This is a genomic window from Glutamicibacter sp. NPDC127525 (assembly GCF_042672105.1).
Classification (GTDB): Bacteria; Actinomycetota; Actinomycetes; order Actinomycetales; family Micrococcaceae; genus Glutamicibacter.
The window spans coordinates 763336-821006 of the sequence record NZ_JBHXVN010000001.1 but is presented as its reverse complement, the minus strand read 5'-3'; the positions used below and the strand labels follow the sequence as shown (position 1 = coordinate 821006).

Sequence of the window (57671 nt, the reverse complement as noted above, 5' to 3'; positions counted from 1 at the left end):
TGGCGGAGAAAGCGCGCAAGGCCGAAAGCTCTGCTTCCAGACGCATGCTTGCCTCGTCATGCCGAGGTGAACGAACGCGCCAGCGATGCTTGAGTGCGTCGACGATCAATGCTGAGTCAAAATCTTCTGCATCGTCGGACAGCGCCGCGAAGCCTACCGGAGTCAATCCGGGGACGGCGGCGGTGGCAATTGCGGCGAGTTCCATGGCAGTGCGTTTCACAAGTTCCACCGTATGCGAGATTCCCTTTTCTATCGTTGAATGACGCACGGAATATGGCGGGATTCACCGGCAACATTCAGAGTTGCGACGAATCTCATTGATCAACAGCTATCCACATTGAGCAAGCATCAAGATTCTGGAGCGCTATGTGCATTAGGTTAGAGGTATGGCTCTGGCAGAAACTTATCGAACCCCACTTACCGGACTTCACTTCGGACAGTCTCTGATTGAGCGCCCACTGACCGAAAAGCAAGACCCGATGCTTTTGCCTGGCCTATTTAAGCAGCGCAGCACCAAGGTGCTGCTGATCAGTGGTGGTGGCGCGGCAACTATCGGCTCTGATCTCTTCTTTCTCAACGGCACGGACTACCTCGCAAAAGACTCCGAGCGCCAGGTGTACCTGGGGCGTGCATCAGGCACGGAATACGTTCTGGCTCTCGTTGATGCCGAGGACTATGCCTCCAGCGGCATCGAGCGCTGGACGACGCTACGTGAAGGCTTCAACCTGCTCAATGAACTGCATGCAGAACTCTTCGTTGAAGCGCAGGCGATCGCCAATTGGATCCGTTCAGAGAAATTCTGCCCACGCTGCGGTTCACCCGTTAGGGCTGCCACCTTCGGGTGGGGCCAGCGTTGCGTGAACAATGACCACGAGCTTTTTCCACGTACCGACCCGGCAATCATTGCCTCGGTGATCGACAGCCAAGATCGATTGCTGCTCGGATCCAACGCCACCTTCAAGCACCGGATGTACTCGGTGCTTGCAGGATTCGTCGAAGCAGGGGAGTCCCTAGAGTCTGCTGTGCGCCGCGAGATCTTTGAAGAATCCGGTGTGCGTATTGGAGAGGTCGCCTACCGCGGTTCCCAGCCCTGGCCAATGCCGCGATCGCTGATGCTCGGTTTCGCTGCTGAAGCCTTGAGCGAAGAGCTGGTTCCGGATGGTGCAGAAATCATGGACCTTCGCTGGTTCACACGAGCCGAACTGCGTGAAGCTCTGGAATCAGGAACAATAGATATACCGCGCGGAGTCTCGATAGCCCACGCATTGATCCGTACCTGGTACGGCGAACCCCTTCCGGAGGCCCTGAGCAAGTGACCGAATACGACAATCCGCCAGCAGACAATTTGCTGGCGGGACTGGATGCTGAACAGCGGCAAGCAGCTGAAACCCTCAGCGGTCCACTGTGTATTCTGGCGGGCGCAGGAACCGGCAAGACCAGAGCAATTACCCACCGGATCGCCCACGGCGTGCATACTGGCATCTACAACCCGACCAGTGTTCTCGCGCTGACTTTCACCACGCGTGCAGCTGCGGAGATGCGTACCCGCTTGCGTCAGCTCGGCGCACCCGGCGTGCAGACGCGTACCTTCCACGCAGCTGCCTTGCGCCAGCTGCAGTACTTCTGGCCGCAGGCCGTTGGCGGTACCCTGCCGAACTTGGTAGAACACAAGGCCCCGCTCATTGCGGAGGCGGCGCGTCGCCTGCGCATTTCCAGCGACCGCGCCATGGTCCGTGATCTGGCTGCGGAAATCGAATGGGCCAAGGTCTCCATGCATACCCCGGAAAGCTACGCCAAGATTGCGTCTTCCCGAGAACTGCCCAACGGTCTCGAAGCAGTGAGCATGGCCCGCATCTTCCAAACCTACGAAGAGCTCAAAGATGACCGCGGAGTTATCGACTTTGAAGACGTACTGCTGCTGACCATTGCAATTCTTGAAGACAATGAAAAAGTCGCAGCCAGTGTACGCCAGCAGTACCGCCACTTCGTCGTCGACGAGTACCAGGACGTTTCGCCGTTGCAGCAACGGCTCCTGGATCTCTGGCTTGGCCAGCGCAACGAACTGTGCGTGGTGGGCGATGCCTCCCAGACCATCTATTCTTTCACCGGTGCACGCCCAGACTTCTTGCTGAACTTCGGCACACGGTTTCCGGAAGCAAAGGTCGTGAAGCTGGTACGCGATTACCGCTCCACTCCTGAAGTCGTGAACCTGGCGAATAAGGTGCTTGCTAATCGGCGCATTGAATCCCAAGTCCCTGACCGTAACGTGACCTGGCCCGAACCACTGGAACTCATCGCGCAACGCGATCACGGTCCGGCCCCTGAATTCTTTGAAGCGACGGATGACGAAAATGAAGCCGAGGAAGTCGCCCAGCGCATCAAGCAGCTGCTCAAAAACGGCCAGGACATCTCCGAGATTGCCATCTTGTACCGCACTAACGGGCAGTCCCAGGCTTTTGAGCAAGCACTGACGGCGTATTCCATCCCCTACGTAATGCGTGGTGCCGAGCGGTTCTTCTCCCGTCGCGAAGTCAAGGAAGGGATGCTGGCCTTGCGGGCCGGCTTGAGCGTCGCCGCAGATACTCCGGTTGCGCAGATGGTGCGCGATGTGCTCTCCTCGCACGGCTACTCGGCGAATGCCCCAAGCGGCGGCACTGGTGCGGTGCGCCAGCGTTGGGAATCGATGTCGGCACTGGTTCGCCTGGCCGACGAAGTCGTTGCGCTTAAAAAAGAACAAGACATTGATGCCACATTGCACGATGTGGTCAAGGAATTGGAAGACCGCGCAGCGATCCAGCACGCGCCAACTCTGGATGGCGTCACCTTGGCATCATTCCACGCAGCCAAGGGGCTGGAATGGGATGCTGTATTCCTGGTTGGATTGAACGAAGGCCTGGTCCCGATCTCCTATGCCAAGGACCAAGCGGGCTTCGATGAAGAACGGCGGCTGCTGTACGTGGGTATTACCCGCGCACGGAAGCACCTGTACCTGTCCTGGTCGCTGGCAAGGACCCCGGGCGGACGCGCGCACCGATACCCATCACGATTCCTCGATGGAATTAAATCGGTACGCCAAGCCAGCAGCAGGCAGCAGACCACCTACCGCAAACGCGAACAGAAAATCACGCCCGCAGTCTGCATGACCTGTGGATCCTTCTTGACCAGTGCAAAAGAGCGAAAGCTCAAACGTTGCGCCTCGTGCCCTGCTGCCTATGATGAAGCGTTGTTTGAGACTTTGCGTGAATGGCGATCGGAGGTTGCCCAATCCAACGCGGTCCCGGCATTCGTCATATTCACCGATGCAACCCTCATGTCCATCGCGGAGCACCAGCCGGATTCAATCCAGGGATTGTCGAAGATTCCCGGGGTGGGACGTAGCAAGCTTGAACGATATGGCGAGGCGGTGCTTGCGGTCGTTGACGAGCGCCGCGCATAGGGTTCTCCACAAGTTGGCGAATTGGTCCGAAGCTGTTCAGGCTAGGACGTAGCTTAGAGATCACGTAGTGAGCGGACAGGAAGGTCCCCGGCCGCTGCCATAGATGAGGAAAGAGGCGCAATGCAATGCCAGCTTTTCCAAACACCGTCGACTTCGTCGCGCCGGATGAGATTCCAGTGCGGGTTCTCCGCTCGGCCAAGCGCAAGAAGACCATTTCCTCCCAGTGGCGCGATAACCGGCTGATTATCCAAGTCCCTGCAGCGCTGGACGAAAAAACGGAACGCGCTTTCGTTGATGAGATGATCTCGAAGTATCGCAAGGGACGCCAAGCGCGTACCGCGGGTCATACCGATGATGCGCTGGAGCGCCGAGCGGCATCTCTTGACCATCAGTACTTCGCCGGCGAAGCCGCGCCGCAATCCGTGCGTTGGGTAGCCAACCAAAATAAGCGTTGGGGTTCGGCTTCATATCGGCAGCGCAGCATCCGCTTATCGGTCACGTTGCAGCATATGCCCAGCTGGGTGCAGGACTATGTTCTAGTCCACGAGCTTGCGCATCTGGTGGTCCCGCGGGCCGGCCACGGACCTAGGTTCCAGGCTTTGCTGAACCGGTTCGAACGCCGAGCGCAGGCGGATATTTTCTTGGAGGCATTCCACGCAGGCTACAACGCTCACGCCAAGGAATTGGGCCGGGCCCAGGATGAACTTTCGGGTTTCGGCCATGACGAGGAACAGTAGCTCAATGCACGAAGGAGGGATGTGCACTCGTGCACATCCCTCCTTCGAGGTTTCGATCTAATCAGTTCTTCGGATCCTCTGGATTCCCTGAACCGTCATCGCCTTCGGCTTCGGGTTCAGCGTTGTCGAAGCCGCCGTCCAGAAGCTTACCCAGTGCTGCGTCAAAGTCGTCGAACTCGGTCGCGGCAACTTCACGGCGATGCGTGAAGCCCTTGGGATCGGTGAGGTCTTCCGCGGTAGGCATCAGATCTGGGTGATCCCATACGGCATCACGGCCCTCGATTCCACGTTCGTCGTACAAGTGCTCCCACAGGGCAGCCGCTTCGCGCAGCTTGCGTGGGCGCAATTCAAGGCCAACCAGAGATGCGAAGGCAGTCTCAGCTGGGCCACCCGAAGCTCGGCGGCGACGCATCGTCTCGCGCAGGTGACCAGCAAATGGAAGGTTCTGGGCGGCCAAGGAGACCACATGATCAACCCAGCCCTCGATCAATGCCAACGTCAGTTCTAGGTTTTCTAGAGCCTTCTCCTGAGCGGGGGTGCGCTGCGGGGTGAACAATCCTTCACCCAGCATCGACTGCAGCGCTTCAGGGTTGGACGGATCGATACCGCGTACTGCTTCTTCAATGCGCGACATGTCGATATGGATGCCCCGAGCATAGGATTCCACGGCACCAATCAACTTGGAGCTTAGCCAAGGGACCCGGTTGAACAATCGTGCGTGTGCGTTCTCCCGCAGAATCACATACAGCAGGACTTCCTGCTCTGGGATTTCAAGGCCATCGCCGAACTTGCTGACGTTGGCCGCGATAATGCCTGGAGTGGTTCCTGCCAAAGGCAGGCCGATATCGGTGCCGCCAAGCACATCGGTTGCCAAGCCGCCCAGTGCAGTGCCCAGCTGCATGCCGAACATGCTGGCTCCGAGATTGCGGAACATGCCATCGGAATTGCCGAGCATGCCCTTCATCTCTTCGGGGATCTGATCCTTCATCGCGGTGGTGATTGCGTTAGCTACCGACTCGGCAACAGGCTCGGTGACCTGCTTCCAGGTGGCCAGGGTCTTGTCATACCATCGTTTACGAGTCCATGCCTCGGTCGAGCGGCCGTTCGACTCGAACACCGTAGCGTTGTTCAGCCACAGTTCAGAAAGGTTTGACGCATCGCTGATGGCGTTGTTGCGCGCGTCCGATACCGCCGGATCATCGCTGGCATATGCCTGCAAAGCGGTGTCGGATGCAAGCTTCCAGTTCACCGGACCGGAAGACGCGTTATTGCTCATCATCGCGGACATCATGGCCTGGGCCTGCTGCATCATTTTCTGCATCGCAGCCGGATCGCCTTGAGCACCAAGGGCATCACGAAGCTGCGGCGGGAGGTCATTCGGGTCGAATCCGCCACCGAAGAGCTGACCAAACATTGCAGAAAATGGGTCCTGCGGATTGTTTTCGTCGTCATCGCCGTTAGGGCGGTTATTCGGGGGGTTCTGTGCCATGCCTTTAAAACTACCGCGAGTAGCTGATAGTTCCCATGAATCTGGGCTTCAGTTCGCTTTCGGCACATCGAATACGCCTTGATGCTGATGCTTTTAAACCCAGGGCTTCAGTAGGCTAAGGGTGGGGATGTCTGCAAGGACGGATCCGCGTATTTTTTGACAGTTGGCGGGAGCAGGATCAGTGCACGTACAGGAACCACAAGACTCGACTTTGGAGCCAGGCGATTCCAGCCGCACTCCGCGAGGTTCCAAAACCATGAAACGCACCAGCTCCGGCGTCGTTGCGCTCCTCCTGATCGGCGTCATGATGTTTCTCCCGACGAATTTCATGATCCGGTCGCCTGGCCCAGTGTTTAACACTCTTGGCGAGGACAACGGGCACGATGTGGTCTCCATCAAGGGAGCCCAGTCATACCCTTCGGAGAGCGTCTTGGATCTGTTGACCATTTACGTCCAGGGTGGCGGGCAGAACCGAATCACCATACCTGTCGTACTTGAAGCATTGGTCAATTCGGCCAAGGATCTAGTTCCTGAAGAAACCATCATTTCTCGTGGTGTCTCTTCGGAAGAGAAGAATGAACAAAATGATTTCATGATGACTTCATCGCAGGACTTGGCTGTGGCAGCGGCTTTGGCCGAGCTGGATCAGGGCTTTACCGAGTGGCTTACGGTCGCTGAGTTCTCCACCGGCACGAATGAAAAAGTGCTTGAGCCCAAGGATCGCCTTCTGAAATTCGAAGGAGAGCAGATCACTTCGCTGGAACAGCTGAAGGAAGAACTGAATTCCCGCGGTGCAGAACCAGCAATCTTGACCGTTGGCAGACCGGATAAGCATGGCGTCTACAGCGACGTAGATGTCACTGTGAACACCAAGGAAGCCGAGAATGGCGAACGCCAGTTGGGTGTCTTCCTGGGCAACGAATACGAGTTCCCTATCGATGTGAGCTTCGGGTTGGAAAATGTTGGCGGTCCCAGCGCCGGCATGATGTTTGCCTTGGCGATCATTGACCGCCTGACGGAAGGCTCATTGGCGGGAGACCACCACATCGCAGGTACCGGTGAGATTTCAGCCGATGGCAAGGTCGGTCCAATCGGTGGAATCGCCCAGAAGATGGTGGCGGCGAAGAATGCCGGAGCAACCGTCTTCTTGGCCCCAGCCGACAACTGCGCTGAAGCCATAGGGCGTATTCCTGCCGGACTGGATGTCATCAAGGTTGCAACCCTGTCAGAAGCTCGCCAGGCATTGGAGAAGATCGCCGCAGGTGAAGACCCGGCGACTTTCACGACATGCGAATAGATTTAGCCGGGCATCAAGGGAAGAATGTGATGCAAGGAAACCAGTCTCGTACACAACGCCCGTACAAGAATTAGGTACACGAGTTCTCTTGTTGGGAACAACGGGAAGAACCCAAAGTAAGGAATAGATAGTGTCTTTCGGATCGGATAGTCCGTTCGGGGGTCCGCCGCGGCCCCAAGAACCACAACGACCTTCCAACCCTTCGGGCAAGAAAGCCTCGCCGCTGACCCTGACCATCTTCGCGGTGGTCATTCTCGTCGCAGTCTTCGTTTTCTTGTCGAATTTCTACGCTGATATCCTCTGGTTCAACCAGCTGGGTTTCTCCGAGGTCTACTGGACTGAGCGGATCTCCAAATTAGTGATCTTCCTGATCGCTTTGGTGCTGATGGCGGTTCCAATGTGGTTCTCGATGCGCAGTGCCTACAAGCACCGCCCTGTCTATGCGCCAAACTCGACCCGACCTGATTCCATGTCGCGCTACCAGGCCCAGCTGGAACCAGTCCGCCGATTCCTGATGGTTGGCATTCCATTGGTGATCGGCATTTTCGCTGCCGTTGCCGTGGCCGGACAGTGGCAGACCATCTTGCTGTTCTTCAACCAGGTCGGTTTCGGTAGCACTGACCCCCAGTTCAACATGGATCTGGGCTTCTTCGTTTTCTCCCTTCCATTCATCGCACTGGTCAACGGCTTCCTGATCTCGGTCGTGCTGCTCAGCGGCGTGGCTGGTCTGCTGACCCACTACCTCTACGGCGGAATCCGCGTTGAAGAGCGTGGCGGCATAACCGTTGGCAAGGCCGCTCGGGTGCACACCGCAGTTGTTGTCGGAGTCTTCTTGATCTTCCAGGCTGTGAACTTCTGGATCGGCCAGTACGAGACCCTCACCGACCAGTCCGGCCGTGTCGCCGGTGCACTGTACAAGGATGTCCACGCTGTCATCCCTGCACAGATGATTCTGGCCATTGTGGCAGTCCTTATCGCCATCACCTTCGTGATTGCGGCAATCAACGGTCGCTGGCGTTTGCCATTGATCGGCACCGCCATGCTGGTAGCAACGATGATCGTTGCCAGCGGCGTCTACCCGTTCCTGATCCAGCAGTACAAGGTGGTCCCTTCCCAAAGGGCGTTGGAGAGCGACTATATTGAGCGCAACATCGAAATGACGCGCTTGGCTTTCGGTCTCGACGATGTCGAAGTTACTGACTACGATGCGAAGATCTCGACTGAGAAGAATGCGCTGGCCGAGGAAACCTCAACCACCGCGAATATCCGCCTGCTGGATCCAAACCTGGTTTCGGCTGCTTTCGCGCAGCTGCAGCAGTTCCGCGGCTACTACACCTTCGCCGAGACCCTTAACGTCGACCGTTACGAGATCGACGGCAAGGTGGAAGATACCGTTATTGCGGCCCGTGAAGTGAACGTGGACCCAACCGACACGTGGGTGAACCAGCACATCAACTACACCCATGGCTACGGCCTGGTGGCTGCCTACGGTAACCGCGTGGCTGCCGGTGGTCGTCCGGACTTCATGCTCGGTGGCATCCCGACCTCCGGTGATTTGATTACCGACGAGGATTACGAGCCGCGGATCTACTTCGGTGAGAATTCTCCGTCCTACTCCATTGTCGGCGGGCCGGATGAGGGATGGACCGACCAGGAACTTGACCGTCCAGGTACCGGTGGCGAGAACCAAGACACCCGCTATACCTTCCAGGGCGATGGCGGTCCGAACGTTGGCAACATGTTCAACCGCTTGGTCTACGCACTGAAGTTCGCCTCCACTGACCTCTTGCTCTCACAGAACGTCAATAGCGAATCGCAGATCCTCTACGATCGTGATCCTCGCGATCGCGTGAGCAAGGTTGCTCCGTACCTGACGCTGGATTCCCAGGCTTACCCTGCCATCATTGATGGCCGCGTGCAGTGGATCATCGATGGCTACACCACCTCCAACGACTTCCCGTATTCGCAGCAGCAGCAATTGGACTCGGCAGTGACCGACTCGCTGACTAATGCGCAGGACCTGTCTTTGACCGGCCGCGTGAACTACCTGCGCAACTCGGTGAAGGCCACCGTCGACGCCTATGACGGAACGGTCAAGCTTTACGCCTGGGACACCGAAGACCCGATCCTGCAGTCCTGGCAGAAGGTCTTCCCTACGGCATTGAACCCGTTGGATGACATGTCGGCTGAGTTGATGGAGCACGTACGTTACCCTGAGGACATGTTCAAGGTGCAGCGCGAAGTGCTAACCACCTACCACGTGGACAACCCGGACGCGTTCTACGAGTCCAACGACGCGTGGGCTGTGCCGGATGATCCGACCTCATCCGCCGCTGGCGTGAAGCAGCCGCCATACTTCATGTCCTTGAAGATGCCGACCCAGGATGAAGCGTCGTTCTCGCTGACCTCGACGTTTATCCCTGCTGCCGCGGCCAACGGCCAGCAGCGCAACGTGCTCTTCGGCTTCCTTTCGGCCAACGCCGATGCCGGCTCCGAACCTGGGGCGAAGGCCGAAGACTACGGCAAGCTGCGCCTGCTCGAGCTGCCACGAGATACTGCGGTTCCTGGCCCAGGCCAAGCACAGCAGAACTTCGATACCAACACACGCGTGACCACTGAATTGAACCTGCTGCGTCAGGGTGCTTCGGAGGTCAAGAACGGCAACCTGCTGTCGCTGCCAGTTGGCGGAGGTATCCTCTACGTTCAGCCGGTCTACGTTCAGTCCTCGGGACAGACCAGCTACCCGACCTTGCGTAAGGTCCTGGTTTCCTTCGGCGACAAGGTTGGCTTCGCCGATACCTTGGCTGAAGCACTGGATGAGGTCTTCGGCGGTGAGTCCGGTGCAGTGACTGGTGAGACCGAAGGCGTTACGCCAGAGGATGATCCAAAGGGCGAGAAGGAACCAACCAAGACTGATACCCAGAAGCTCTCCGAAGCTCTGGCTGATGCGAATGAAGCCATCAAGAATGGCCAGGAAGCGCTGGCCAAGAGTGACTTCGGAGCCTACGGCGAATCGCAGAAGCAGTTGGAGGATGCCTTGACCCGCGCGATGGACGCAGATGCGGCCATCAACGGCACCGAGGTTGACGGGGATGTGAAACTGGACGACGGACAAAATCAGGACGCAGCCCAATCGCCAGCACCCCAGGACGGTGCTGAAGGCTAAGCACTAGCATCAGCTGACCGATTTGCTTTCACTCCGCGATGATGCAAGAATTATCTAGTCATCGCGGGGTGGAGCAGTTCGGTAGCTCGCCGGGCTCATAACCCGGAGGTCGCAAGTTCAAATCTTGCCCCCGCCACGAATGGCAAAATGGAGATCCTAACGGATCTCCATTTTGCGTTAATCTGCAAGTTGCCCGTTGCCGGATCAGTACCCGTGAATTGATGCGGGAACTGCCGTCAACCCATGTACGGGAAGGGGGCGGTCGCCGGCATATGTGTAAGTTGGGGCCGAAGGCTGACGCAGTTCCAGGCCTACCGCAGGGCCCCGGGCGCTGGAAGGCCCGAGAATCTTCCCCTGAGCGGGCTAGGGTGATCGCAGCAGACTCTCAGGCACCTTGTGGCGACGGGCTACCCGCCGGAGTGTGCAATCATGCGGCGGAAGACCCCTGGGGTCTTTGAAACCCGGGTAACGCCGGGCCAAGGCATCTGGATATAACCAAAGGATAATTCGGATCAGGTCGGACATTTAGGCGTAGTGCGATTAAGGACACTCTTTTCGATTCGCTATTGAGTTCACCAGTTGGTAATGTTGTATTTACCGACGCGGGGTGGAGCAGTTCGGTAGCTCGCCGGGCTCATAACCCGGAGGTCAGAGGTTCAAATCCTCTCCCCGCCACGAAAGTGGAAACGGAGATCCGGAAGGGTCTCCGTTTTTGGTTTAACCGGACTTCTCAGGCCTGCGCCAATGGGCGACCGTGGCGTTTATTTTGGGCTATAGGCAATAAAGTGTGTCTGACCCGGGCGTGTTCCCGGGCCAGACAACCTTAAAACCCTGCTCTAGTAGATATTCCTCATCCACTCACTGCGAATGAATTGCCCATCCTCAGTGCTGGCGCCAGTGCCATAAAGCTCCGGGCCGATTGGTGCTTCATCAACTATGTGCTGCGCCTTCTTCTTCGCTTCGGGAGTGTAATGCTCCGGGCGCAACAGTGTCCGCAAGGCCGGGTGGTTCCCGTCATCCGCATGCGTCCAGCAGAACCACTCGCACGCCCGCCGGCGATGCTCAATGGGCATCCCTCGGTGATAGAAAATCATGGCCCGGATGCCGGAGTTCACCGCACCTTCAATCATGTTCGTCGTCGCGTTGATCCCCAAGCCGTTCAGATCTGTATCCAGGTAGGTGAACAGGTGCCCGCGTCGCAGGGCGTTGTTCATGGACTCGTAGGCGCTGCGTAGCCGATCGTGGGTGTACCACCACTTGCGGTTGCGTCGCAGGCCCCGCGGCCAGGCACCGGACCAGTCAGCAGCGTAGGTGCGTTCATTGATCAGCTCGTGGTTTTCGGCATGCCACGCAGCGAAGGCGGCAATCCATTCTGCTGCGGCTTCCTGCGTCTGGATTTTCGTGAGTTTCAGGCTCAATCGACGTAATGACTTCCCTGCAGGCAAACGCGGATTCAGGGTCAGGTAGGTGCGCACGTTGCGCTGGATATGCACCAAGCAGCGTTGAATTTTCACGTTCGGCCAGAACTCTTTGAGCGCTTTCATCAGGCCTGATCCGCCGTCGGTCACCACGACTTTTGGTTCGGGGAAATGCTGCAGCAACACGGTCCAGGCCTCGGCTTTTTCGCGGTCGCACCACTGCCATCCGATGACACGTCCGTGAGCGATGGCGATCAGCAGGCACCAGCCGTGGCGCAGATAGATGCCGTCGACTTGGATCTCGTCGAAGACTTCGCCGGTGTGATGCAGGTAGGGGTGCACGTTCCAGCACCAAGCGGTCTGATGCCGGAAGGTGCGGCCGGTTCCGCCGCCGAATTCGGCTTGGGAATGTTTGCTCATCAGCCAGGTGACGAAGCCGGTGAGTTGGTTGCGGGCGGTGGTGTCTTCGCGTTTGAAAACGGTGCTGGCATTGCAGGTGATGCAGCGCCAGCGCTGGGTTCCTTTGGAGGTGGTTCCGTTTTTCTTCAGTCGGGAATGACAGATAATACAAGTATGGGATTGTCCAGTAAGCTTCACACTTATGGATTCAATACCCATGTGAACCTTGATCCTGCCCCGGCTGTCCGGGGCAGGATCAGGTTTTCAGACACACTTTATTGCCTATAGCCCTTTATTTTTATTCAAGCTCGCCGGATGGGTCTGAAAAGCTTTCCCTTCATCCGGGGGAGAGCCTGTGCAGAGTTGGGCGGTTGCCCCCGCTTCGCGAGCCGGGGGTGTCCTGGTGATGCAATGCACTATCCCAGGATTGGCCAAGTCATTCACTGATTGGTAATGTTGTATTTACCGACGCGGGGTGGAGCAGTTCGGTAGCTCGCCGGGCTCATAACCCGGAGGTCAGAGGTTCAAATCCTCTCCCCGCCACGAAAGTGGAAACGGAGATCCGGAAGGGTCTCCGTTTTTGGTTTAATTGGATTTCTCAGGACGGCGCCAACGGGTGAGCGTGGCCAAGCGCCAGTAGGCACATGATCGACTTCCCGATGGGGGAGCAACTAATATGTCCGCATTCACTGGGCCGAGGCGGACAGGCAGCGGACCCATGGCGTTGATTTTGTTTCGAGCCCGCCGGATGGTCCTGAAAAGCTTTCCCTTGACCCTGTGGAGATGCCGTGGGGAGTGGGGCGATTTCCCCGCTTCATGAGCCAGGGGTCTCTTGGTGACGCAATGCACTATCCCAGGATTGGCCAAGTCATTCACTGATTGGTAATGTTGTATTTACCGACGCGGGGTGGAGCAGTTCGGTAGCTCGCCGGGCTCATAACCCGGAGGTCAGAGGTTCAAATCCTCTCCCCGCCACGAAAGTGGAAGCGGAGATCCGGAAGGGTCTCCGCTTTTGGTTTAAGCATTAAAGAAGTTGGCTGGCAATGCTTTCGCACTGCCAGCCAATTGACACAGTTCAGAGAGCAGAAAGTTTAGCTCTCCAAAGCATCGGTTTGTTTGGCCTTCAGAGCGGCCAGACGGGCTTCCACCTCGGTCTGCTCACCCAGATCTTCCAGAGACTCGAACTGGGAGTCCAGGCTTGATGCCTGCAATTCTGCAGCACCGCGAACGCGGGCTTCTTCGCGACGAACCTTTTCTTCGAAGCGACCAATTTCGCTGGACGGATCCATGATGTTCACGGACTTGATGGCTTCATTGACCTGGTTTTGAGCGTGTGCCGACTTGGAACGGGCGACCAGCTCGTCGCGCTTGCTTGCCAGTTCGGTACGCTTTTCCTTCATCATGTTCAAGCCGCTTTTGAGCTTGTCCACGATCTCGCGTTGCGAAGCGATCGTCGGCTCGGCGGTCTTCATCTCGGACTCGGCCTGCATCTGGCGCTGGATGGCGACCTTAGCCAAGTTGTCGAACTTCGAGGCATCATCGGCATTGCCTGCAACACGGAACTCTTCTGCCTTGTTGGATGCTGCCAGAGCCTTGTTGCCCCACTCGGAAGCTGCCTGCTCGTCTTCGCGGAAGTCGTCTTCCAGCATGCGCAAGTTGCCGATGGTCTGGGCAATCGCCTGCTCTGCTTCAGCAATATTGTCGTTGTAGTCGCGCACCATCTGATCCATCATTTTCTGGGGATCTTCAGCTGAGTCGAGCATTGCATTGATATTGGCCTTGGCCAACTGGGAAATGCGTCCGAAGATTGACTGCTTGATCATGGTTGGACCTTTCTGTCCGTCAAGAAAACACTATGAACTTGAAACCTTCTGGTGAAACTGGTCCGGCAAGCTAGAAGTTGCCGCCTCCTCCGCCTCCGAAGTCACCTCCTCCAAAGCCGCCTCCGCCGCCGCCGAAGCCACCGAAGCCGCCCCCGCCAAAGAAACCTCCACCGTCGCCGCCATCGGAATGACCGCCATGGCCTCCGCCGCCGAGGATGGTATTGATCAGGATGCCTCCGAGCATCGCGCCACCGATGCCATCAAACATCCCGCCCCCGCGGCCACGGCCGTAGTTCCCGTAACCGCGCGAGTCGCCGAAGCCGTCGAATCCGCTGACGTCGCTTTCGGCCATCTGCGCAGCTTGGTCAGCTAGCTGAATGGCACGCTGTGCGGAACCTACAGCACGCAGCGGATCGCTGCCAGAAAGCGAGCGCGCCTCATCGAAGGTGCGCTGCGCCTCAGCAAGGCGGGTTCGAGCTGAAGAGCGGACGCCGCCGCGACGGGCACGGATGTAATCGTCGGTACCGCTGATGCGCGACGCTGCGGTGTGCAGCAACGAATCCAGTTGTGCACGGGCTGATTGTTCCTGCTGAGCCTGGTTACGCGTACTTGAAAGAGCTTCTGAAAGCGGGCGAACGGACTCATCGAGCTGGGTGATCAAAGCCAGCGGGTTGTATTTGCCGCTGCTCAGTGCTTGCTTGGTATTCGCCAGAGTGCTTTCGACACCGGCCGCGGCGCTGGAAAGGCGGGGATTTGCTCCGTTGCCAACGAAGGCGTTCGCTTGAGCCAGGTCGCGTTCGGCCAGCGCGATTGCGGACTTCAAGTCTTGCTGGGCCTGCCCCAAGGCTTCGCCAGCCTTGTTGATGGCCTTGAGCAGCACATCGGCCTGGTCGTGGGCTTCTTCCGCATTCTGGATCAAGATCGCGGCATTGGATCGGTCAGTGGCCAGTTTCTCTGATGCCTGCTTCAAGGCGGAAGAAGCAAAGGTCAGGCGCTCGGCGGCCTGGTCGGCGTTGTCCTTGATCTGCGATACTGCGCTGGCGTCATATTGGCCGGCAAGGCGTTCCAAGTCTGCCACGCGGGCCGACAGCCTCTGGTTGAGCGGTTCCTGGTTCGCCGATACCTCAGTAATGCGATCCTCGGCATTCTGCTCCAGCTGGCGCAATTGCTTGAACTCGTCAGCATGGGCCTGCAGGGAACTGTTGACCTTCTTGCAACGGTCGATGATTTCATTCAACCATGAACGCTGATCTTGCTCGGTATCGGGGATATCGTCATCCAACTGCTGCTGCAGGCGGAAAGATTCAGTCAGGTGGTTCTTGGCTTGTTCAATATCCTCCACATAGACCTGGACAGCCTGCTTGCCGTATTGTGCTTCGGCGAAGCCCAATTCTTGCTGCGAAGAACGGATCGAGTCATCTGCAGCCACCAGCAATTGGTCTGCCTGCAAACGGAGCTTGTCCAGGGGGACCAGCTGCTGCTGCGGAGCAGGGGCGCCGTACTGTCCTGGGTGTTGGCCTTGGCTCTGGCCGAGCTGCGCGGTCTTCTTCTTGCTGCGCCGTGAAAGGAAAAGGAACCCAACCACAGCAACGGCACCAATGGCCAGGACGACGGTTAGGAAACCTCCGCCAGAGGATGAACCATCTGGGCTGTCCCCACCTTCAACGCTGCGCATGCCAGCGATGGCCCCCTCGACTGCACCGGCCCAGTTTTTCTCACTGAGTGCCGGGCTGATTTGGCTGCTGTAGATTTCAGTATCGGCTTTGGCAATCGGACCGCCTTCGGCGCCAGCAAAATATGCTTGGCGGGTCTCGGTTGCCACCACCAGGATGGAGTCAGCGCTGCCCAAACCCTTTTGGTTGGCAACTTCGGCGGCCCATTGATCAGCCTGGCCTGGGTTGGAGAACTCGTCGACGAATATCGCAAACAGGTTTAGTCCGGTATTGCTGCGAAGTTCCTTAATTTCGGATTCCAAACGCGCTTCGTCGGAGCCGAGCACGCCTGAAGAATCGACGACGAAGTCGCCAGGTGGAATCGTTACAGGCGATTCAGCCATCGCAGGTGCCGATAAGCCGAAAGAGGCTACCGTTGCCAATACTGCTCCAGCAATGAGCCGTCGAGCTTTCATACGCATGTCTTGTTCCCCACCTGAAATGCATCAGTCAATCTAAAATCGGGAGAATCCCGATCTGGTGATCCCCGAGATTGGGTTCACACTTATGATTGATTCTATTTGCCCTAATGAACAACGTCTACGACATTCAGCTGGCAGAATAGTTAACTCACAGCCGGTGCTCAGACACCACAATTCGATGCCACAGACCAGAGTTGGATAATAGAACTCAAGAGATTCGACAGTTCGAAAGAGGCAAGCCATGAGCCAGACACCGAATGAGCCACGTGGGAACGATGCGGGCGATTCAGCAGAGCCAATTAACGACACCAATAACGACCCAATTGCTTCGGCCGAACCTACGGTGCGCTACCCGCGAGTGAATCAGGCTCCAAGCGCCAGCGAGAATCCAACCAGCGTTTACCCCGCGCCGTCCGTTGACAGAACGCAGAACGCGGCCCACTCCCACGGACAGCATTCCGACGCCCAGCAAGTCCAGAACGGCTCTCCCTACGGTTCCCCTTACGGCCCTCCGTCCAACGAGCCTGCGAATTACCCGATCCCGCCCGAGAAGCCTTCCAAGGACAAGAAGTCCTTCTCTGGCAGCACGCTCATCGCCGGAATGATTGCCGCGGCCTTGGTAGGTGGCGTCACTGCCGCTGGCACGACCTACCTGATGAATGACGACGCGGGGTCTTCCTCGGTGAGCAGTTCGCCGCGTGAGGGCGTGGTGATCAACAACCCGGACAAGGTCACCGAAGTCACCGCCGCTGCCGCCAAGGCAAGCCCAAGCGTGGTGACCATCGAGGTTTCCGGCAACGGTTCTGGCGGTTCCGGATCGGGCATCGTCATGGACGACAAGGGCAATATTCTGACCAACACCCACGTGGTTACCCTGGGTGGCGAAGTTGCCAATCCCAAAATTTCGGTCCAGATGAACGACGGTTCGGTGCATAGTGCCACCGTGGTAGGCACAGATCCTCTATCGGACCTGGCAGTCATCAATATCCAGGCCGACGGCCTGGTGCCTGCCGCCGTGGGTTCCTCGGCCGAGCTGAATGTCGGGGATACCGCTGTCGCCATCGGCGCACCGCTGGGTCTAAGCGGCACCGTCACCGACGGCATCATTTCCACCTTGAACCGCACCATCTCCATCGCTTCTTCGGCCGTTCCGAAGGAAAGCGACCAGAGCGAGAGCGGGGATGGCAACCAATTCAACTTCCAATTCCCGGGACAGGAACAAGAGCAGCAGCGTTCAAGCGGTTCGATCTACGTAAACGTCATCCAGACTGACGCGGCGATCAACCACGGCAATTCCGGCGGCGCATTGGTCAACGCCAATGGTGAAATCATTGGTGTCAACGTTGCTATTGCCTCGGCAGGCAACAGTGAAGAAGGCGGATCGATTGGCGTTGGCTTCGCGATCCCTATCGACTACGCAAAGCGTGTTGCCCAGGAACTGATCGATAACGGCGTGGCTACCCACGGTCTGCTCGGAGCCACGGTGACCCCGCAGGGCGCAGCTGGATCGAACCAGCAGAACGCTTCGGCGTTCTCGGTGGGTGCCCGCGTTGTTGAAATTAGCCCTGACTCGGCAGCTGATAAGGCCGGTCTGAAGTCCGGTGACGTGATCACCGGCGTCAACGGCCGTGCAGTCCAGGACTCGCAGACCGTGACCGCGGCCATCCGCGAGATTCCAGCCGGGGGAGAAGTGGAAATCAGCTACCTTCGCAATGGCAAGGAACAGACCGCAACAGCAACTGTCGGAGCGCTGTCAAATAACTAAACAAATCGTCATGATGACGCTGTGAAACAAGTAACGCGGGCTGGTGATCGACTAGCCCGCGTCACTTGTTGATCTGAGAGCGATAAACACCCAGTGAACTGCATTGTGTCGATACGATAGACACTGAAGGAATTAGCCTGCCCCGGTGCCCCGCACCGGTGCGGGCATCGAAGCTCGTAGGAAGGCGCGAATGAGCGAGGAAAGCACCACTCCACTGAAAATAGTGGTCCTGGTCAAACACGTCCCAGATGTTCAATTTGACCGTCATATCGATTCGGGAACGCTGCGCCTTGACCGTGCAGAATCAGTACTCTCCGAACTTGACGAATACGCCGTGGAAGCTGCTGTTTCCATCGTGGAAGCCAACGGCGGATTCGCCGCCGGGCATGAAGTCATCGCCGCGACCATGGGCGGCAAGGGATCGGGCAACTCCGTCAAGAAGGCCCTGCAGATGGGTGCCAGCTCAGGGCTGCATCTGAACGATGACGCCTTGGCCGGTTCCGACACCATTGCCACGTCGAAAGCGCTTGCGGCGCTGGTTGAGCATGCCGGCAACGTGGACCTGGTTATTACCGGGATGTCCTCGACCGACGCTGAAACCTCGGTTGTTCCAGCCCAGCTCGCAGAACGGCTGGGCTTTGCGCAGCTGACTCACGCGCTGGCCGTTGAGTTCGATGCCGCACAGCGTGAACTGGCCATTAAGCGCGATCACCTGGACCGCACTTTGACCCTGAAGGCGAACCTGCCGGCAGTGCTCTCGGTCACCGACCAGGCCAACGAGCCGCGCTACCCGAATTTCAAGGCAATCATGGCTGCCAAGAAGAAGACTGTCACCGAGCTGGACCTGGCCGCTATCGGCCTGGATGCAGCCGCGGTCGGCGCCCTCGGCTCGAACACCGAAGTTATCGCAGCTGAAGCCCGCCCTGCGCGCCAAGCCGGAACGGTCATCAACGACAGCGGCCAGGCAGGTATCGCCTTGGTTGATTTCTTGGCCGAACAGAAGCTGATCTAAGGAATATTGAACATGCCTTCAGCACTAGTATTTTTCACTGAGCTTTCCGCGGCTCCCTCCAAAGGCCAGCGCGAACTGCTGACCCTGGTCTCTGGTTTCGAGAACCCGGCCGTGGCCGTTGCCAACCAAGTCAGCGACGAAGCCCAGCAGGTTCTCGCTTCCTATGGCGTGGTGAAGCTATTCACCGCTTCCGGCGATGCCCCAGTTTTCGGCCAGCACGAAATTTCCGTGCTTGACGCAGCCGTGCAGGCTACTGCCGCCAAATTGGTCTTGCTTGCTAATGACAATTTCAGCCGTGAGCTCGGTGCCCGTTTGGCTGTGCGCCGCAACGGTGCGATTATCACCGACGTCATTGGCATCAGCGGGGATCTTGTAGCTACCAAGGATGAACTGGCAGGAAGCTACAGCGTTCAGGCCAGGGCAACCAACGGCACCCTGTTTGCCACCTTGAAGCCGAACAGCATCGAAGACGCGCCAGCGGCCTCCAGCACCGCCTTGGCAGTTGAGGAATTGGCTTTGGAGAACTCCAACGATGCCAAGGTCCGGATTGCTGCGGCGGAGGCGAAAGGCGCAAGTGATCGACCTGCCCTGACCGAAGCGCGCGTCGTGGTTGCTGGTGGTCGTGGTGTCAACGGAGACTTTGGCCCGGTTGAAGACCTTGCCGATGCCCTGGGAGCTGCCGTGGGCGCTTCTCGTGCAGCTACCGATGCCGGCTGGATCTCGCACGATGCGCAGATCGGCCAGACCGGTGCCACCGTCGCACCGCAGCTGTACATCTCTGCCGGCATCTCGGGAGCGATACAGCAGAAGGCCGGAATGCAGACCAGCAAGTTCATCATCGCGATCAACAAGGATGTCGACGCCCCGGTGTTCGAGATCGCAGACCTGGGTATCGTTGGTGACCTGGCCAAGGTCCTGCCGCAGGCCGCCGAAGAGATTCGACGTCGCAAGGCATGATCGATACAGCGCAATTCATTGGTGCAGGCGCCCAACGGGTCCTGGCCTTCGGCGCCCATCCCGATGATCTGGACTTTGGGGCAGCCGGGACGGTAGCGGCCCTGACCGCGGCGGGGGCAGAGGTTCAGTATTGCATCATGACTGACGGCGACGCCGGCGGTTTTGATGACCGGGATCCTGAGGAAACGGCTAAGCTGCGCCACGAAGAGCAGAAACAGGCCGCCGCCAAGGTGGGTGTGAAAACGGTCCACTTCCTTGGCGAACGCGATGGCTTCCTGGAAGCCAACCACGATGTCATGCGCAAGGTGGTCCGGCTGATGCGCCAGGTGAAGCCAACCATCGTGATTGCAATGCACCCGGAGCGCAAGTGGGATCGGATACAGGCCTCGCACCCAGACCATCTGGCCTGCGGTGAAGCGGTCACCCGTGCGATCTACCCGGCGGTGGAGAATCCGTTCTCCTACCCGGAGCTGCTGCATGGCGAAGGACTGGAAGCCTACAAGGTGCCTTGGCTCTGGTTGTGCGGGGCTCCGCAGGAACGCGAGAACGCCTATGTGGACATCACCGAATTCTTCGAGAAGAAGATGGACGCCTTGCGTTCGCACTTCACCCAGCACCCGGATGTTGCCGCCATGGAAAACTACGTTTTGCAGCAGTGCGAGGAAAACGCCGAGCGTGGCCAGCTGGGAAAGGGCAAGCTTGCCGAAGCATTCCACGCAGTTGCCGTGAACGCCCGCGACACGATAGCCGGGTTCTGAGTATCCAGGCAAAGCAGACCGGAAAAAGTTCGGGGCGAAGATCAAGAATTGATCTTCGCCCCGAACTTTTTGGCTGGCCAGAGGTGAGCTGCTAGCTCTCGTCTTCCGTTGCCTTGTCTTGAGCCAGTGGCAGGTCGACCGATGCTTCAGCATCTTCAGATGGAGCGTCAGGGATCTTGGATCCCTCAATGGTGATGTGGAGGGCAATCACGTCTTCAGCTGGAGACAGCCCAGCCGCGGCATCTTCACCGGTGCTGGAAACGATCACGGAGACGCTGCCGGACTCATGCACGGCCCATGCAACGTACTGTTCCGAACCGTCCAGGGCAGGCAGCTCGGAGAGCTCGACACCCACAGCGCTTTCGGACTTCGACGAGCTGAGCACCGCTTGGCCTCCGCTCTTCAATTCGACGGTCTCGGTGACTGCATCATCGGCCTTGGATGCTTTGGACGCCTTGGTGCCTCCATTGAGCAGGGAGAAAATGACCACCGCTAGGACAACGATGATGGCAAGTCCCGTGACAGCGAAGATCCAGCGCTTAGGCTTTTTCTTGGCTGCACGTGAACTGCTGGCCACTTGGCTCACCAGATCTAGACCCAGGTTCTCGTCCTGGGGCTCGTCGCGGTGCTGAGAATGGCTACCGTTCATTTTCTTGGATTCTCCCGAAATGTAGTCGGCACAGTTCAATACCCGAAAACTGCGGGTACAGACTCGAGCCTACTTTATAAAGATTAGGTAAAGCTGTATGCGTGGCGCGGGCTGGCTGGTACTTTATGCGCCAGCGAAGCCGTGCTGGCGCCAAGCTTCGAAGGCTACCACCGAAGCGGTATTGGCCAGATTCATCGATCGGCGGCCTGGAAGCATCGGCAAGCGGACCAGGTCGTTGATGCGCGGATGCTTCTTGTCTTCTGCGCTCAAGCCAACCGATTCACGGCCGAAGAGCAGGATGTCGCTGGCCTCGTAGCTGATATCCGAATAGACAGTAGTTCCTTCGGATGTGAAGGCAAAGACCCGGCCTTCTCCCAGTGCTTCAAAGGCTGCGTCAAGATTTTCATGCACCGTGACGTAAGCCAGGTCGTGGTAGTCCAATCCTGCGCGACGCAGGTTGGCATCCTCGAAGTTGAAGCCTAATGGCTTGACCAAATGCAGTTCTGCGCCGGTGATGGCGGCTAGTCGGATAGCGTTGCCGGAATTACCCGGGATCTCTGGGGCATTGAAAACGATACGAAACACTCAACCAGTTTAAGCTCTCACCAACAAGAAATAGGCCATTGACCTTAGTACATCGCTTCACGTAACTGCGCCAGGGCTAGGCGATCGACGACATTCGGCGATGGGCCAGAGCCCAAGAAGAGTTTCAACTCGCGAATCAATCCCGCTGCATTGAGCACATTCGGAGTCGATGCAAGTGTTGGATCGGCATTGCGCCGGTACTCAATGACCGGTTCGTGGTGATTGCCGTTGGCAGAAAGCACCAAGGTGAACGCAACTACGTTCATCTGCATGAATTGCCGTTGCAAACCGGAGATGGAGAACTGCGGAGGCTGCGTCAGCTTATTGCCGTGGCGCAAGACATTGCCATCAAATGAATAGTAGCCATCGGGCAGAGTCATCGTATTGATCACCGCCATGCGGTAACCGGCAATCAGCACATGATCGTAGTGCCCCGACGCGGGCGAACGCAGGCCGTTGACCAAACGGGCAGCTGGCAAGATATTCAGGACGTTCTTGGAAAGCAGGTTGATGGTCTGCGCCTCGCGGATCAGCCGTGCACGGTTGGAGAACAGACCGCGTTTTCGGGGTTCTCCATGAACGCGCTGCTCACAGACTTTTCTGTCCAGCAATGTAGGAGACGTATCCGAGAACGGTGGAACATATTCGGTGGGCAACTGCGCCTTGGGCTGCTGAGGGCTCTTGCGCAGGCGCTCGTCAAAAGGACGGGCGCTGAACCCGGCGCGTGGAGCGTTGCCCGGAGACTGGAAGGTCTGCTCATAACCCAGCGGAGACGCCATCTCGCTGAGCTGCTGGAAAGCGCGCTGTACTTCTTTGAACTTTTCTTCGCTGCCACCGAGATCGGGATGGGTCGCGCGAGCGGCCCTTCGGTAAGCGACCTTGATATCTTCCATGCTCGCAGTAGGCGCGACACCAAGAATTTCGTATGGGCTTGGTGTACTCATTGAACGGAGGAATCCTCTCGGTGAAAAAGACCGGATGGCCAGTGTTCCCCAGTTTAGCGAATCCAACCCAGCAAATTCTTTGTAGAAGCGTCAAGTTGCTGGGTAATCTCTATGGTCATGAGCTCGTTTGGTCGCACCGCAGAAATCCGCATCATCTTCCACCCCGCCTCAGGCCGAGGCCGGGGGATGCGCCTTGCCCAGCAGCTTGCCCACGCGCTTGGCAAGCTCGGGCTGGAACATGGGCTAGTTGATACTTCAAGGACGAGCGTGGAACTGGTGGGGGACCAGCTCAGAGCTTCGCGGGCGATCGTCATCATTGGCGGTGATGGGCTGATCCACCACTGCATCCAGCACGTTGCGGGAACTTCGATTCCCATCGGTGTCATCCCCGCAGGCAGCGGCAACGACTTCTGGCGCATGACAGGGGACGCGAATGCAGAAGAATCCTTGGCCAAGGTGATTGCGTTTTGCAAGCAGCCGGGAGCAACTATGCCCATTGACGTGCTGGAGCTGCGGTTTGACCAGGCCGGCAGAACACCGCGCTATGCACTGGGTGCCGTGTCCTGGGGATTTGAAGCCACCGTCAACGCGAAAGCCAACGCGTTGCCGCGGCAGCTGGGAGCACTGCGGTATATCGCCGGTTTGATCCTGTGCCTTCCCCAGCTGCGCGGATGCCCCAGTGGGGTGAGGGCCGACGGGCTGCGATTCAGCGGAAGCGTCCTGGCCGCCAGCGTCGCGAATATCAAGTCCCTTGGTGGCGGCATCAAGCTCTTCCCGCATGCTGATTTCACCGACGGTACCGCGGAATTGGCTATCGTACGCGGACCAAATATTCTGCGGGTCCTTCCGTATCTGGCAAGGATCCTCACCGGAGCGCCGCATCCATGGAAGGTCAGCGCAAACCTCACGCGGGCCCGCATCGAGACATCCCGGGACAGCTATGCTGACGGGGAATGCATGGGGGCCGGGTCCTTTGAGCTAGCTGTTATTCCCGCGGGGATCCAGCTGATTTCCTAAGTCGATAGTCGCAGAAGAGCATGCTGTCCTCTTCAAACAAGGAATGCAGCTCGAAGGCGTGGAACCCCTGACGATCGTGAACCGCTATTCTCATGCCATCACCTGCCACAAGGACAGGAGAGTAGCTGATGCAAACCGAATCCACCGCGCCAGCCGAGGCGAACTGCCCAAAAACGTGAGGACCGCCTTCAGCGTGGATGAAGCCGTATCCCTTGGAATGCAGATATGCGATGATTTCGGTCGGATCACACCCGCCCTCGGTTTCGGAAACCTGCACGAGAGTGGCATTGGGTCCAAAGGACCGACGCTGTTCGTCGGTGACCTGAACGCTGGTGAAAAGCAGAACCGGAACCGGGGATTGGGCAAACACCGGGGCCGTTGGCTCCAGATGCAATCCTCGTGAGATGAGCGCCAGCACGGGCTGTGGCGGCAGGCCATGTTCGATACGCCACGCCATGTCCTCCGCGGACAGGAGCTGGCCTTCGTAGCCCTCGGCACGAACCGTTCCAGCACCCACCATGATCACGTCGGCAAGCCGGCGCAAGAGTGCGAAAACCCTCTGATCGCCAGGAGAGCCCAATGCTTTGGAGAGCCCATCAACCTGGGCACTTCCGTCGATGCTGCTGACGAAGTTGAAACGCACGAATGGGCGATGCTCGCTGGAATAGCGCTCAAGCAGGAACTGGTCATCAACCTGATCTGCTGGTTGGGGAAGCAGGGCACGCATCTGGGAAAATCCTTACTTGCTGACTTCGGGTTCTGGGTGAGCAGGAGGATTGACATCCCCCATGTTGTGTATCTGGTAGGCAGGCTCCCGCCACCCTTGTGCTGCTTCGAGCAGGCGTACTGTCTGCACCGATTCAGGAATATTGTGCATCCGCAATATGCGGGCACCGTTCATGGCACAGATCGTTGCTGCCACCATAGAACCAACCATGCGCTCAGCCTTCGGCAAGTTCAAGGTTTCACCGATGAAGTCCTTGTTCGAGACCGCTGCCAAGGCCGGATAGCCCAAATCGGCAAAGGCCTGGAACCCAGCGGTCAAATCCAGAGTGTGGCGGGTGTTCTTGTTCAGGTCGTGCCCTGGATCAACAATGATCTTTGCCGGAGAAACACCAGCGTCCAACGCAATCTGGATTTTCTCCAGCAGATACTGGCGGATCTCGGCCACCACATCGTCGTAGCTAGGGCGCGGGTAAACGGTGCGGGGCTTGGCTAGCGAATGGGTGATCACCACATGCACGTTGTTCTTGGCTACCACCCGGGCCAAACCGGGATAGGAAAAGCCTGTGGTGTCATTGATGACATCAGCGCCGGCATCAATGGCAGCCTGCGCCACCTGTGGATGGAAAGTGTCTGCAGAAATAATCACCGAACTGCGGCTACGCACTTGATGGATAACCGGCACAATTCGCTCTGCTTCCTCCTGCCACGGGAGCTCCGGGCCCGGAGAGAAGGGGACTCCGCCGATATCCACCCAGTCAGCACCTGCCTCGACCGCACGCATGGCAGCGGCCACAGCATCATCCAAGCCAAAGGTCGACCCGGCATCGTAGAAAGAATCCGGAGTGCGGTTGATCACTGCCATCACCGCGATCCGCTGTGAGAAATCCAGGGAGCGCTGGGAGAAATCATGGACTGGAACCAAGAAATCAGGCTTGAACATGCAGGAAGGCTCCCTTAGCTGGAATCGACACGTCATCAGTTGTTCCTCTATTCATACCACCGACCACGGTTCGGAGGAGGAATCCGCCCGCTGCTCTCGCTAGGCTTGGACCATGCAGTTTTCACACCTCTCCGCAGCCCACGGGCAATGGATCGCCGCAGCTTGTGCATCAGCCGACCCCAGCACGGTAGTAGCCCAGATCCCGCATGGCTACGAACGCTACGTCCGCATCCTTCACCCAGCACTGGATGAAGATGACCAGTTGGTGCGCTGGGAGACGGTGGCACAGAGCCGCAAGCACATCATCACCGCCGCGGATCTTTTTGAAACCGTGGCCGGACTGGACGCGCAAGGCAATCCTGCGACCGAAGACGCCTGGGTAGATACCGACCTGCCGCTGGACCAGCTCCCGGAATCGCAATGGCAAGCACTAGCCGCCGAAATGGTCCGGGTTTCTGCCAAAGACCAGAAGTTCGTGGTGGGCTTGTGGGCCGGTTACGCATTTATCGCGGGCGGGGAACGCATACAGATTGAGCGCGAGCCGGATCCTGCATTGAGCGATGACGAGAACCAGCGGGTGTACGAGTTGGCGCTCGCCGAGGCGCAGAAACCTGCCTTTGGTCCCGAGATCATCCAGGCAGAACCGTTCGATCTGGGTGGCGGATACCGGAACTACCACCTGTTCGAAGCGGACGCGGAGTTCCTGGCGCAGCCCGAATGGGCCAGAACTGCCGACGGCGCCCAACGCCAGCGCCCGGCGCTGGCGTTTGCGGCGGACCATTCCTGGATGCTGTCGACAGAACCGTTTGATGATTGCACCATCCTGGGTGGTCCTGCTTCATTGATTGAGGCGGTCTTGAACAATCCGGCGCTGGAGGCCATTGAGGTTGGCCAATTCACACGGATCGGCCATTCAAACTAGGGCGCCCCACCCCGTACCATTGAAGTGTTATGAAAACTTCCGCCGTATACCTGGATCACGCGGCAACCACCGATCTGAATCCAGCAGCTCTGGCTGCCATCACCGAACAGTATTCCCGCACCGGAAACCCGTCTTCTTTGCATGGGGCCGGACGTCGCGCCAACCGTGCGGTGGATGATGCCCGCCAAGCTATCGCCATGGCCGCCGGGGCGCACTCCAGCGAATTGATCTTCACATCTGGTGGGACTGAATCGGATAACTTGGCGCTGAAGGGACTGTTCTGGAACCGCGTGGCGGCCAATGAGCAGGCGCGTGCCATCGTGCTCACCGGCATTGAGCACCACGCGGTCCTGGATACGGCTACCTGGCTGCAGGACCATGAGAATGCCACCTTGCTGTGGCTCGCCGTGGATGAAGACGGTGTCGTTGATCTGCAGGCGGCCGAAAAGCTATTTGAAGAGCAGCACGAGCAGATCGCTTTGGCCACCTTGATGTGGGCCAACAATGAAGTCGGCACCGTTCAGCCGATCCGTGAATTTGCTGCCCTAGCTGGCAAGTACGGGGTCCCGGTGCATTCGGATGCGGTGCAGGCCTTTGGTGCGCTCGCGGTCGACTTCGGCTCCTCGAATCTGGCCACCATGGCGATTAGCGCGCATAAGATCGGTGGCCCGGTAGGCATCGGCGGGCTACTGGTTCGCCGCGATATTGTGCTCACCCCGGTCCAGCACGGCGGTGGACACGAACGCAAGCTGCGATCGGGGACTTTGAATGCTGCCCACGCGGCCGGCTTTGCCGCCGCGGCTACCACGGTGCGTTCTGGATTGCGGCAGGAAGCTGCGCGGCTGAGCGAACTGCGTGAATATGCGATTGAGAAGATCACCGGCTTGATTCCGGAAGCGGTGCTGAACGGACCACGGGATCAGGGCAATGAGGGCCAGCGCCTCCCGGGCAATCTGCACTTCACCTTCCCGGAATGCGAGGGGGACTCCTTGCTATTCGGCTTGGACATGGTTGGCATCGCATCATCCACCGGTTCGGCGTGCACCGCTGGTGTTCCGCAGCCTTCGCATGTTTTGCTGGCTATGGGACGCGATGCGCGCACCTCGCGCAGTGTGCAACGCTTCACATTGGGGCATACATCCACACGCGCCGACGTTGACGCATTATTAGAGGCTTTGCCCCAAGCGTATGCTCAGGCAAAGAAGGCTGGCATGGCAGCCGATGAAAGCAGCATCCACACGGCAGGAACAGGTTTTACACGATGAAAGTACTAGCAGCGATGTCCGGAGGCGTGGACTCGGCGGTAGCCGCGGCCCGCGCAGTTGAAGCCGGCCATGATGTGGTCGGCGTGCACCTGGCCCTGTCTCGCATGCCGGGGACCCTTCGCACCGGTTCGCGCGGTTGCTGCACCTTGGAAGACTCCAATGATGCATGGCGTGCCTGCGACAAGCTGGGCATCCCATACTACGTCTGGGACTTCTCGGACCGCTTCGCAGAAGACGTGGTGCAGGACTTCGTGGATGAATACGAAGCTGGCCGCACCCCGAATCCCTGCATGCGATGCAATGAGAAGATCAAGTTCGCTGCCTTGCTGGAAAAGGCATTGGCCCTGGGCTTCGACGCGGTATGCACCGGGCACTACGCCAAGGTGCTGCGCGATTCCGAGGGCAACCCGGAGCTGCACCGAGCCGCAGACTGGGCCAAGGACCAGTCCTACGTTTTGGGCGTGCTGACCCACGAACAGCTGGAACACTGCATGTTCCCGCTAGCCGAGACTCCCTCCAAGGCGGAAGTTCGCGCCGAAGCCGCAGCGCGCGGACTGACCGTGGCGAACAAGCCAGATAGCTATGACATCTGCTTCATTCCCGATGGCGATACCCGCGGTTGGCTGGCTGAACGCATCGAGATGAAACCAGGCGAGATCGTTGACCACGAGGGCAACCAGCTCGGTGAGCACGAAGGCGCCCAAGCCTTCACGGTTGGCCAGCGCAAGGGTCTTCGACTGGGTCGTCCGGCCGCCGACGGCAAACCGCGCTTCGTCTTGGAAATCCGTCCGAAGGACAACAAGGTCATCGTCGGTCCAGAGGCCCTGCTGGCTGTGGACCAGCTGCGCGGCATCCGCATTTCCTGGGCTGGCCTGCCGATCGCTGAAGTTTTCAGCGGAGACAAGTTCGACTGCATGGTGCAGGTGCGCGCGCACGGCGATCCGGTCGCCGCGGTAGCCCACATGGAGCGCTCGGAAGAAGGCCGCGACGAGTTGGTTGTCAACCTTCCCGAAGGCATGCGTGGAGTCGCGCCGGGCCAGACCATGGTCGTCTACCAGGACAGCCGCGTGCTGGGCCAAGCGACCATCGATTCTGCTCGTTCCAGCGAATGGGACTCCAGCATGGTCAATTAATTAGCCATCCAAAGAAACCCTTGGTCCAGTTCAAGATAATGAACTGGACCAAGGGTTTCTTCGCGTCGTGATTCAAGTTAGACGAACGGCTGGTTGCAACGGAGCTCGGCGGCCATCCGCTTCGGCCGTGGGCGTCCGGCACGTATTCGCCCGGCATTGCCGGCGATTACCGGTGGTGTGTGGGATTCGGCCTGTCTTCAAGGGCCGCTTGGGGCTTGCTGGCTCACTGCATTGGTTCGACCCTCTAGGTTTCGCTATTGAATTGGGCTGCCGACCCTGTTGCGCCACCGGATGCCCTGGCTTCCAATGCGCTCGCTGCGATGTTCTCGAGAATGCTCACCAGCGGTAGCTGGGCGGATAGGGGCGCATCGTCCAGAACAACGGATCATTCCAGTCGGCAGAACCAATTCGTACCAATCCGGAAGGCCTCCACGAGCTAGATGCCCGAGGGGCTCGGGCAGCAGTACTCAAGGCCTTCGCAAGATCCAGCCGACGGCCGGTGCATGGAACCTGCACTGGATGATGCTGGACTCTGTCCGGTTGCCCGCTGCATGCATTCCCGTGGCGGAAAGGACGCCCAGGGGGATGAACCGAGTGAAGAGCACGAGCTTGCGCGACAGCGAAGGGTGCCGGACCAATATCGGTCCGGCACCCTTCGCCATTGTGTTGTATTCAGCTTCTAGCCTTCGTCGACAATGCCGAACATATGAGCTGAAATATCTTGGTACTCCACGCGGGTCTTGCCCTTTTCCAGCTTCGGAAGCTGTGCAGGGGAGTGGGTGTGGCAGTGCACGAAATCGAAGGCAGGCCACCACTTCTTGGGACGTTCGTACTCGCTGAAGCCGCAGACTTCGCAGACCAGATGAATCCACACAGGGCGTTTGCCGGTACGGTTGGCGCGCGACTGCTCCAACCAAGCTGGTGGATTGGTGTTCAGCTCACGGAATTCAGCCTCGCTCATTTTGGAAGGAATGCCGTGGCGCTTGGCCATTTCTACTGGGATATCCAACGCGATTGCCGCGTCTCTACGAGTCATCATTGACATCTAGCTTATGCCATCTAGCCAAAAGGCCGGAAGGAATCCCCGCGCATCTCACCGTTGAGCACGGAGCGGTATGGGCTGAAGCACAAAAAGCGGGCGTCGAGACCGCGCTTTTGCCAGTTTCCGCCGGCCCCATTCGTATTTTGTGCCTTGCATCACTTAGGCTATGTGAAGCATGTGCTAATCATCACAGCCCATGCATGTACCTAGACGAAGGATGACTCATGGCTCGCAAGAAGAACGGGCTGCGACTCGCAGCAGCCGTTGTGGGTATCTCTGCCCTGGCACTGACCGGCTGCACCCAAGCCGCAGACAGCGGCAATGAAGAGGGCGGCAATGGCGAAGCCAGCGCCCCAATCACCCTGGGCACCACCGACAAAGTGACCTCCCTGGACCCTGCCGGATCTTACGACAACGGTTCGTTCATGGTCATGAACCAGATTTACCCGTTCCTGCTCAACTCCGAGCCGGGCAGCCCGGACCCATCGATGAGCCTTGCCGAGTCCGCGGAGTTCACTACCCCGACTGAATACACGGTCAAGCTAAAGCCGGGCTTGAAGTGGGCCAACGGCCACGACCTTGACTCCAAGGACGTCAAGTTCACCTTCGACCGCCAGCTGAAGATCGCGGACCCTAACGGCCCATCCTCGCTGCTGGGCAACGTTGAATCCATCGAGGCTCCTGACGCCACCACGGTGGTATTCAAGCTGAAGGTCGGCAATGACCAGACCTTCCCGCAGGTGCTGACCTCCCCGGTCGGCCCGATCGTCGATGATGAAGTGTTCTCCGCAGACGCAGTCATGGACGACCAGAAGATCGTTGAGGCCAAGGCCTTCGGCGGCCAGTACGTCATTGATTCGTACAACAAGAACAACCTGATCTCCTTCAGTGCCAACGAGTCCTACCAGGGCGTTCTGGGCCCTGCAGCCAACGACAAGGCAGCGATCAAGTACTACGCGGACGCCAATAACCTGAAGCTCGAAGTCCAAGAAGGCAAGATCGACGTCGCATGGCGTTCGCTGACCCCAACCGACATCGAAGACCTGGGCAAGGATGAGAATCTGGCGGTCCACAAGGGACCGGGTGGCGAGCTGCGCTACATCGTCTTCAACTTCGATTCCATGCCATACGGTGCCAAGACCGATGATGCTGATGAAGCGAAGTCACTGGCCGTACGCCAGGCAGCGGCGCACCTTGTGGACCGCGAAGCCATCGCGAAGAACGTCTACAAGGACACCTACACCCCGGCTTACTCGTACGTGCCGCAAGGCTTCACCGGCGCCACCGAGCCGCTGAAGGACATGTACGGCACCGACGGCAAGCCGGATGCAAGCAAGGCCAAGAAGGTTCTGGAAGATGCCGGAGTGAAGACCCCGGTCAAGCTCGCGCTGCAGTACAACCCGGATCACTATGGCCCGAACTCCGGTGACGAATACGCACTGGTTGAAAAGCAGCTGGAGGCCGATGGCCTGTTCGAAGTGGATTTGAAGTCCACCGAATGGGTGACCTACCAGAAGCAGCGCGTCACGGATTACCCGGCCTACCAGCTGGGCTGGTTCCCGGACTACTCGGATGCCGACAACTACCTGTCGCCGTTCTTTGCCAAGGAGAACTTCCTTTCGAACAACTACGACAACCCCGAGGTTGACAAGCTGATCTCCGATCAGCGAGGAATGGTCGACGCTGCGGAGCGCACCAAGGCCATCGAAGAACTGCAGACGATGGTGGCTGAGGACTTGTCCACGCTTCCACTGCTGCAGGGTGCCCAGGTGGCCATTGCAGGCAAGGACGTCAAGGACGTTGACAAGACCTTGGACGCATCGTTCAAGTTCCGTCTCGGTGTGCTGAGCAAGTAATTCGGCTCTCGCCTCGCAGACACCAAACCTGAGGGGATCTGCCACGCGCCAACCCTTGGCGCGCGCGGTGGATCCCCTTGGCATGCGCCGTCATTGACCGCTCAAGGCGGCGCATTGCCACGCATCCTGAACCATAAGGACAGACGATGACTATCACGTCGCCACCGGGCCAAGAAGCAAGCCCGCTAGCAACACCCAAACCAGCAAAGCAAAAAGGCGGAGGATTCCTCCGCTACTTGATTACCCGATTCTTGCTGATCATTCCCACTGTCTTCATCCTCATCACAGTGGTGTTCTTCCTGATGCGCGTGACCGGCGACCCGATCACCGCAGCCTTGGGCGGACGGCTCACCCCGGACCAGCTGGCCCAGCGCATCCATGAAGCCGGATACGACCGGCCGATCCTGATCCAGTACTTCGAGTACCTGGGCCAGATCTTCACCGGCGATCTGGGCCGCACCATGAGCGATAACCGGGCGGTCACCGAGGTGCTGGCCACCTACGGCGCGGCAACTTTGGAACTGGCCATCAACGCGGTCCTCGTCGCACTGCTGGTCGGCATCCCGCTGGGCCTGGTTGCCGCGAAGTTCCGCGACCGCTACCCGGATGCCGTGTTGCGCATCCTTGCAATCCTTTCCTACGCCACCCCGGTGTTCTTCGCCGGCCTGCTGCTCAAGCTGGTCTTCGGCGTATGGCTAGGCTGGCTGCCGATCAGCGGCCGTGCCGACTGGCAGACCGAGCTTGAACTGACCGGCCTGCAGAGCCCATCGGGCATCTACTGGCTCGATGCGCTGCGCAGCGGCAATAGCGCTGCCTTCTGGAATGTCACCGAGCATGCGATCCTGCCAGCCCTGGCACTAGGCCTGCTCACCGGCGGCGTGTTCCTGCGCCTGGTGCGCACCAACGCAATTGGCACGCTGGGCCGCGAATACGTGGAAGCCGGCCGTTCGCGCGGCGTCAGCGAATTCCGCCTCACCACCAAGCACGCATACCGTCCGGCGCTGATCCCGATCATCACCGTCATGGGCCTGCAGATTGCCATGCTGCTCGGTGGAGCAGTGCTGACCGAGACCACCTTCGAATGGTCCGGCTTGGGCTTCAAGCTCGCCGAATACCTCACCGCCCGCGACTTCGTGGCTGTGCAGGGCATCGTGGTGCTGCTGGCCATTATCGTCGCCGTCACCAACTTCATCGTTGACGTGCTGGCCGCCTTGATCGACCCGAGAGTCAGGTACTAATCATGAGTACAGCTACCTTGCCGGCTTCGAACAAGTCCTGGCTGGACCGGCTCCCGGTCATCTCCCACCTGCGCATGTCCTCGGGCCTGCAGCGGGGCATGCTGGTTGCCGGTCTGGCGCTCTCCGGCCTGTTCATCGTTACCGCCCTGTTCGCGCCGCTGATTGCGCCTTTCGATTTCGCGCAGTCCTCGGATGCATCCGGGGACTTCCCGCGCCAGGCGGCTCCGGACAGCAAATTCATCTGGGGCACCACCGCCACCGGCTATGACGTGTTCTCGCGGACCCTCTTCGGTGCGCAGACGGCCATCTGGGTGATCCTGGCGGCCGTGGTCATGTCCCTGTTCCTGGGCGTATTGCTGGGCTTGATCTCCGGCTACCTCGGCGGCTGGTTCGACCGCATCGCCGTGGTGTTGGCCGATGCGATCTACGCGTTCCCATCCCTGCTGCTGGCCATCGTGATGTCCATCGTGATTTCCCAGGGCCAGTCTTCGCTCTTCGGCGGCGTGATGGCAGCGGCCATCTCCATCACCGTGGTGTTCATCCCGCAGTACTTCCGCGTGGTCCGCGCCGAAGTGATGCGGCTGAAGGCGGAACCCTTCGTGGAATCCGCACAGGTGATCGGCGCCAGCCCATGGCGAGTGATGTTCGCGCACCTGCTGCGCAACGCCACCCGCACCTTGCCGCTGATCTTCACGCTGAATGCCACCGAGGCATTGCTGACCCTGGCGGGCCTGGGCTTCCTGGGCTTCGGCATCGAACCGACCAGTGCTTCGGAATGGGGCTACGACCTGAACCGCGCGATGTCAGATGCCACTAGCGGAATCTGGTGGACCGGCCTGTTCCCGGGCTTGGCCATCGTGCTCACCGTGATGGGCTTGACCCTGGTTGGCGAGTCCATGAATGACCTCAATGACCCGCGCCTGCGCCGCTTCAGCCGCAAGAAGGCCAAGCGCATCACCCAGTCCGGACAGGTAGGAGCAAGCAAATGACCAACAGTCCTCTCCTCGACTCCGAGGCCAACGTCGGCACACCCGCTGTCTTGCGCATCGAAGACCTGAACATTGATTTCGTCACGGACGCCGGCGCAGTGCCGGCAGTGCGCGGCGTTGATTTGCAAGTCAGGGCCGGCGAGATCCTGGCCATCGTGGGCGAATCCGGATCCGGCAAGTCCGTCACGGCACGCACTGCTCTGGGCATCCTGGCCGAGAACGGTGCCTCGCACGGCGGGGTCTACCTCAAAGGCAAGAACATGCTCACCCTGCGCGGCCGCGAGCTGCGCGCGGCTCGCGGCCGGGATGTGGCCATGGTCTTCCAGGAACCATCCACGGCACTGAACCCGGTGTACACCGTGGGGTGGCAGATCATGGAGGGCATCCGCGCGCACAACAGGATTTCCAAGAAGGAGGCCAGGACGCGCGCCATCGAGGCGATGCGCCAGGTCGGCATCCCGGATCCAGAGCAGCGCGTGGACTACTACCCGCACCAGTTCTCCGGTGGCCAGAAGCAGCGCGTGGTCATCGCCGCGGCGCTGGCCCTGAAGCCGGAACTGATTGTGGCAGATGAGCCAACCACCGCATTGGATGTCACGGTGCAGGCTGAAATTCTCCAGCTGCTGCGCGACCTGCGTGATCAGCTGGGTACCGCCATCGTCATCATCACCCACAATATGGGGGTGGTGGCCGATATCGCCGACCGCGTGATCGTGATGAACCAGGGGCAGATCGTTGAGCAAGCACCATCGATCCAGCTCTTCGAAGCACCGCAAGAGGACTACACCAAGTCCCTGCTGGCTGCCGTGCCGCACCTGGGGCGCGAAAGCGCCTCGGAGGGACTAGTCGAACGTCCGAACCAGGATGCTGAATTGCTGGTGGAAGCCAAGGGCCTGAAGGTGCATTTCCCGGGACGCCTCGGGGCCCCGGGCTTCACCGCGGTCGATGAGGTGGATCTGAAGATCCACGCCGGCGAGGTCTACGGACTGGTGGGCGAGTCCGGTTCGGGGAAAACCACCATCGGCCGCAGCATCGCGGGATTGAACCGCATCACCGGTGGCTCGCTGAAGGTGCTGGGCTACGAGATGGCCCACTTCAAGGAACGCACCTTCAAGCCGCTGCGTGAGCAGATCGGCTTCGTGTTCCAGGATCCAGCGGCAAGCTTCAATCCGCACTTGACCGTAGGCGAATGCGTGGCCGAGCCACTGGCCGTGCACCGTGATCTGAACCCGCTGCAGACCCGCAACAAGGTGGCCGAACTGCTTGAGGCCGTGCAGCTTCCAGCCGGTTTTGCCAACCGCTACCCGCACGAACTCTCCGGCGGCCAGCGCCAGCGCGCGTCGCTGGCCCGCGCACTGGCCTTGGAGCCGAAACTGCTGATTGCCGATGAGCCAACCAGCGCACTGGACGTTTCGGTGCAGGCCAAGGTGCTGGAGCTGTTCCGCGAATTGCAGACCGAACTGGGCTTCGCAGCCCTGTTCGTCTCGCATGATCTGGCAGTGGTGGACCAGCTGGCTACCTGGGTGGGCGTCCTGTTCCGGGGCACCTTGCTGGAAGAAGGCTTGGGCTCCAAGGTCCTGGCCAACCCGCAGCATGAATACACCCAGCGCCTGATCGCCTCGCTTCCGGTTCCGGACCCGCGCGAACAGGCGCAGCGACGCAAACTGATTGAACAGCTGAACGCCTCCTGAGCAGCTGGCAATCAAGGAACAACGGGCATGCCCCGGGCACGGTCAGGCACCGTGTCCGGGGCATGTCACCTTGTGGGTAATCCGTCATGCGAACCCGTAAACTGGTGATCATGAACGAGCCGAAGAACACTGAGACCACCCAGTCATTCGACCCGCACGCCAGCTCGTTGCAGGGCGAGGTCCAGAATGAAGTCCTCGAAGAGCTGTACGCCATCCGCGGCAGCATCGACAACTTCGATGCGCAGCTGGTTTTCCTGTTGGCTGAACGCTTCAAGGCGACCCAGCGCGTAGGGGTCCTGAAGGCCGAGCACCAGTTGCCGCCGAGCGACCCTAGCCGCGAGAAGGCGCAGATCGAGCGCCTGCGCGCCCTGGCCCACGAAGCGCATCTTGATCCAGAATTCGCCGAAAAATTCCTGAATTTCGTGATCTCTGAAGTCATCCGCCACCATCAGAACATTTCTGACTCGCACAACAATGACTGAGCAGGAACACGAGGCAGCTGAACGCCGCGATGTTCACGCCACCGCTTTCTGCCAGTTCCCGGGCAGCGACCCGTCGGCCATCCACGAAGTGGTGCGCGGGGAATTGGGAGAACCCAACCTCGCGGTCTTCCCGCAGCTGCCGGATCGTGGCGTCGGCGCCGATGCGGTAGGGCGCAGCGCCACCTTGCTGGCAGACCTCGGCTTCGATCTGCAGCCGCACGGCTGGAGGATCGGTGCCAAGGACGGTATCGATGCCCGTCGTGCCCGCAGCATCCTGCGCAGTGACGAGAATCTGCTAGCTGATGTACTCGGCGCGGAAGCGAAACCTGCCCAGCGCCTCAAGCTCACCTTGCTCGGTCCGTGGACCTTGGCCGCCAGCCTGTACCTGTCGAACGGGGAGCGGGTGATCAGCGATCATGGGGCGCGCCGCGACATCATCGAGTCCTACGCCCACGGAGCACGCGAGCATCTGGACCGACTGGCCCGCATTACCTCGCTGGCGGACTTCACTATCCAGATTGATGAGCCGCTGCTGGGCGACGTGCTCGACGGCACAATCAGTACCGCCAGCGGATACCGGACCCTGCGCTCGATCCCACGCGCCGAAGTGCGAAGCGCCTATGCGCAGTTCTTCAAGGTGCTCGCTGGCGAGGCCGAAGGCCAACGGGTCACCTCGCTGCTGAATCTGCCTACCCAGGATGAACACTGGATTGAACGGGTGGATCTGCTGCACCAAGCCGGTGCCGGCGCGCTGGTCATCGACCCTGGAGGCTTGACGCACCGCAAGTGGGAGCGGGTAGCGGGACTTGTCGAAGGCGGGGGCCGCGTCTTCTTGCAGGTGCTCGCCCCCGGAACCCGGGCACCAGGTGTTGTAGAAGGGGTGAACTCCATTCTTCGTCCTTGGCGTCAGCTGGGCTTGGGCTTGGGGCAGCTAGGTGCACTAACCCTGATGCCGCGTGGAGACTTCTCGCGCAGCAGCTCGGCGCAGGCCATCGAGAACCTGCGACGGCTGGCCAGTTATGCCCAAGCGTTGGAGCAGACACGCGTCGATGCGTAGCTAACTGCCTGATTCCTGCCGGTCACAGCCCGAAAAGGGCGGTTGATCATGTATCTTAGGAATAGTGGGGTAGCGGATCTACCCGGTTTGGCCAGTTGGCTGAAACCTCAAACCTACGGTTTCAGGGGGACATGGGATGAAGGCACGGATTTTAGTCGTTGACGATGACGAAGCGTTGTCGGAAATGATTGGCATTGTCCTGCAAAATGACGGCTTCGATGCCTCATTCTGCTACGACGGTTCCGGTGCTCTGGAAGCATTCCGTGAAGCGAACCCCGACCTGGTGCTCCTTGACCTGATGCTGCCTGGCATTGACGGCATCGAGGTATGCAAGCAGATCCGCGCGGAATCCGACGTTCCCGTCGTGATGCTCACCGCCAAGTCGGACACTGCCGACGTTGTCCGCGGGCTGGAATCCGGTGCCGATGACTACGTGCCCAAGCCTTTCAAGCCAGCCGAGCTGGTGGCCCGCGTGCGAGCCCGTTTGCGTCCAAGCGAAACCCACGCCGCGGAGACTTTGCAAGTTGGCGAAGTGACCATCGACGTGGCCGGGCACCGAGTGACCCGGGGAACCGATGTCGTGTCGCTGACCCCGCTGGAATTCGACCTCCTGGTCACCATGGCCCGCAAGCCATGGCAGGTCTTCAGCCGCGAGCAGCTGCTGGAAGCCGTCTGGGGCTACCGGCACGCTGCAGATACCCGCTTGGTCAACGTGCACGTGCAGCGCCTGCGCTCGAAGATTGAAATTGACCCGGAGAAGCCGCAGATTATCGAGACCGTTCGCGGTGTCGGATACAAGGCTGGTTCGGCAAGTTGAGTTCGCACACGTCGACCGGTGCAGAGTTGGTTCCGGTCGATGTGCATGCCCAGTCGCAGTCCAAACCCGCCCGGTGGAGCAAAATCGAGCAGTGGATCAAGCGTCCCTGGCACACCGCCAAGCTGCGTTGGCAACGCCACCTGCTGTTCCGCACCGTCATCTCGACGCTGCTTTTCACCGCGCTGGCTTTGGTTGCCGCCGGCGCCTTCCTTTCCAACCAGATCGCCTCCACGCTTTTCGAAGAGCGCGTGAACCAGATATCCAAGGAATCGGAACGCGGCCTGGTCCAGGCCCGCTCCATTCTCGAATCGGCTTCCACCACCGATCGCGCCTCCACCCAGGCCCTGGTGAATTCGACCTTGGCTTCCCTGGAAGGCGATGGCGCAACCGTAGTCCGCGATTTCGTGCTGATGCCCATTGCCGGTGACCAAAGCCTTTATGTTGGGCCAATGGCTTCCGGTTCCCTGACCACCCGCGTGATCCCTGGCGATCTCGCGGAGCGGGTTGCAGGGGAGCAAGGCATCTATTGGCGTTCCATCGAGCTGGGTGCCGATACCGCAACCAAGCCCGGTCTCATTGTCGGCACCAAGGTACTGATTCCGCCTGGACGCGAGTACGGACTGTATCTGGTCTACGACCTGTCCAGCGTGCAGGATACCCTCGAATTCATCAATCGTGCGATGGCTTTCACCGGGCTGATTCTGCTGGCAGTGGTTGGCTTCGTTGCGTGGTCGGTCGCCCGAACCGTGGTCCGCCCGGTGGCCGATGCCGCGTATGTTTCGGAGAGGATTGCTTCCGGTGACCTCGACCGCCGAATGAAGGTCGCCGGCAAGGACGAGGTGGCCCGATTGGGGACGGCCTTCAACCACATGGCCCATTCATTGCAAGAGCAGATCACCGCATTGAATAATCTCTCGGCCATGCAGCAACGCTTCGTTTCCGATGTCTCGCACGAATTGCGCACCCCGCTGACCACCGTGCGCATGGCTGCCGAAGTGATCCACGATGCCCGCGAGGACTTCGATCCGCTTACCGCGCGGTCGGCCGAACTGATGTACAACCAGATCGAGCGTTTCCAGCACCTGCTCAATGACCTGCTGGAAGTGTCCCGCTTCGATGCCGGTGTCGCGGTGCTTGACCGTGAGTCAACGGACTTGAACGTCATAGCCCGCAAGGTTATCGATATCGCCACCCCGGTGGCTGATGAATACGGTTCGCTCATCCGCCTGAACGCGCCCAGCGACGGTTGCGTCGCAGAAGTGGATCCGCGCCGCGTCGAGCGTGTGATCCGCAATCTGGTGCTCAACGCGGTGGAGCACGGTGAAAGCAAGCCAATCGATATCACCATCGGCGCTAACCAGAGCGCGGTGGCGATCACCGTGCGCGACTACGGCATCGGCATGTCCGAAGAGGCGTGCAACCACGTCTTCGACCGATTCTGGCGCGCTGATCCGGCCCGTGCACGGACCACCGGAGGTTCCGGACTGGGCTTGTCGATCTCGATGGAGGACACCAGGTTGCACGATGGCCGATTGGAAGCGTGGGGCAAGCCGGGGGTCGGCTCGGTCTTCCGACTGACCTTGCCACGCAGCGAGGACCTGGAGATAGCTTCGTCGCCGCTTCCACTGGAACCGCCAGTTCCTGAAAGCCTGGCTACGGTGATTTTGGGAGACAGCTTCCCGCTGACCGGTGAAGTGCCAAAGATCGGATACACGCCGCTGGTTCTTGATCCGGATTTGGATGCGGATTCGCCAGATGACGATGTCACCAATCCGAACCTCGGCAGCAACGAGCAGAAGAAGGAAGGGGAGAGCTGATGCGGAAGAAATTCTTTTCCAGCCTCGCGATCATCCTTGCTGCTGCGCTTGCGATCTCTGGCTGCGCCTCGATTCCCAGAACTTCCACCGTCCAGCAGATTGAAGCCGGAACCGACACCAGCGGGGCTGAAAGCTACAGCTATGCGGCCGATGGACCGGCAGCAGGTGCTGATGCCAGGGCCATCGTCGAGGGGTTCGTCGAGGCTGGGCGTTCGGTATCCGAAGATTATGCTGTCTCCCGCGAATTCATGGACGCGCAGCTGAGCAACACCTGGCGCGGTGATACGCAGACGCTGATCTACGATGCCTTCAATGTGGTCAACGGGGCCGATGCGAACAAGTACACCATCCAGCTCGAAATCACCGGTGAAGTCGACGCGCATGGCGTGCGCACCGACTACCCGGATCACTCGACCCGTGCAGTGGATATCGAAGTCGCCAAGGTAGACGACGAATGGCGCATTACCAAAGCCCCGGATGGCACGATGCTCGAAGCCTCGACGTTCACCAAGATCTTTGCCGCGCAGACCCTGTACTTCTACGATGCGAGCTTCGCCTATTTGGTTCCCGACATACGGTGGTTCACCTCGGGTTCGGGCACCACCACGTCGATGGTGGAAGCCTTGTTGGCAGGACCAGCCCCGTACCTGCAAAATGCTGTCGTCTCCGCATTCTCGACGGCCAGCGGACTGGTGCGTTCAGCGGTGCCGGTGCGCGATGGCGAAGCGACCATCGATTTGAACTCCAATACCTTCGCAGATGCTACCGACCGGAGCATCTTGCTGATGAAGCAGCAGATGGAAGCCACGCTGACCAGCCTAGCTCCGGTGGACTCGGTAAAGCTGCTGCGGGAGGAAAACGAAGTCAACCTTTCGACCGAAGACACTAACTTCGAGCCGGCTACGTCCAACCCCAGCACGCAGGATACGCTGATCGGCATTTCGGACCAGTACTTGGTCTACGTCAAGGGACTCTCGATCATTCCGGTGGGCGGCGTCCCGGATATTTCCGGATACAACCCACGGGACCCGGCCATGTCTCCGGTCGGCAATCGCTATGCCTTCCTCAACGGCCGCCGCACCCAGCTGTGGGGGATTGACGACAAGGGCAGCCTGCGCCTTTCGCTGGAGGGCGAGGAGCTCATCCAGCCGTCCATGGATCTGGCCGGCTGGACCTGGACCGCGGATAACGGGGCAGCGACCCCGATCAGGGCGGTCCCTGCCGACACCGAAATGAAGGGTGAAGCCCGTCCAATCGATGTGGCCTGGCTGGAAGATGCCCAGATCGATTCCTTGCGGATTTCCCGTGACGGCGCGCGGGCGCTGATCGTGGCAACCATCGGCAAGACCACGTCGGTTTACGTCGCCGGCGTGATCCGCGATGCTGAAGGTGTGCCCCGCGGACTCACGGATTCGCCAATGAAGATCTATCCAGAAGTTCCGGTGAATACCGCGCTATGGGATTCGGACAGATCCATTATTGTTGCCGAGCTCGGTGATGACCAAGCTGTTGAAGCGGCCCAGATCACCTTCGAAGGCGGCAGCGAGCACCTGCAGCTGCTGTTGGGCATGGTCGGCATCGCTACCGGTGTCGGCAGCCGCCGCGAAGTGTATGCCGAGACCAACGAGAAGCTGTATACCCGCGTGGGCAATTCCTGGCACGAGCTTGAGGATTTTGCCCAGGACGTCGCCTATCCCGGCTAAGCAGGACCTTGCTCCACAACTCGTTGGCGACCAGACCGATCGACGCGGTTCATCGGCCAGTCTGGCCGTATGGAAATTCCCGAAGAGTGGCTGCGGTGCGTCGATGAGCTGTCCCGCAGCAGGCCCATGCGCTGGCTGGGATTCGGCACCAGGGAAATCGCGAACTTCCTGCTTCCGGCCTGTTGCGCGGTCTGCGCCCGGGCAGATTTTCGGCTTTGCCCCGAATGCCGCAGTGAAATCCAACGCCAACTGAGCCTGCCGCCCCTGCCGGACACGCATCATCTCTATGTCGAGCTTCCCGCGCTCGGCCAGCAGCTTGCCGTTAGTTCCTGCGGCGCTTACGGCAAGGAGCTGGCTCGGGCTTTGCTGGCATTCAAGAACAAGCAGCGCTACTTCCTCGTCTCGCTCTTCGCCCCTTATCTTGCTGCCGCGCTGAACGCCGGATGCATCCCGCAGCGCGCGAATCTTCCTACCCTGGTGGTGCCGGTGCCCAGTTCGCTCAAGGCAACAGCGCAGCGTGGCTACTCTCCGGTGAAGACGATGCTCGACCACGGCTTCGCTCGCGGGCTGCTGTCGGCAGATCTAGAGTGCCGCACGCTGCTGCACTACCGCCTCGGTTCCGCCTTGGGCGGGGCGCAGAAAACCAAGAGCGGTTCAGACCGGCGCGGCGGCCGGACCCATTTCGTAGCCGAGCGTGCCAGCGCCAATGGCCAGCCGGTCATCCTGGTCGACGACGTCCTAACCACCGGTTCTACGTTGCGGCACGCGGCCATGGCCTGCCATGAGGCAGGATATGACGTCACCAGCGCGGTGGTACTGGCTTTGACGAGACCGCCAAATAATGCACTTGAACAGTAATTACGCTTACCGCGATCGGAAATTGTGAGCCCGGATACTTGAATCTTGGCCACGGTGGCATAAGGTGAAGTATGGGATGCATCACAGATGCAGCTAAAAGCCCATCTTCAGTCCGAAAGGATGGAACTTTCGGACTGTTGTGTCACCCGACTCCCTATTGGAGGACACCATGGAGCTGAACTACAGCGGACGCAACATCACCATTTCGGATCGTTTCCGTGAGTATGTTGACGAGAAAATCACCAAGGTTGACCAGCTGGCCACCAAAATACAGCGCATCGACGTCAAGGTCCTCAAAGAAGCACACGCTCGTGATCAGAGCACTGCACTGTCCGTTGAATTGACCGTTGTTGGCCGTGGCCCAGCAATTCGAGCCGAGGCTCGCGGCGCTGACAAGTTCGCGGCTTTCGACATCGCGTTCGCAAAACTGCTTGAACGCCTGCGCAAGGCCCGCGACAAGCGCAAGGTGCATCGCGGCAACCACACCCCGCTGGCTGTCCACCAGGCAACTGGCGGCCTGCCTACCGCATCGAGCGGCAAGTCTTTGGTTGAAGAAACCATCGAAGCCCAGAAAGCCGCGGAAGCTGCCGAAGTCGAGGCCAACGCCGAGTACTCGCCAGTGGTCATCCGCCGCAAGTCCTTCCCTGCAGAAGTGATGAGCGTTGATGACGCAGTGGACCGCATGGAACTGGTCGGCCATCCGTTCTACCTTTTCATCGATGAAGCCACCGGCGAGCACGCTGTGGTCTATGGCCGCACCCAGTACCAGTACGGTGTCATCTCCTTGGATCCATCACTGAACTCCAATGAAGAAGCCACCAGGGAAACTCGCGGCTACCGTGACAAAGCCTTGGCAACAGAAGGCTAGTCATCGGAGCCACAACTAGCGTGGGCGGCCAACGCATTCTCAGCCTCAAGCAGGCACGAAGAATCGCGTTGGCCGCCCAAGGCCTGTCCAAGGGCAGGAAAGTACAACCCGTCACCGCGCGGAAAATCGTCAGCGCTATCGGCAGTATCGCGCAGTTGCAGATTGACTCGGTGAACGTCGTTCGCAGGGCCCATTACATGCCGATGTTCGCCCGGCTCGGCGCCTATGACACCAAGGTGCTGGACCAGCTTCTGGCCAAACCGCTCAGCCCTATCACCGAATATTGGGCCCATGAGGCCTCGGTGGTCAGCTCGGAACTCATTCAAGACCTGCGGGTATGGCAGCGCCGAACCTGGATCGATAAATCAGATGGGTTCTCCGCCGAACAGCATGACCTCTCGGATCGCGTCCTTGAATACCTGTCCAATAATCCAGGCTCCAGCGCCCGGCAAATCAGCCAGGCTTTGGACGTCGCCCCGGTCGGTGAGAAAAAGCATTGGGGGTGGAATTGGAATGACACCAAGTTCGTCACCGAGTCCCTTTTCGCCCAAGCCAAGATCTTGACGCTGGGACGCAACTCCCAGTTTGAACGCCGTTACGCACTAGCCGCGGATGTGGTGGGCACGCAACAGCAACTCGATGCGGCGCAGCGGCACGAGGCCCTCGCCCGGCTGGTTGTCCGGGCCATGGATGCCCTTGGCATCGCCACCGCTCACTGCGTCGCAGAGTATTTCCGTCTTCCGGTGCGCGCGGCCAAAGAAGAGCTCGCCCAGCAAGCACGTGCAGGTCTCATCGAAGAAGTACAGGTTGCCGGCATTGCCGAGCCTTGCTATTTGCAGGCCGGCACCAAGATTCCGCGCAGGATCGATCCTGACCTGCGTTTGCTGTCACCTTTTGATTCGATGGTTTTCAACCGCCGCCGGCTGGAGAAGTTCTTCGGGTTCGAATACCGTATCGAAATCTATGTGCCGGCAAATCAGCGCCGCTACGGCTACTACGTTTTCCCGATGCTTTTCGGCGAAGAGTTCGTGGGCCGAGTGGACCTGAAAGCTGACCGGGCCAGGTCGGTGCTGCACGCAAAGCAGGTGCATTACGAGCCGGGTGTCGACGCCAGTGTCGAGGCTGGATTGCGAGCCGAGCTGGATCGCATGGCGCGCTGGCTGGAACTTGAACGAGTGGAAATCGGGCTGTGAAGGGCCTGTTGATCAAATCGCTGTTCGCTATAAGAACAGCGCAAATGGGATTGAAATAGCCAGATGTGCTGTTTTCCTCACGTAGACTGAAGACGCCAGAAATTACTGTGCTTGAGATATTGGGAGCTACCACGTGGCATCATTGCTAGAACGTATTTTGCGTACCGGCGACAAGAAGATTCTGAAGACTCTTCGTAAGTACGCCGACACGATCAATACGTTGGAAGTCGAAATTCGCGAACTTTCGGACGAAGAGCTCAAGGGTGAAACCGACAAGTTCCGCGAACGTTTGGCTAACGGTGAGACGTTGGACGACTTGCTCCCAGAAGCTTTTGCGGTGGTCCGCGAAGCCTCGGACCGGGTCCTTGGCATGCGCCACTTCGACGTCCAGCTCATGGGCGGTGCTGCCCTGCATCTGGGAAACATCGCTGAAATGCGTACCGGTGAAGGCAAGACCCTGGTCGCTACCGCACCGGCTTACCTGAACGCGTTGACCGGTGACGGCGTGCACGTGGTGACAACCAACGACTTCCTCGCCCAGTACCAGTCGGATCTGATGGGTCGCGTCTTCCGCTTCCTCGGTCTGACCTGCGGCTGCATTCTCTCCAGCCAGAAGCCTGCCGAGCGGCGCAAGCAGTATGAAGCCGATATCACCTACGGCACGAACAACGAGTTCGGATTCGACTACCTGCGCGACAACATGGCGTGGAGCAAGGACGAGCTGGTCCAGCGCGGACACAACTTCGTCATCGTCGATGAGGTCGACTCGATCCTGATCGATGAGGCGCGTACCCCGCTGATCATCTCCGGACAGGCTTCGGGCGATGTGAACCGCTGGTACACCGAATTCTCCAAGATCGTCTCGCGACTGAAGCGTGAAGACGATTACGAGGTCGACGAAAAGAAGCGCACCATCGGCGTGCTGGAGTCGGGCATCGAAAAGGTCGAGGACTACCTGGGCATCGATAACCTCTACGAAGCGAACAACACCCCGCTGATCGGCTTCCTGAACAGCGCCATCAAGGCCAAGGAACTGTTCAAGAAGGACAAGGACTACGTCGTTGTCAACGGCGAAGTCATGATCGTTGACGAGCATACTGGCCGTGCACTGGCTGGCCGCCGCTACTCCGAGGGCATGCACCAGGCCATCGAGGCCAAGGAAAACGTTGAGATCAAGGCCGAGAACCAGACTCTGGCCACAGTGACCTTGCAGAACTACTTCCGCATGTACGCCAAGATTTCGGGCATGACCGGTACGGCGCAGACCGAGGCGGCGGAATTCATGGGTACCTACAAGCTGGGCGTGGTGGAGATTCCTACCAATAAGCCAGCAATCCGCATGGACCAGTCGGACTACATCTACAAGAATGAAGTCGCCAAGTTCAATGCTGTGGTTGAGGACATTGCCGAGCGCCATGCGACGGGCCAGCCGATCCTGGTGGGCACCACCAGCGTGGAAAAGAGCGAATACCTCTCCCGGCTGCTCTCCAAGAAGGGCATCCGCCACGAGGTGCTCAACGCCAAGCAGCACGCTCGCGAAGCTGCCGTGGTCGCGATGGCCGGCCGCAAGAACGCGGTGACCGTTTCTACCAACATGGCCGGCCGCGGTACCGACATCATGCTCGGCGGCAACGCTGAGTTCCTGGCCGTGGCCGAGATGGAGCGCCGTGGCCTGGATGCGGAGAACAACCCGGAAGAGTACAACACGGTCTGGGACGAAGTCTTTGACAAGGCGAAGGAAACCGTCGCCAACGAATCGAAGGAAGTTGCGGCGCTCGGCGGCCTGTACGTGCTGGGCACCGAACGGCACGAATCACGCCGCATCGATAACCAGCTGCGTGGTCGCTCCGGCCGCCAGGGCGACCCGGGCGAATCGCGTTTCTACCTGTCGATGACCGATGACCTGATGCGCCGGTTCAACTCCGGGATGGCCGAGCGCATCATGAACAACCCGTCGATGCCAGATGACGTGGCGCTGGAATCCAAGATGGTTTCGCGCGCCATTGAGTCCGCCCAGGCACAGGTGGAAGGCGTCAACGCCGAGCAGCGCAAGAATGTGCTGAAATACGATGACGTGATGAACCGCCAGCGTGAAGCGATCTACGCTGACCGCCGTTCCATCCTGGAAGGCGACGACCTCGAAGAGAAGGTCGGCCACTTCCTGGAAGATGTCGTCAAGGCAATGGTCCTGGAAGCGACCCAGGTCGGCGACCCGGACGATTGGGAGCTCAAGTCGTTGTGGACCAACCTCAAGCAGCTGTACCCGATCGGCATCACCATCGATGAAGTTCTCGAAGAGGCCGGCGGAGTGGGGCACCTCTCCGCGCAGTTCCTGGAACGCGAAATCCTCTCGGATGCCCAGTACCAGTACGAAGAGCGGGAAAAGCTTGTTGGTTCTTCCACCATGCGCGATCTGGAGCGCCGTGTAGTGCTCTCGACCATCGGTCGCAAGTGGCAGGAGCACCTGTACGAGATGGATTACCTCAAGGAAGGAATCGGACTGCGTGCCATGGCCCAGCGCGACCCGCTAGTGGAATATCAGCGTGAAGGCTACACCATGTTCCAGACCATGATGGAAGGCATCCGCGAGGAAAGCATCGGAACCCTCTTCAACTTGGAGATCCCCACCGGAGCTGAAGCAGCTGCCGCGCCAGCGGTTGACGAGTCGGCGAAGCCGAAGAACCTGCAGTTCACCGGCCCGGATGAAGATGGCGAAGCCAGCACCACTCGCGCCCAGGCAACGTCGAGCAAAAAGAAGAACAAGAAGGCCAAGCGCAGCTAGATTAGCTCCACATCGGTCACCTGCCACCGTCCGTGCCAGGGCTCAATTTTCAGAGCCACGGCACGGACGCGGTATTTAAAGCCCAAGATGACGGTGCATTCCCAAGAACCTGATATGCACCGGTCCAGGTGCAATGAGATGATCTGCCCGTGTGCCGTGCCCGGCAGCGGCTCGAGCGTGTAGCACTGGGTCTCCAGGAGGGCCCGGCGCCGGAGCTTGGCAATGCAAGAGGGCTCCATCACGAATGCCAGCTGATTCACGGTGCGGTACCCAGCCACGATTTCGAAGACCGCGCGGGCTACTGCATGCGAAATCTCAACGATGGCCCGGTGCTCGCTGCGGTAGACAGCAGAGCGATGGAAGATATTGTCCATTGCCCGACGCAGGTGAGCCGGAGCCTGGCATGGATCGGCAGCCGAGGTGGCGCCAGCCGGGTTCGGGTCTGGGAGGTTGGCTGCGTAGATGTCCGGTTGATAGTAGCCTGTGTTGGCGCTACGGGGGCTGATGGCGATGGTGCTCATGATGACTCCTAGTTGGGCGTGGGGAAGTTCTTGAATGCGCTTAGCTGGCTGGTGGTAGTTCAAGTACCGTTCCAACTCGCAGCAGGTCCGGGTCGGTGCCGATGGACTTCTTGTTGCGTTGATAGATCTTTGGCCAATAGGCAGAAATTTCTTCCACGGTGGCCTGGGCACCTAGATGATCTGCCGCTATGGTCCACAGATTCTGCCCTTCAGCGACGACAACTTCTGTGCGTTGCACCGAACGTTGGCCTGGATTCCTGGCCCCGGGGGATACCAGTGGGCTCAGCGGAACGCTCATGGATTCGGGGAACCATTGCGGGCTCGGTACGGAGTTTTGCTGCGGGCCTGCATGGCTGGCTAGTTCTTGGCTGGCGTTTTCCGCCGGGACCTGTGCCAGGGAAACCGCCAGTGGTACACCCGCGTAGGCTGCAGCGACTGAAGAGAGGGCAATCGAGGTTCCAAGCATTGAGCCTAGAATTCTCCTGCTCAGTGCGGGGGCGATTCGTTCGAAGAACCGCGCTAGCTTCGGCTTGCGGTGGGTGAAGGCCCAGCGGATCATCTGGGCCAAGGCCACGCGCAGCAAGTACAGCGTAAGCAACGCCAGGAACGAAAGGCTGACGAGAAGCCTTATGTGGTCCGCTGTGGCGCGCCCATCGACTGGGGACCGGAAGTAATCAGATATCCACTGGATTCCCACATTGATAATGACCAATGACGCTGCCGAAAAGAGCAGCAGCACGAATATTTGCCGTTGGCGAGACACCCGAATCACTTCCTTGAATGAATTTTGATGTCATTTGATGTTGTTTGATGTTAATAGTTACACTTAGAGATCTTTTTGTGAATAGGGTTACGCAAAAATGTTTATTCTCGTACAGTGGGCGCATGCGGTGGGATTCACTCTTCGACGACTTGGAGGCTCAGCTAGCAGAACAGAGCCGGGCGCAGTTGCGTGAAGAAATTGCCGAAAATATCAGGGTTGAACGGGCAACTGCCGAACTGCTGCCTGCTCTGATGCGGTTCTACGGACACGAATTGAGCCTCCGGCTGGCCGGGGGAACCGAACTCCGCGCGAAGCTCGGCCCTTGCGCGACCGATTACGTCTGCCTGGAAACAGAGCAGGCCCAATGGGTGATCCGCAGTGGAGCGATTGAATCCTTCGCCCTTCCGCCGGGGCGCGCACCTGCGGTGGAACGGCGCGCGCCGGGCCGCTCGGTGAAGTTTTCCTCGGTTCTTCGGGGATTGCTCCGGGACCGCGCACGATGCCATGTTTTTGGCCGTGCGGGCAGCTCCATGGCTGAAGGAACGCTGACTCAGGTAGCCAAGGATTTTTTGATAGTTCTGGTGCATCCTCGCGATGAATTCGCCAGAGCACAGCAGGCCTCAACGCAACTGCTGATTCCACTGGATGCCATCGGATGGGTCGAAGCGATCACTCTTTCGTGATCCACAAGTGCACGCAAGGTCTTTCCAGCAGGACCAAGTTGTCGTAGGCTCACCATCCATAAGCACCTATGCTGGCGGAAGGTCAGAGCCTTGATCACAGAACAGATCGCCCAGGACGCGCGGACAACCTCGGCCTCGCGTGTGCGACGGCCTAGTTGGAAGGACCCACGCCTGGCTCTCGGCGCGGTGCTCGTAGTCGCTTCGGTCGCGGGAACCGTGTACCTGGTCGGCGAATTGCATCAGACGTCCACGGTGTATGTCGCCAGCACCAATATCACCCTCGGAGAAAAGCTGACCAGCGAGAACATGAAAACTCAAGAAGTCCAGCTTGGCGAAACTCTCGAGAACTACCTGCACACAGATGCGCAGCTCGGCCAGGACGCCCGAGCGAACACCTTTATCAGCGAAGGGCAGCTGATTCCAGTCACCTCGATAATGCACAGTGAAGTGGGATCGCGCAGGCCGGTTAATGTCGATCTTCCGGCAGACCTTTCTTCGTCGATTACCCCCGGTAGCTTCGTTGACGTATGGATTGCCAAACGCGAAACCAGCGGCAGCACCTACGGAGTCCCGGAAAAGCTCTCCTCCATGGTCGAAGTCGCCGCACGCGTTGAAAGCGGCGGGGGACTGGTGGGAACCCAAGGCACCAACCTGGAACTGCTGGTGGAACCGAATCAGCTTGAACCGCTGCTTCAAGCGCTGGCCAACGAATCGAGAATTATCGTCGTCTACAACCCGGCCGGGACCGAACAATGAGTATTTCGGTCGTAGTGCTCGGCGACCAGGAGAAAATCGTCCGGCAAATCGAAGGGTACCGCGGGGAACTGATGGTCACCCGCGTCTGCTCCGGCATAGCCGAAGCCATTGCCGCTTGCGATACCGGAATGGCTGATGTGCTGATCGTTGCCGACGCCCAGCTGGTGCCGCCCATGGAACAACTTGATGCGTTGCTGATGCGCCAGACAGCGGTTGTCCTGTTCTTTGACCGGCCCGAAGACTGGAAGCCATTGCCTGATGTGCTTCATCTGCCTGCGGATTCCGGCATGGCCGAGCTGGAAGGACGCATCAGGGGCGTAGTTCAGTCATTGAATCATTCTGGAACCGACGGAACGCTCGCGGTTCCCGAACCGGAGGACGACTCTACGGGCCGGAACGGAAGAATCGTCAGCTTCTGGAGCGCCCCTGGATCTCCCGGGCGCAGTACCGTCGCGCTGAATTATGCGGTGGAAACGGCGGCAGCAGGAAAAACCGTGGTGCTTCTGGACGCAGATACCTACGCCGCCAGCATCGCCATTCAATTGGGGCTCATGGACGAATCGGCATCCATTGCGCAGTTGTGCCGTGCCATCGACGCCGGCTCGTTGGATGTTGCCCGACTCAACGCTGCATGTTCCTTGGTCCAGGTCGGGGAGGCGACCATGCGCGTGGCGACCGGAATCCCGCGTGCTAGCCGGTGGCCCGAGGTCCGGGCCTCGGCGCTGCGGCGAGCGGCCATGCTGCTCAAAGTTCACTACGACCTGGTCGTATTGGATTTGGCTCCGTACATTGAATTGGACGAACAGCTCAGTTTCGATACCCAAGCACCACAGCGAAACGCTGTCACCGTCGAGATGCTCCAGTGCTCCGATGAGCTTTTCATGATCGTGCGTGCCGACAGCTTGGGAATTCCGCGTGCACTTCGCGCCATCGACGAATTGGAGGATGCACTGCCCGGGCTGAATCCGAAAATCGTCTTCAACCGCGTGGGAGCCAGCAGTACCGGGCGCAGCCCGAAGCGCAGGTTGATTGAAGCGTGGGACCGGTTTGGGCCGACGCACCAAATCGCAGGGTATCTGCCCGAGGACAACGCCGCGTGCAACGCGGCAGTGCTGGGAGGAAGCCCATTGCTCGAAATCGCACCTCGGTGCCTATTGCGTATGGAAATACGGTCTTTGGCCGGCATAAATTCCACGGATTCACCCAAGAAATGGAATAGTCGTCGATTTCGCTCCGAAGCTTGAACCCCAGAGGTGAAAACCGAGTAATGTGGGTAAAACTAGAGATCCGCAAAGGCGCGGGTTGATCGAACTTTGTTCTTGGAGGCGTTCTTTTGAACTCGTCGGAATCCAGCATGTCAGAATCATTCATGGATGAGACACTCACCTCGAAATTGGTGAGCGAGTACTATGGCCAAATTGCGACCGAAGACGTGGCGGCCTACCGGCCAGACGAACTCGAAGCTCGCGTGGCAGCACATCTGGAAATCGGGTATCAGCGTGATGCTGAAAACGCTAATGTCGCCATTACCCGCAACAACGGAATTTCAGTGGTCCACATCGTCACCGATGACATGCCATTCCTTGTTGATTCGGTAACTGCCGCACTAGTGCAGCTGAATTCACCAATTCAGCTGGTAGTGCATCCGACGTTCGTTGTCTCCCGCAAGACCGAGACCGGCGAAATTTCAAAGATCAGCCATGCTGGTCTGCAGCATGTTGCCAGCGGTGACACCGCTGCGCTCTCGGATTTGAGCACCCTGATTTCGGCCGGTGCAGAAACCCGCATCGAATCGTGGATTTCAGTCGAGCTCGCTCGCGAGCTCAGCGATGAGCAGGCCAAGGAATTTGTTGAGCGCCTCTATAGCGTTCTGGCAGATGTGCGTGTTGCAGTGAAGGACTGGCCGGCCATGCTGGACCGGGCCAAGGATATTGCGCAGAGCCTTCCGCAGACTCCGAAGGCTGAGGAAATCGCCGAGGTGCAGCAGGCATCGGAGCTGCTGGACTGGTTAGCTGACGGAAAGTTCACGTTCCTGGGCTACCGCGACTACTCGCTGGAAACCATCAACGGCGAAGACGTCCTGGTCGCCCGCCCAGGCAGCGGCTTGGGACTGATGCGCGATCTGGCGGACCAAGGTCCACAGCACCTGACCAAGCGCGGCCGCATCACCGCTCGCGACAAGCGTGCGCTGATCGTGACCAAGGCGAACTCCCGTTCCACCGTTCACCGTGGCGTGTACCTGGACTATGTCGGAGTCAAGAGCTTCGATGCCAATGGCGAAGTCAACGGCGAACGCCGTTTCATCGGCCTCTTCTCCTCCAGTGTTTACACCTCGAGCGTGAAGACCGTCCCGCTGGTACGCGAAAAGGTTGAAGCGGTGCTGAAGCGCACCGGCTTCGCGCCTGATTCCCACTCGGGCAAGGACATCACCACTATTCTGGAAAGCTACCCACGCGATGAGATGTTCCAAATCTCCGTCGACGAGTTGACCAAGATTGCCCTCGGTATCCTGCGCCTGCAGGAACGCCGCCGCACCTCGGTCTTCCTTCGCAAGGACGACTACGGCCGCTTCGTCACTGCCATGGTGTTCCTGCCACGTGATCGTTTCTCCACCGCAGTGCGCCTGCGGGTGGAGCAGGAGCTGCAGCGCAGCTTCAACGCAGAATCCGTTGAATATGAAGCGCAGCTGGGTGCGGGCGCGCTCGTTCGCTTGTTCTACCGGCTGCGCCTGCAACGCCACGGACTGGCCCCCGTGGTTGACCGCAAGGCACTGGAGAATCGTATTGCCAAGGCCGTGCGCTCCTGGTCTGACGCCATCGTTGACACCGCCCGCGCGCGCCTGGAACTGGGCGATGCCAACACGCTGTCCAACGCTTGGGCCGAAGCTTTCCCGGCTTCCTACAAGGTGCAGTTCGAAATCGAAGATGCGCTGAAGGATATTGACCTGCTCACCGAGTTGAGCAGTCCAGAAGTCGATGGCCCGGTTGTCTCCTTCTACGATGACGAGAAGCAGGATGAGGATTCTGCTGTTTCCAAGCGCATGAAGATCTATGTGACCAAGCCGCTGCTGCTCTCGCGCATACTGCCAGTTCTGCAGCATCTGGGTCTGGAAGTCGTCGATGAACGCCCCTACGAGCTGAATCCAGAAGGAATCGGCGAACGCTACATCTACGACATGGGCCTGAAGATCGATGAGGAGATCAACTTCCAGGCCGTGGAAGCCAAGCTGGCTGAGGCCTACTGCGCAGTGGTCCGCAACCTCGCCGAATCCGACAGCCTTAACGCACTGGTGCTGCACGAGGGACTCACGTGGGAGGAAGTCTCGATGCTTCGTGCCTACGCCCACTACCTGCTGCAGCTCGGGGTTCCGAACTCCACTGGCTTCATCGCCAGCACCTTGGTTGGCAACCCGTCAGTCACCCACGCCATTGTGGAGCTGTTCCAGGCCACCTTCGACCCGCAGCTGAGCTCCGTGGCTTCGGAAGCTGCTCGGCAGAAGGCGCACGCAAAGGTCACCGAAGCGCTGGAATCCGTGCCAACGTTGGATGCCGACACCTTGCTGCGCCGTTTCGTGAAGGTGATCGAAGCGACCAAACGCACCAACTACTTCACCACCCACCAGGCACTGGCATTCAAGCTGGCCCCGGAAGAGATCGATTTCGCGCCATTCCCGCGTCCGAAGCACGAATTGTGGGTCTACTCGCCGCGTGTTGAGGGTACCCACTTCCGCTTCGGCGCCGTGGCCCGCGGTGGCCTGCGCTGGTCCGATCGCCGAGAAGATTTCCGTACGGAAGTGCTGGGTCTGGTCAAGGCCCAGATGGTCAAGAACTCCGTCATCGTGCCAACTGGTGCCAAGGGCGGTTTCTACGCCAAGCAGCTTCCCAATCCAGCTCTCGACCGCGGCGCATGGATGGAAGAAGGCAAGGGCGCGTACAAGGTCTTCATCCGCACCCTGCTGGAGCTGACCGACAACATGGTTACCGACGAAAACGGTGAGCACATCGAAGCCCCTGCCAACGTGGTTCGTCGCGATGGCGATGATTCCTACCTGGTGGTCGCTGCCGACAAGGGCACCGCGAGCTTCTCCGATATCGCCAACTCGATCTCGGCCGACAAGGGCCACTGGCTGGGCGATGCCTTTGCTTCGGGCGGCTCGGTGGGCTACGACCACAAGGGCATGGGCATCACCGCACGCGGCGCCTGGGAATCGGTGAAGCGCCACTTCTTCGAGCTGGGCATCGACACCCAGAAGGACGAATTCACCGCCGTCGGCGTGGGCGATATGTCCGGAGACGTGTTCGGCAACGGTTTGCGCCGTACCCCCACCGTGAAGCTGGTGGCGGCCTTCGACCACCGTGATATCTTCCTGGATCCGAACCCGGATCCCCAGGTCGCCTTTGACGAGCGCCAGCGCCTGTATGATCTGCCACGCTCCAGCTGGGCAGACTACAACAAGGAGCTGCTCTCGGCCGGAGGCGGCGTGTACTCGCGCAGCCTCAAGTCCGTGCCGGTTAGCGCCGAGGTCCGCGAGGTCCTGGGCTTGGACGCCGGCACCACCAAGCTGAGCCCTAACGAACTGCTCAAGGCCATCCTCTCAGCGCCAGTGGACCTGCTCTACAACGGCGGTATTGGTACCTACGTGAAGTCAGCGGCTGAAACCCACGGCCAGGTCGGCGACCGAGCCAACGACGCCATCCGCGTCGACGGCGCAGATCTGCGCGTGAAAGTTGTTGGCGAAGGCGGCAACTTGGGCATGACCCAGCTGGGCCGTATTGAGGCAGCCCGCAAGGGCGTCCTGCTGAACACCGATGCCATTGACAACTCTGCTGGCGTGGACACTTCTGACCGCGAAGTGAACATCAAGATCTTCGTGGACCGCCAGATCAAGGCGGGCAATCTCACCGAGGCTGAACGCACGGAGTTCCTGCTCTCGATGACCGATAACATCGGTGATCTGGTGCTGACGACCAACTTCGAACAGAACGTGTTGCTGCTCAATGAGAAGCATGCGGCACTGACCTGGACACCAGCGTACGAGCGCCTGATGCAGTGGCTGGAAGCCCATGCTGACTTGAACCGTGGCTTGGAGTTCTTGCCAAACGCGGATCAGCTGGAAGAGCGCCGCGCCGCTGGCGAGGCGATGACCACCCCAGAGCTCTCGGTGCTGGCCGCATACGCGAAGATCCAGCTGGCGAACGCGCTGACCGAATCCGATCTCGCCGATGATCCGTACTTCACCCGGACCCTGCGCCGCTACTTCCCAACCAAGTTGGTAGAGCGTTTCGGGGATCAGCTCGAAAGCCATCCGTTGCGCCGAGAAATCATCGCGACCGTGATCGCCAACGACATCGTGAACATGGGCGGCATCACCTACGTCTTCCGTGCTATGGAAGAAACCAGTGCCAGCGAAGTCCAGATTGCCAAGGTCTTCTGCGCGCTGCGTGAGATCTACGGATTCGACCGCCAGTTCGATGCGATCAATGCACAGCCTGCCGGAACCGATCTGGAACACTGGGGCCGCCAGCACCACGACATGCGCCGCCTGCTGGACCGTGCCACCCGCTGGTTCATCAACCGCGTCGATCAGGAACTGCTGGTCACCGAAGCGGTCAAACGCTACGAAGCGACGGTTACCGAACTGCGTGAGGCCCTGCCAACCTTGGTTCGGGGCACTGACCTCCAGAGATTCCAGGAGTGGCGTGAAGAGGCCATGGACCAGGGGATCCCGGAGCGTCGTGCCAGCATGTGGGCGACTCAGTTCGAATCCTACGCGCTGCTGGACGTGGCAGAATATGTGCACCGCACCGGGACCGCTCCGGTCAAGGTTGCAGAAACATACTACGTGCTCTACGACTTGTTCGATGTGGACAGCCTGCTGAATCGCATCACCAACCTTCCTCGCTCGGATCGTTGGCAGGCGCTGGCTCGTGCCGCAATGCGCGATGACCTGTACACCACGATCATCGACCTGACCGGCAACATCCTGGATGCCCACGGCGATATTGCTGACCCGGCAGAGCGTGTTGCTGCATGGGAAGAGGCAAACGCGGCTAACCTTGATCGTGCGAAGACTATGTTCGCGGAAGTGAACAGCCTGGAACGAGACGACATGGCTTCACTTTCCGTGGCACTTCGCCTCTTGCGTTCCATCGTCCGAAGGTAAATACCGCCAATGGCCCTCATCACCGAAGAATTACGTCAACGTGCTGCACTAGCGCCCGGTGATGAGGATTGGCTCCACCTCCTGGTGGGGGACTGGCAACTGGTCTCGGATCTAGCATTCGCAGACCTGGTGCTCTGGTTCCCCACCGGGGACGGTTCCTATACGGCTTTGGCACACGTGCGCCCTTCCACCTCGCATACCGCCTTCCATAGCGACTTCGTGGGAGAACGGATCCGCAAGGATCTGCGCATCATGGTGGACCGCGCTTGGGAAACCAAGCAAGTGCAACGCTCGGCCGAACAAGCCGGCAAAGATATCATCATGGGGTTGACCACGGTGCAGGCGATTCCGCTAGTGCGCCAGAACCAACCGGTTGCGGTCATCACTTCCCACTTCGATCCGAACCAGTCCCGCACACCCAGCAATCTGGAATTGGTCTACCGGCAAAGCGCTGATGACCTGTTGCAGATGGGTACCCAAGGGCTGTGGCCGGACTTCGCCAGCCCTACCGGCTCCCGCCGTGGCGCGCCGCGCGTCGGTGATGGTTTCATCCGGCTCAACGTTGATGGAGCCGTCGAATTCGCCAGCCCGAACGCTGTTTCAGCTTTCCGCCGATTAGGCGCAGCTGATGTCCTCCAGGGCCAGCCACTGGCTGATCTGACGATGGCACTGGTCAGCGACCGTCGTGTAGTCGACGAAACTCTTCCGCTGGTGCTCCAGGGCAAGATGCCATGGCGTACCGAGGTGGAACATCGCGGAGTCACCCTCTCCCTGCGTGCCATTCCGCTGCGCAACGAATCAAAGCGCTGGGGCGCACTGGTGCTGTGCCGCGATGTGTCCGAACTGCGCCGTCGCGAAAAAGAACTGGTCACCAAGGACGCTACGATCCGTGAAATCCATCATCGCGTGAAGAACAACTTGCAGACTGTCGCGGCGCTGTTGCGCATGCAATCGCGCAGGATGAGCTCAGAGGACGGCAAGCAGGGCCTGGAGCAGGCAATGCGACGAGTCTCCACTATCGCTTCGGTCCACGACTTCCTGTCCAAGGGCCTGAACGAAACCGTCAAATTTGATGATCTGATGGATCGCCAGTTCCGTCTGATCGTGGAAATCGCTTCTCCGGAGCAAAGGGTATCCACGCGTCGTGAAGGCGAATTCGGCATGCTTGACGCTGATTTGGCGACACCGTTGTCACTGGTGATCAATGAGCTGGTGACTAATGCCGTGGAACATGGACTAGCGCATCGCAACGGTGAAGTCGCGCTGGTTGCCGAACGCTACAAGGGTGCCGATAGCAAGGATTGGCTACGGGTTGTCATTGAAGATGACGGCCACGGGTTGCCAGAAGAGCCACGCCGCGAGGGACTTGGGCTGCAAATTGTCCGCACTCTGGTTACCAGCGAACTATCGGGTGAAATCCGTTGGGTACAGAGCGAGAAGGGCGGGACCAAGGTGGTAATCGACATGCCATTGGATCTTGACCACCGTACAGGCTAGGAGCAGCCTGATCAGCTGCAACAAAAAAAGAGGCGCTTCCAACACACCGTGTTGGAAGCGCCTCTCCTTTTGGCTATTTAGCGGTAATTCTTCATGTGAGCCTTGATGCTGGCTACATAATGCTTGGTGTCTTCGTACATGCCGTTGTTACGAACACCGGCCAGACCCTGGTAGTACGATGCGATTGCGTTGTCCAGGTTGTCGGTGTTGTCCAAATTGTAGGCAATTACTGCGACACCAGCGACAACGTTATCCCGTGGGTTCAGGACGTTCAGGTCCTGGCCAATGACCGATGCGATCCAGTCACCGGTGCTTGGCAGTAC

At 59.3% G+C, this 57671-nt stretch carries 45 protein-coding genes and 4 tRNA genes (2 of these 49 only partly in view); 35 read left to right on the top strand and 14 right to left on the bottom strand.

The window, feature by feature from the left end:
* Window positions 1-220, bottom strand: partial view of a phosphotransferase gene (locus ACFVHU_RS03760; RefSeq protein WP_105657502.1) — the 5' end (the start) only. The gene continues 1091 nt to the left of window position 1, outside the view; the window shows 220 of its 1311 coding nt (coding positions 1-220); it begins with the start codon at window positions 218-220; the stop codon falls past the left edge of the window.
* Between the two features lie 166 nt (window positions 221-386).
* On the opposite strand from ACFVHU_RS03760, the gene nudC reads away from it, so the two are divergent.
* The 3 genes from nudC to ACFVHU_RS03745 all read left to right on the top strand — a co-directional run bounded on the left by nudC (window position 387) and on the right by ACFVHU_RS03745 (window position 4173).
* Complete coding sequence (gene nudC, locus ACFVHU_RS03755) at window positions 387-1316, top strand: NAD(+) diphosphatase (protein ID WP_105657501.1); 930 nt, start codon at window positions 387-389, stop codon at window positions 1314-1316.
* Window positions 1313-3436, top strand: a complete 2124-nt coding sequence (locus ACFVHU_RS03750) for an ATP-dependent DNA helicase UvrD2 (RefSeq protein WP_105661506.1) — start codon at window positions 1313-1315, stop codon at window positions 3434-3436. The genes nudC and ACFVHU_RS03750 overlap by 4 nt, the downstream gene beginning before the upstream one ends.
* Before the next feature lie 125 nt (window positions 3437-3561).
* Window positions 3562-4173: a SprT-like domain-containing protein gene (locus ACFVHU_RS03745; protein WP_388022541.1), complete on the top strand. Its 612-nt coding sequence runs from the start codon at window positions 3562-3564 to the stop codon at window positions 4171-4173.
* Window positions 4174-4234: 61 nt separating this feature from the next.
* On the opposite strand, the gene ACFVHU_RS03740 is transcribed toward ACFVHU_RS03745, so the two are convergent.
* A complete protein-coding gene (locus ACFVHU_RS03740) occupies window positions 4235-5662 on the bottom strand; it encodes a zinc-dependent metalloprotease (RefSeq protein WP_105661504.1) in 1428 nt (475 codons plus the stop codon).
* 349 nt (window positions 5663-6011) lie between these two features.
* Here ACFVHU_RS03740 and ACFVHU_RS03735 point away from each other — a divergent pair, with 349 nt between their 5' ends.
* From ACFVHU_RS03735 to ACFVHU_RS03720, 4 genes are all read left to right on the top strand, one after another.
* Window positions 6012-6959, top strand: coding sequence for a PDZ domain-containing protein (locus ACFVHU_RS03735; RefSeq protein WP_181149012.1), 948 nt, complete (start codon window positions 6012-6014; stop codon window positions 6957-6959).
* A 130-nt stretch (window positions 6960-7089) separates the two neighbouring features.
* The gene (locus ACFVHU_RS03730) at window positions 7090-10125 is read left to right on the top strand and encodes a UPF0182 family protein (protein ID WP_105657496.1); all 3036 of its coding nucleotides are present in this window, start codon (window positions 7090-7092) and stop codon (window positions 10123-10125) included.
* Window positions 10126-10187: 62 nt separating this feature from the next.
* A tRNA-Met gene (locus tag ACFVHU_RS03725) sits at window positions 10188-10261 on the top strand.
* Between the two features lie 465 nt (window positions 10262-10726).
* Window positions 10727-10800: transfer RNA gene (locus tag ACFVHU_RS03720), tRNA-Met, on the top strand.
* Between the two features lie 161 nt (window positions 10801-10961).
* On the opposite strand, the gene ACFVHU_RS03715 is transcribed toward ACFVHU_RS03720, so the two are convergent.
* Window positions 10962-12161 carry an IS1249 family transposase gene (locus ACFVHU_RS03715; RefSeq protein WP_388022536.1) on the bottom strand — a complete coding sequence of 400 codons (1200 nt, stop codon included), beginning with the start codon at window positions 12159-12161 and terminating at the stop codon, window positions 10962-10964.
* Between the two features lie 250 nt (window positions 12162-12411).
* Here ACFVHU_RS03715 and ACFVHU_RS03710 point away from each other — a divergent pair.
* Window positions 12412-12485: transfer RNA gene (locus ACFVHU_RS03710), tRNA-Met, on the top strand.
* A 358-nt stretch (window positions 12486-12843) separates the two neighbouring features.
* Window positions 12844-12917: transfer RNA gene (locus ACFVHU_RS03705), tRNA-Met, on the top strand.
* Window positions 12918-13033: 116 nt separating this feature from the next.
* On the opposite strand, the gene ACFVHU_RS03700 is transcribed toward ACFVHU_RS03705, so the two are convergent.
* The gene (locus ACFVHU_RS03700; protein WP_105656844.1) at window positions 13034-13765 is read right to left on the bottom strand and encodes a PspA/IM30 family protein; all 732 of its coding nucleotides are present in this window, start codon (window positions 13763-13765) and stop codon (window positions 13034-13036) included.
* A 70-nt stretch (window positions 13766-13835) separates the two neighbouring features.
* Window positions 13836-15899: a TPM domain-containing protein gene (locus tag ACFVHU_RS03695; protein WP_388022531.1), complete on the bottom strand. Its 2064-nt coding sequence runs from the start codon at window positions 15897-15899 to the stop codon at window positions 13836-13838.
* A 241-nt stretch (window positions 15900-16140) separates the two neighbouring features.
* Here ACFVHU_RS03695 and ACFVHU_RS03690 point away from each other — a divergent pair, with 241 nt between their 5' ends.
* From ACFVHU_RS03690 to ACFVHU_RS03675, 4 genes are all read left to right on the top strand, one after another.
* Window positions 16141-17664, top strand: a complete 1524-nt coding sequence (locus tag ACFVHU_RS03690) for a S1C family serine protease (protein ID WP_388022528.1) — start codon at window positions 16141-16143, stop codon at window positions 17662-17664.
* A 190-nt stretch (window positions 17665-17854) separates the two neighbouring features.
* Window positions 17855-18676: an electron transfer flavoprotein subunit beta/FixA family protein gene (locus ACFVHU_RS03685; protein WP_181149011.1), complete on the top strand. Its 822-nt coding sequence runs from the start codon at window positions 17855-17857 to the stop codon at window positions 18674-18676.
* Between the two features lie 12 nt (window positions 18677-18688).
* On the top strand, window positions 18689-19633 hold the full coding sequence (locus ACFVHU_RS03680) for an electron transfer flavoprotein subunit alpha/FixB family protein (protein ID WP_105661500.1): 945 nt from the start codon (window positions 18689-18691) through the stop codon (window positions 19631-19633).
* Window positions 19630-20391 carry a PIG-L deacetylase family protein gene (locus ACFVHU_RS03675; RefSeq protein ID WP_105661499.1) on the top strand — a complete coding sequence of 254 codons (762 nt, stop codon included), beginning with the start codon at window positions 19630-19632 and terminating at the stop codon, window positions 20389-20391. The genes ACFVHU_RS03680 and ACFVHU_RS03675 overlap by 4 nt, the downstream gene beginning before the upstream one ends.
* A 91-nt stretch (window positions 20392-20482) precedes the next feature.
* Here ACFVHU_RS03675 and ACFVHU_RS03670 read toward each other — a convergent pair whose 3' ends face one another.
* The 3 genes from ACFVHU_RS03670 to ACFVHU_RS03660 all read right to left on the bottom strand — a co-directional run bounded on the left by ACFVHU_RS03670 (window position 20483) and on the right by ACFVHU_RS03660 (window position 22569).
* On the bottom strand, window positions 20483-21040 hold the full coding sequence (locus ACFVHU_RS03670; RefSeq protein ID WP_105656839.1) for an anti-sigma factor domain-containing protein: 558 nt from the start codon (window positions 21038-21040) through the stop codon (window positions 20483-20485).
* A gap of 123 nt (window positions 21041-21163) precedes the next feature.
* Entirely contained in the window at window positions 21164-21625 is a 462-nt protein-coding gene (locus tag ACFVHU_RS03665) for a tRNA (cytidine(34)-2'-O)-methyltransferase (protein WP_105656838.1), read from the bottom strand.
* A gap of 44 nt (window positions 21626-21669) precedes the next feature.
* On the bottom strand, window positions 21670-22569 hold the full coding sequence (locus ACFVHU_RS03660) for a J domain-containing protein (RefSeq protein ID WP_105656837.1): 900 nt from the start codon (window positions 22567-22569) through the stop codon (window positions 21670-21672).
* 117 nt (window positions 22570-22686) lie between these two features.
* Between ACFVHU_RS03660 and ACFVHU_RS03655 the strand changes: the two genes are divergently transcribed.
* Complete coding sequence (locus ACFVHU_RS03655) at window positions 22687-23586, top strand: diacylglycerol kinase family protein (protein WP_166650798.1); 900 nt, start codon at window positions 22687-22689, stop codon at window positions 23584-23586.
* Here ACFVHU_RS03655 and ACFVHU_RS03650 read toward each other — a convergent pair.
* Window positions 23555-24313 carry a pyrimidine reductase family protein gene (locus tag ACFVHU_RS03650; protein WP_105661497.1) on the bottom strand — a complete coding sequence of 253 codons (759 nt, stop codon included), beginning with the start codon at window positions 24311-24313 and terminating at the stop codon, window positions 23555-23557. The two genes, ACFVHU_RS03655 and ACFVHU_RS03650, sit on opposite strands and share 32 nt — an antisense overlap.
* A 12-nt stretch (window positions 24314-24325) precedes the next feature.
* A complete protein-coding gene (folP, locus tag ACFVHU_RS03645) occupies window positions 24326-25252 on the bottom strand; it encodes a dihydropteroate synthase (protein WP_105656834.1) in 927 nt (308 codons plus the stop codon).
* A 112-nt stretch (window positions 25253-25364) separates the two neighbouring features.
* Here folP and ACFVHU_RS03640 point away from each other — a divergent pair, with 112 nt between their 5' ends.
* From ACFVHU_RS03640 to mnmA, 3 genes are read left to right on the top strand one after another with little or no spacing between them, the layout of a single operon-like run.
* Entirely contained in the window at window positions 25365-26174 is an 810-nt protein-coding gene (locus ACFVHU_RS03640; RefSeq protein WP_105656833.1) for a hypothetical protein, read from the top strand.
* A gap of 29 nt (window positions 26175-26203) precedes the next feature.
* Window positions 26204-27439: a cysteine desulfurase family protein gene (locus ACFVHU_RS03635; RefSeq protein ID WP_388022519.1), complete on the top strand. Its 1236-nt coding sequence runs from the start codon at window positions 26204-26206 to the stop codon at window positions 27437-27439.
* A complete protein-coding gene (mnmA, locus tag ACFVHU_RS03630; protein ID WP_105656831.1) occupies window positions 27436-28572 on the top strand; it encodes a tRNA 2-thiouridine(34) synthase MnmA in 1137 nt (378 codons plus the stop codon). The genes ACFVHU_RS03635 and mnmA overlap by 4 nt, the downstream gene beginning before the upstream one ends.
* Before the next feature lie 679 nt (window positions 28573-29251).
* Here mnmA and ACFVHU_RS03625 read toward each other — a convergent pair.
* On the bottom strand, window positions 29252-29611 hold the full coding sequence (locus ACFVHU_RS03625) for a hypothetical protein (protein ID WP_105656830.1): 360 nt from the start codon (window positions 29609-29611) through the stop codon (window positions 29252-29254).
* Window positions 29612-29838: 227 nt separating this feature from the next.
* Here ACFVHU_RS03625 and ACFVHU_RS03620 point away from each other — a divergent pair, with 227 nt between their 5' ends.
* The 13 genes from ACFVHU_RS03620 (at window position 29839) to secA (ending at window position 46965) form a co-directional block, all read left to right on the top strand.
* Window positions 29839-31470 (top strand): ABC transporter substrate-binding protein, encoded by a 1632-nt coding sequence (locus ACFVHU_RS03620; protein WP_332485959.1) that lies wholly within the window; start codon window positions 29839-29841, stop codon window positions 31468-31470.
* A 146-nt stretch (window positions 31471-31616) separates the two neighbouring features.
* Window positions 31617-32708 (top strand): ABC transporter permease, encoded by a 1092-nt coding sequence (locus ACFVHU_RS03615; RefSeq protein WP_105656828.1) that lies wholly within the window; start codon window positions 31617-31619, stop codon window positions 32706-32708.
* Between the two features lie 2 nt (window positions 32709-32710).
* Window positions 32711-33697 carry an ABC transporter permease gene (locus ACFVHU_RS03610; RefSeq protein ID WP_332485961.1) on the top strand — a complete coding sequence of 329 codons (987 nt, stop codon included), beginning with the start codon at window positions 32711-32713 and terminating at the stop codon, window positions 33695-33697.
* Window positions 33694-35388, top strand: a complete 1695-nt coding sequence (locus tag ACFVHU_RS03605) for an ABC transporter ATP-binding protein (RefSeq protein WP_105656826.1) — start codon at window positions 33694-33696, stop codon at window positions 35386-35388. The genes ACFVHU_RS03610 and ACFVHU_RS03605 overlap by 4 nt, the downstream gene beginning before the upstream one ends.
* A gap of 110 nt (window positions 35389-35498) precedes the next feature.
* Entirely contained in the window at window positions 35499-35870 is a 372-nt protein-coding gene (locus ACFVHU_RS03600) for a chorismate mutase (protein WP_105656864.1), read from the top strand.
* Complete coding sequence (locus tag ACFVHU_RS03595; protein ID WP_332485962.1) at window positions 35863-36927, top strand: hypothetical protein; 1065 nt, start codon at window positions 35863-35865, stop codon at window positions 36925-36927. The genes ACFVHU_RS03600 and ACFVHU_RS03595 overlap by 8 nt, the downstream gene beginning before the upstream one ends.
* A gap of 136 nt (window positions 36928-37063) precedes the next feature.
* Window positions 37064-37744: an MtrAB system response regulator MtrA gene (gene mtrA, locus ACFVHU_RS03590; protein ID WP_105656824.1), complete on the top strand. Its 681-nt coding sequence runs from the start codon at window positions 37064-37066 to the stop codon at window positions 37742-37744.
* Window positions 37741-39561, top strand: coding sequence for an MtrAB system histidine kinase MtrB (mtrB, locus tag ACFVHU_RS03585; protein ID WP_332498149.1), 1821 nt, complete (start codon window positions 37741-37743; stop codon window positions 39559-39561). Before mtrA ends, mtrB begins: the two co-directional genes overlap by 4 nt.
* Window positions 39561-41264, top strand: coding sequence for an LpqB family beta-propeller domain-containing protein (locus ACFVHU_RS03580; protein WP_105656822.1), 1704 nt, complete (start codon window positions 39561-39563; stop codon window positions 41262-41264). Before mtrB ends, ACFVHU_RS03580 begins: the two co-directional genes overlap by 1 nt.
* Before the next feature lie 69 nt (window positions 41265-41333).
* Entirely contained in the window at window positions 41334-42122 is a 789-nt protein-coding gene (locus ACFVHU_RS03575; RefSeq protein WP_388022508.1) for a ComF family protein, read from the top strand.
* A 169-nt stretch (window positions 42123-42291) separates the two neighbouring features.
* Entirely contained in the window at window positions 42292-42990 is a 699-nt protein-coding gene (hpf, locus tag ACFVHU_RS03570; protein ID WP_105656863.1) for a ribosome hibernation-promoting factor, HPF/YfiA family, read from the top strand.
* Window positions 42991-43010: 20 nt separating this feature from the next.
* Window positions 43011-44183 (top strand): winged helix-turn-helix domain-containing protein, encoded by a 1173-nt coding sequence (locus tag ACFVHU_RS03565; RefSeq protein WP_388022503.1) that lies wholly within the window; start codon window positions 43011-43013, stop codon window positions 44181-44183.
* 133 nt (window positions 44184-44316) lie between these two features.
* A complete protein-coding gene (gene secA / locus ACFVHU_RS03560) occupies window positions 44317-46965 on the top strand; it encodes a preprotein translocase subunit SecA (protein ID WP_332594663.1) in 2649 nt (882 codons plus the stop codon).
* On the opposite strand, the gene ACFVHU_RS03555 is transcribed toward secA, so the two are convergent.
* Both ACFVHU_RS03555 and ACFVHU_RS03550 read right to left on the bottom strand, forming a co-directional pair.
* Entirely contained in the window at window positions 46962-47486 is a 525-nt protein-coding gene (locus ACFVHU_RS03555) for an Rv3235 family protein (RefSeq protein WP_332485966.1), read from the bottom strand. The two genes, secA and ACFVHU_RS03555, sit on opposite strands and share 4 nt — an antisense overlap.
* A 40-nt stretch (window positions 47487-47526) precedes the next feature.
* Complete coding sequence (locus ACFVHU_RS03550; RefSeq protein WP_388022498.1) at window positions 47527-48249, bottom strand: hypothetical protein; 723 nt, start codon at window positions 48247-48249, stop codon at window positions 47527-47529.
* A gap of 77 nt (window positions 48250-48326) precedes the next feature.
* On the opposite strand from ACFVHU_RS03550, the gene ACFVHU_RS03545 reads away from it, so the two are divergent.
* The 5 genes from ACFVHU_RS03545 (at window position 48327) to ACFVHU_RS03525 (ending at window position 57348) form a co-directional block, all read left to right on the top strand.
* Window positions 48327-48932 (top strand): hypothetical protein, encoded by a 606-nt coding sequence (locus ACFVHU_RS03545; protein WP_388022495.1) that lies wholly within the window; start codon window positions 48327-48329, stop codon window positions 48930-48932.
* 90 nt (window positions 48933-49022) lie between these two features.
* Window positions 49023-49688: a flagella basal body P-ring formation protein FlgA gene (locus ACFVHU_RS03540; RefSeq protein ID WP_166650796.1), complete on the top strand. Its 666-nt coding sequence runs from the start codon at window positions 49023-49025 to the stop codon at window positions 49686-49688.
* A complete protein-coding gene (locus ACFVHU_RS03535) occupies window positions 49685-50932 on the top strand; it encodes a CpaE family protein (RefSeq protein ID WP_388022491.1) in 1248 nt (415 codons plus the stop codon). Before ACFVHU_RS03540 ends, ACFVHU_RS03535 begins: the two co-directional genes overlap by 4 nt.
* A 125-nt stretch (window positions 50933-51057) precedes the next feature.
* A complete protein-coding gene (locus ACFVHU_RS03530) occupies window positions 51058-55851 on the top strand; it encodes an NAD-glutamate dehydrogenase (RefSeq protein WP_388022488.1) in 4794 nt (1597 codons plus the stop codon).
* Window positions 55852-55860: 9 nt separating this feature from the next.
* Window positions 55861-57348 (top strand): sensor histidine kinase, encoded by a 1488-nt coding sequence (locus ACFVHU_RS03525; protein ID WP_105656813.1) that lies wholly within the window; start codon window positions 55861-55863, stop codon window positions 57346-57348.
* 77 nt (window positions 57349-57425) lie between these two features.
* On the opposite strand, the gene ACFVHU_RS03520 is transcribed toward ACFVHU_RS03525, so the two are convergent.
* Window positions 57426-57671 carry the end of a LysM peptidoglycan-binding domain-containing protein gene (locus ACFVHU_RS03520; protein ID WP_332485973.1) on the bottom strand. 1476 nt of this gene lie beyond the right edge of the window, so the window shows 246 of its 1722 coding nt (coding positions 1477-1722); its start codon lies beyond the right edge, outside the window; the stop codon is at window positions 57426-57428.

Excerpts from the sequence above, each read along its gene's own strand:
- ACFVHU_RS03555 (WP_332485966.1), bottom strand. The coding sequence starts at position 47,486 with ATGAGCACCATCGCCATCAGCCCCCGTAGCGCCAACACAGGCTACTAT.
- ACFVHU_RS03715 (WP_388022536.1), bottom strand. The coding sequence starts at position 12,161 with ATGGGTATTGAATCCATAAGTGTGAAGCTTACTGGACAATCCCATACT.
- mnmA (WP_105656831.1), top strand. The coding sequence starts at position 27,436 with ATGAAAGTACTAGCAGCGATGTCCGGAGGCGTGGACTCGGCGGTAGCC.
- ACFVHU_RS03600 (WP_105656864.1), top strand. The coding sequence starts at position 35,499 with ATGAACGAGCCGAAGAACACTGAGACCACCCAGTCATTCGACCCGCAC.
- ACFVHU_RS03650 (WP_105661497.1), bottom strand. The coding sequence starts at position 24,313 with ATGCGTGCCCTGCTTCCCCAACCAGCAGATCAGGTTGATGACCAGTTC.
- ACFVHU_RS03635 (WP_388022519.1), top strand. The coding sequence starts at position 26,204 with ATGAAAACTTCCGCCGTATACCTGGATCACGCGGCAACCACCGATCTG.
- ACFVHU_RS03615 (WP_105656828.1), top strand. The coding sequence starts at position 31,617 with ATGACTATCACGTCGCCACCGGGCCAAGAAGCAAGCCCGCTAGCAACA.
- nudC (WP_105657501.1), top strand. The coding sequence starts at position 387 with ATGGCTCTGGCAGAAACTTATCGAACCCCACTTACCGGACTTCACTTC.
- ACFVHU_RS03525 (WP_105656813.1), top strand. The coding sequence starts at position 55,861 with ATGGCCCTCATCACCGAAGAATTACGTCAACGTGCTGCACTAGCGCCC.
- ACFVHU_RS03620 (WP_332485959.1), top strand. The coding sequence starts at position 29,839 with ATGGCTCGCAAGAAGAACGGGCTGCGACTCGCAGCAGCCGTTGTGGGT.
- ACFVHU_RS03685 (WP_181149011.1), top strand. The coding sequence starts at position 17,855 with ATGAGCGAGGAAAGCACCACTCCACTGAAAATAGTGGTCCTGGTCAAA.
- ACFVHU_RS03530 (WP_388022488.1), top strand. The coding sequence starts at position 51,058 with ATGGATGAGACACTCACCTCGAAATTGGTGAGCGAGTACTATGGCCAA.
- ACFVHU_RS03680 (WP_105661500.1), top strand. The coding sequence starts at position 18,689 with ATGCCTTCAGCACTAGTATTTTTCACTGAGCTTTCCGCGGCTCCCTCC.
- folP (WP_105656834.1), bottom strand. The coding sequence starts at position 25,252 with ATGTTCAAGCCTGATTTCTTGGTTCCAGTCCATGATTTCTCCCAGCGC.
- ACFVHU_RS03625 (WP_105656830.1), bottom strand. The coding sequence starts at position 29,611 with ATGATGACTCGTAGAGACGCGGCAATCGCGTTGGATATCCCAGTAGAA.
- ACFVHU_RS03660 (WP_105656837.1), bottom strand. The coding sequence starts at position 22,569 with ATGAGTACACCAAGCCCATACGAAATTCTTGGTGTCGCGCCTACTGCG.
- ACFVHU_RS03690 (WP_388022528.1), top strand. The coding sequence starts at position 16,141 with ATGAGCCAGACACCGAATGAGCCACGTGGGAACGATGCGGGCGATTCA.
- ACFVHU_RS03745 (WP_388022541.1), top strand. The coding sequence starts at position 3,562 with ATGCCAGCTTTTCCAAACACCGTCGACTTCGTCGCGCCGGATGAGATT.
- ACFVHU_RS03605 (WP_105656826.1), top strand. The coding sequence starts at position 33,694 with ATGACCAACAGTCCTCTCCTCGACTCCGAGGCCAACGTCGGCACACCC.
- ACFVHU_RS03655 (WP_166650798.1), top strand. The coding sequence starts at position 22,687 with ATGAGCTCGTTTGGTCGCACCGCAGAAATCCGCATCATCTTCCACCCC.
- ACFVHU_RS03640 (WP_105656833.1), top strand. The coding sequence starts at position 25,365 with ATGCAGTTTTCACACCTCTCCGCAGCCCACGGGCAATGGATCGCCGCA.
- mtrA (WP_105656824.1), top strand. The coding sequence starts at position 37,064 with ATGAAGGCACGGATTTTAGTCGTTGACGATGACGAAGCGTTGTCGGAA.
- ACFVHU_RS03610 (WP_332485961.1), top strand. The coding sequence starts at position 32,711 with ATGAGTACAGCTACCTTGCCGGCTTCGAACAAGTCCTGGCTGGACCGG.
- ACFVHU_RS03535 (WP_388022491.1), top strand. The coding sequence starts at position 49,685 with ATGAGTATTTCGGTCGTAGTGCTCGGCGACCAGGAGAAAATCGTCCGG.
- ACFVHU_RS03695 (WP_388022531.1), bottom strand. The coding sequence starts at position 15,899 with ATGCGTATGAAAGCTCGACGGCTCATTGCTGGAGCAGTATTGGCAACG.
- ACFVHU_RS03575 (WP_388022508.1), top strand. The coding sequence starts at position 41,334 with ATGGAAATTCCCGAAGAGTGGCTGCGGTGCGTCGATGAGCTGTCCCGC.
- hpf (WP_105656863.1), top strand. The coding sequence starts at position 42,292 with ATGGAGCTGAACTACAGCGGACGCAACATCACCATTTCGGATCGTTTC.
- ACFVHU_RS03595 (WP_332485962.1), top strand. The coding sequence starts at position 35,863 with ATGACTGAGCAGGAACACGAGGCAGCTGAACGCCGCGATGTTCACGCC.
- ACFVHU_RS03675 (WP_105661499.1), top strand. The coding sequence starts at position 19,630 with ATGATCGATACAGCGCAATTCATTGGTGCAGGCGCCCAACGGGTCCTG.
- ACFVHU_RS03700 (WP_105656844.1), bottom strand. The coding sequence starts at position 13,765 with ATGATCAAGCAGTCAATCTTCGGACGCATTTCCCAGTTGGCCAAGGCC.
- ACFVHU_RS03740 (WP_105661504.1), bottom strand. The coding sequence starts at position 5,662 with ATGGCACAGAACCCCCCGAATAACCGCCCTAACGGCGATGACGACGAA.
- ACFVHU_RS03670 (WP_105656839.1), bottom strand. The coding sequence starts at position 21,040 with ATGAACGGTAGCCATTCTCAGCACCGCGACGAGCCCCAGGACGAGAAC.
- ACFVHU_RS03580 (WP_105656822.1), top strand. The coding sequence starts at position 39,561 with ATGCGGAAGAAATTCTTTTCCAGCCTCGCGATCATCCTTGCTGCTGCG.